This window comes from Allobranchiibius sp. CTAmp26 (genome assembly GCF_017565405.1).
GTDB lineage: Bacteria > Actinomycetota > Actinomycetes > Actinomycetales > Dermatophilaceae > Allobranchiibius.
Window position 1 is genome coordinate 57,672 of the sequence record NZ_JAGEKR010000005.1, and the last position, 55,303, is coordinate 112,974.

At 70.6% G+C, this 55,303-nt stretch carries 58 protein-coding genes (2 of these 58 only partly in view); 30 read left to right on the forward strand and 28 right to left on the reverse strand.

Annotated elements, in window-relative coordinates; translation table 11 throughout:
* From shbA to J4030_RS03610, 5 genes are all read left to right on the forward strand, one after another.
* A protein-coding gene (gene shbA / locus J4030_RS03590; RefSeq protein WP_208047896.1) for an RNA polymerase sigma factor ShbA crosses the window boundary here: on the forward strand, positions 1-144 show its final stretch. It extends 435 nt beyond the left edge of the window; only the last 144 of its 579 coding nucleotides appear in the window; its start codon lies beyond the left edge, outside the window; it ends in the stop codon at positions 142-144.
* Positions 141-989: a hypothetical protein gene (locus J4030_RS03595; protein WP_208047842.1), complete on the forward strand. Its 849-nt coding sequence runs from the start codon at positions 141-143 to the stop codon at positions 987-989. Before shbA ends, J4030_RS03595 begins: the two co-directional genes overlap by 4 nt.
* A 48-nt stretch (positions 990-1,037) precedes the next feature.
* Positions 1,038-2,564: an IMP dehydrogenase gene (guaB, locus tag J4030_RS03600; protein WP_243762813.1), complete on the forward strand. Its 1,527-nt coding sequence runs from the start codon at positions 1,038-1,040 to the stop codon at positions 2,562-2,564.
* A gap of 52 nt (positions 2,565-2,616) precedes the next feature.
* On the forward strand, positions 2,617-3,738 hold the full coding sequence (locus tag J4030_RS03605; RefSeq protein ID WP_208047843.1) for a GuaB3 family IMP dehydrogenase-related protein: 1,122 nt from the start codon (positions 2,617-2,619) through the stop codon (positions 3,736-3,738).
* Between the two features lie 101 nt (positions 3,739-3,839).
* Positions 3,840-5,564 (forward strand): GMC family oxidoreductase N-terminal domain-containing protein, encoded by a 1,725-nt coding sequence (locus tag J4030_RS03610; protein ID WP_208047844.1) that lies wholly within the window; start codon positions 3,840-3,842, stop codon positions 5,562-5,564.
* Positions 5,565-5,574: 10 nt separating this feature from the next.
* Here J4030_RS03610 and J4030_RS03615 read toward each other — a convergent pair whose 3' ends face one another.
* Both J4030_RS03615 and J4030_RS03620 read right to left on the reverse strand, forming a co-directional pair.
* Entirely contained in the window at positions 5,575-7,338 is a 1,764-nt protein-coding gene (locus J4030_RS03615; protein ID WP_208047845.1) for an ABC transporter ATP-binding protein, read from the reverse strand.
* On the reverse strand, positions 7,319-9,052 hold the full coding sequence (locus J4030_RS03620) for an ABC transporter ATP-binding protein (protein ID WP_208047846.1): 1,734 nt from the start codon (positions 9,050-9,052) through the stop codon (positions 7,319-7,321). Before J4030_RS03620 ends, J4030_RS03615 begins: the two co-directional genes overlap by 20 nt.
* A gap of 101 nt (positions 9,053-9,153) precedes the next feature.
* Here J4030_RS03620 and J4030_RS03625 point away from each other — a divergent pair, with 101 nt between their 5' ends.
* The 4 genes from J4030_RS03625 to J4030_RS03640 all read left to right on the forward strand — a co-directional run bounded on the left by J4030_RS03625 (position 9,154) and on the right by J4030_RS03640 (position 12,910).
* The gene (locus tag J4030_RS03625) at positions 9,154-9,975 is read left to right on the forward strand and encodes an SURF1 family protein (RefSeq protein ID WP_208047847.1); all 822 of its coding nucleotides are present in this window, start codon (positions 9,154-9,156) and stop codon (positions 9,973-9,975) included.
* Entirely contained in the window at positions 9,972-10,364 is a 393-nt protein-coding gene (locus J4030_RS03630) for a DUF3817 domain-containing protein (protein ID WP_307864543.1), read from the forward strand. The genes J4030_RS03625 and J4030_RS03630 overlap by 4 nt, the downstream gene beginning before the upstream one ends.
* Before the next feature lie 10 nt (positions 10,365-10,374).
* Positions 10,375-11,952 (forward strand): glutamine-hydrolyzing GMP synthase, encoded by a 1,578-nt coding sequence (guaA, locus tag J4030_RS03635; protein ID WP_208047848.1) that lies wholly within the window; start codon positions 10,375-10,377, stop codon positions 11,950-11,952.
* A 76-nt stretch (positions 11,953-12,028) separates the two neighbouring features.
* Positions 12,029-12,910 carry a phosphatase PAP2 family protein gene (locus J4030_RS03640; protein WP_208047849.1) on the forward strand — a complete coding sequence of 294 codons (882 nt, stop codon included), beginning with the start codon at positions 12,029-12,031 and terminating at the stop codon, positions 12,908-12,910.
* A gap of 7 nt (positions 12,911-12,917) precedes the next feature.
* Here the strand turns inward: J4030_RS03640 and J4030_RS03645 are convergent, their stop codons facing one another.
* The 3 genes from J4030_RS03645 to J4030_RS03655 all read right to left on the reverse strand — a co-directional run bounded on the left by J4030_RS03645 (position 12,918) and on the right by J4030_RS03655 (position 16,331).
* Entirely contained in the window at positions 12,918-14,018 is a 1,101-nt protein-coding gene (locus J4030_RS03645; protein WP_208047850.1) for a lysylphosphatidylglycerol synthase transmembrane domain-containing protein, read from the reverse strand.
* Positions 14,015-14,842, reverse strand: a complete 828-nt coding sequence (locus J4030_RS03650) for a PIG-L family deacetylase (protein WP_208047851.1) — start codon at positions 14,840-14,842, stop codon at positions 14,015-14,017. The genes J4030_RS03645 and J4030_RS03650 overlap by 4 nt, the downstream gene beginning before the upstream one ends.
* A gap of 94 nt (positions 14,843-14,936) precedes the next feature.
* A complete protein-coding gene (locus tag J4030_RS03655; protein ID WP_208047852.1) occupies positions 14,937-16,331 on the reverse strand; it encodes an HNH endonuclease signature motif containing protein in 1,395 nt (464 codons plus the stop codon).
* Positions 16,332-16,616: 285 nt separating this feature from the next.
* On the opposite strand from J4030_RS03655, the gene J4030_RS03660 reads away from it, so the two are divergent.
* Positions 16,617-17,765 carry a glycosyltransferase family 4 protein gene (locus J4030_RS03660; RefSeq protein ID WP_307864544.1) on the forward strand — a complete coding sequence of 383 codons (1,149 nt, stop codon included), beginning with the start codon at positions 16,617-16,619 and terminating at the stop codon, positions 17,763-17,765.
* Positions 17,766-17,792: 27 nt separating this feature from the next.
* On the opposite strand, the gene J4030_RS03665 is transcribed toward J4030_RS03660, so the two are convergent.
* The 10 genes from J4030_RS03665 to J4030_RS03710 all read right to left on the reverse strand — a co-directional run bounded on the left by J4030_RS03665 (position 17,793) and on the right by J4030_RS03710 (position 25,759).
* A complete protein-coding gene (locus J4030_RS03665; protein ID WP_208047854.1) occupies positions 17,793-18,416 on the reverse strand; it encodes a hypothetical protein in 624 nt (207 codons plus the stop codon).
* 43 nt (positions 18,417-18,459) lie between these two features.
* Positions 18,460-19,086, reverse strand: coding sequence for a DUF3349 domain-containing protein (locus J4030_RS03670; protein ID WP_208047855.1), 627 nt, complete (start codon positions 19,084-19,086; stop codon positions 18,460-18,462).
* A complete protein-coding gene (locus tag J4030_RS03675) occupies positions 19,086-19,373 on the reverse strand; it encodes a hypothetical protein (protein WP_208047856.1) in 288 nt (95 codons plus the stop codon). The genes J4030_RS03670 and J4030_RS03675 overlap by 1 nt, the downstream gene beginning before the upstream one ends.
* 27 nt (positions 19,374-19,400) lie before the next feature.
* Complete coding sequence (locus tag J4030_RS03680) at positions 19,401-20,618, reverse strand: inorganic phosphate transporter (protein WP_208047857.1); 1,218 nt, start codon at positions 20,616-20,618, stop codon at positions 19,401-19,403.
* Positions 20,619-20,715: 97 nt separating this feature from the next.
* Complete coding sequence (locus J4030_RS03685; RefSeq protein ID WP_243762814.1) at positions 20,716-21,171, reverse strand: 8-oxo-dGTP diphosphatase; 456 nt, start codon at positions 21,169-21,171, stop codon at positions 20,716-20,718.
* Positions 21,172-21,199: 28 nt separating this feature from the next.
* Entirely contained in the window at positions 21,200-21,835 is a 636-nt protein-coding gene (locus tag J4030_RS03690; protein WP_208047858.1) for a DedA family protein, read from the reverse strand.
* Between the two features lie 9 nt (positions 21,836-21,844).
* Positions 21,845-23,203 carry a serine hydrolase gene (locus J4030_RS03695; RefSeq protein WP_208047859.1) on the reverse strand — a complete coding sequence of 453 codons (1,359 nt, stop codon included), beginning with the start codon at positions 23,201-23,203 and terminating at the stop codon, positions 21,845-21,847.
* Positions 23,200-23,724: a GNAT family N-acetyltransferase gene (locus J4030_RS03700; protein ID WP_208047860.1), complete on the reverse strand. Its 525-nt coding sequence runs from the start codon at positions 23,722-23,724 to the stop codon at positions 23,200-23,202. Before J4030_RS03700 ends, J4030_RS03695 begins: the two co-directional genes overlap by 4 nt.
* A complete protein-coding gene (locus J4030_RS03705; protein WP_208047861.1) occupies positions 23,721-24,479 on the reverse strand; it encodes an aspartate/glutamate racemase family protein in 759 nt (252 codons plus the stop codon). The genes J4030_RS03700 and J4030_RS03705 overlap by 4 nt, the downstream gene beginning before the upstream one ends.
* Complete coding sequence (locus J4030_RS03710; protein WP_243762815.1) at positions 24,476-25,759, reverse strand: carboxylate--amine ligase; 1,284 nt, start codon at positions 25,757-25,759, stop codon at positions 24,476-24,478. The genes J4030_RS03705 and J4030_RS03710 overlap by 4 nt, the downstream gene beginning before the upstream one ends.
* 63 nt (positions 25,760-25,822) lie before the next feature.
* On the opposite strand from J4030_RS03710, the gene pcrA reads away from it, so the two are divergent.
* Positions 25,823-28,240 carry a DNA helicase PcrA gene (gene pcrA, locus J4030_RS03715; protein ID WP_208047862.1) on the forward strand — a complete coding sequence of 806 codons (2,418 nt, stop codon included), beginning with the start codon at positions 25,823-25,825 and terminating at the stop codon, positions 28,238-28,240.
* On the opposite strand, the gene J4030_RS18215 is transcribed toward pcrA, so the two are convergent.
* A complete protein-coding gene (locus J4030_RS18215; RefSeq protein ID WP_208047863.1) occupies positions 28,241-28,930 on the reverse strand; it encodes a M23 family metallopeptidase in 690 nt (229 codons plus the stop codon).
* 185 nt (positions 28,931-29,115) lie between these two features.
* Here J4030_RS18215 and J4030_RS03725 point away from each other — a divergent pair, with 185 nt between their 5' ends.
* From J4030_RS03725 to sucD, 3 genes are all read left to right on the forward strand, one after another.
* Positions 29,116-29,526 carry a cobalamin B12-binding domain-containing protein gene (locus J4030_RS03725; protein WP_208047864.1) on the forward strand — a complete coding sequence of 137 codons (411 nt, stop codon included), beginning with the start codon at positions 29,116-29,118 and terminating at the stop codon, positions 29,524-29,526.
* A gap of 68 nt (positions 29,527-29,594) precedes the next feature.
* On the forward strand, positions 29,595-30,779 hold the full coding sequence (sucC, locus tag J4030_RS03730; protein WP_208047865.1) for an ADP-forming succinate--CoA ligase subunit beta: 1,185 nt from the start codon (positions 29,595-29,597) through the stop codon (positions 30,777-30,779).
* A gap of 26 nt (positions 30,780-30,805) precedes the next feature.
* Positions 30,806-31,699 (forward strand): succinate--CoA ligase subunit alpha, encoded by an 894-nt coding sequence (gene sucD, locus J4030_RS03735; RefSeq protein WP_208047866.1) that lies wholly within the window; start codon positions 30,806-30,808, stop codon positions 31,697-31,699.
* 315 nt (positions 31,700-32,014) lie between these two features.
* Here sucD and J4030_RS03740 read toward each other — a convergent pair whose 3' ends face one another.
* Together J4030_RS03740 and dapD are read right to left on the reverse strand one after the other, a co-directional pair.
* Entirely contained in the window at positions 32,015-32,989 is a 975-nt protein-coding gene (locus J4030_RS03740; protein WP_208047867.1) for a hypothetical protein, read from the reverse strand.
* Positions 32,990-33,008: 19 nt separating this feature from the next.
* Positions 33,009-33,938: a 2,3,4,5-tetrahydropyridine-2,6-dicarboxylate N-succinyltransferase gene (gene dapD / locus J4030_RS03745; RefSeq protein ID WP_208047868.1), complete on the reverse strand. Its 930-nt coding sequence runs from the start codon at positions 33,936-33,938 to the stop codon at positions 33,009-33,011.
* 110 nt (positions 33,939-34,048) lie between these two features.
* On the opposite strand from dapD, the gene J4030_RS03750 reads away from it, so the two are divergent.
* From J4030_RS03750 to J4030_RS03785, 8 genes are read left to right on the forward strand one after another with little or no spacing between them, the layout of a single operon-like run.
* On the forward strand, positions 34,049-35,020 hold the full coding sequence (locus J4030_RS03750) for an aldo/keto reductase (RefSeq protein WP_208047869.1): 972 nt from the start codon (positions 34,049-34,051) through the stop codon (positions 35,018-35,020).
* Positions 35,021-35,038: 18 nt separating this feature from the next.
* Entirely contained in the window at positions 35,039-36,211 is a 1,173-nt protein-coding gene (locus J4030_RS03755) for a hypothetical protein (RefSeq protein WP_208047870.1), read from the forward strand.
* 22 nt (positions 36,212-36,233) lie between these two features.
* On the forward strand, positions 36,234-37,307 hold the full coding sequence (dapE, locus tag J4030_RS03760) for a succinyl-diaminopimelate desuccinylase (RefSeq protein ID WP_208047871.1): 1,074 nt from the start codon (positions 36,234-36,236) through the stop codon (positions 37,305-37,307).
* Entirely contained in the window at positions 37,304-38,056 is a 753-nt protein-coding gene (locus tag J4030_RS03765) for a TIGR00730 family Rossman fold protein (protein WP_208047872.1), read from the forward strand. The genes dapE and J4030_RS03765 overlap by 4 nt, the downstream gene beginning before the upstream one ends.
* Before the next feature lie 46 nt (positions 38,057-38,102).
* On the forward strand, positions 38,103-38,405 hold the full coding sequence (locus J4030_RS03770; protein WP_208047873.1) for a DivIVA domain-containing protein: 303 nt from the start codon (positions 38,103-38,105) through the stop codon (positions 38,403-38,405).
* Positions 38,406-38,423: 18 nt separating this feature from the next.
* On the forward strand, positions 38,424-38,858 hold the full coding sequence (locus tag J4030_RS03775; RefSeq protein ID WP_208047874.1) for an SRPBCC family protein: 435 nt from the start codon (positions 38,424-38,426) through the stop codon (positions 38,856-38,858).
* Positions 38,855-39,439 (forward strand): DNA-3-methyladenine glycosylase I, encoded by a 585-nt coding sequence (locus tag J4030_RS03780; protein WP_208047875.1) that lies wholly within the window; start codon positions 38,855-38,857, stop codon positions 39,437-39,439. The genes J4030_RS03775 and J4030_RS03780 overlap by 4 nt, the downstream gene beginning before the upstream one ends.
* The gene (locus J4030_RS03785; RefSeq protein WP_208047876.1) at positions 39,436-40,680 is read left to right on the forward strand and encodes a hypothetical protein; all 1,245 of its coding nucleotides are present in this window, start codon (positions 39,436-39,438) and stop codon (positions 40,678-40,680) included. The genes J4030_RS03780 and J4030_RS03785 overlap by 4 nt, the downstream gene beginning before the upstream one ends.
* A 3-nt stretch (positions 40,681-40,683) precedes the next feature.
* Here J4030_RS03785 and J4030_RS03790 read toward each other — a convergent pair whose 3' ends face one another.
* Positions 40,684-41,490: an enoyl-CoA hydratase/isomerase family protein gene (locus J4030_RS03790; RefSeq protein ID WP_208047877.1), complete on the reverse strand. Its 807-nt coding sequence runs from the start codon at positions 41,488-41,490 to the stop codon at positions 40,684-40,686.
* A gap of 168 nt (positions 41,491-41,658) precedes the next feature.
* Between J4030_RS03790 and J4030_RS03795 the strand changes: the two genes are divergently transcribed.
* A complete protein-coding gene (locus J4030_RS03795) occupies positions 41,659-41,826 on the forward strand; it encodes a DUF3117 domain-containing protein (RefSeq protein WP_083450321.1) in 168 nt (55 codons plus the stop codon).
* Positions 41,827-41,895: 69 nt separating this feature from the next.
* Here J4030_RS03795 and J4030_RS03800 read toward each other — a convergent pair whose 3' ends face one another.
* The gene (locus J4030_RS03800) at positions 41,896-42,531 is read right to left on the reverse strand and encodes an O-methyltransferase (RefSeq protein WP_208047901.1); all 636 of its coding nucleotides are present in this window, start codon (positions 42,529-42,531) and stop codon (positions 41,896-41,898) included.
* A gap of 172 nt (positions 42,532-42,703) precedes the next feature.
* Here J4030_RS03800 and sigE point away from each other — a divergent pair, with 172 nt between their 5' ends.
* From sigE to J4030_RS03820, 4 genes are read left to right on the forward strand one after another with little or no spacing between them, the layout of a single operon-like run.
* Positions 42,704-43,354, forward strand: a complete 651-nt coding sequence (gene sigE, locus J4030_RS03805; protein ID WP_208047878.1) for an RNA polymerase sigma factor SigE — start codon at positions 42,704-42,706, stop codon at positions 43,352-43,354.
* A gap of 23 nt (positions 43,355-43,377) precedes the next feature.
* Positions 43,378-43,902: an anti-sigma factor gene (locus J4030_RS03810; RefSeq protein ID WP_208047879.1), complete on the forward strand. Its 525-nt coding sequence runs from the start codon at positions 43,378-43,380 to the stop codon at positions 43,900-43,902.
* Positions 43,903-43,929: 27 nt separating this feature from the next.
* Positions 43,930-45,045, forward strand: coding sequence for a S1C family serine protease (locus J4030_RS03815; RefSeq protein WP_208047880.1), 1,116 nt, complete (start codon positions 43,930-43,932; stop codon positions 45,043-45,045).
* 22 nt (positions 45,046-45,067) lie between these two features.
* Positions 45,068-45,445, forward strand: a complete 378-nt coding sequence (locus J4030_RS03820; protein ID WP_208047881.1) for a preprotein translocase subunit TatA — start codon at positions 45,068-45,070, stop codon at positions 45,443-45,445.
* A 28-nt stretch (positions 45,446-45,473) separates the two neighbouring features.
* Here the strand turns inward: J4030_RS03820 and gndA are convergent, their stop codons facing one another.
* The 5 genes from gndA to J4030_RS03845 form a co-directional block, all read right to left on the reverse strand.
* The gene (gndA, locus tag J4030_RS03825) at positions 45,474-46,928 is read right to left on the reverse strand and encodes an NADP-dependent phosphogluconate dehydrogenase (RefSeq protein ID WP_208047882.1); all 1,455 of its coding nucleotides are present in this window, start codon (positions 46,926-46,928) and stop codon (positions 45,474-45,476) included.
* A gap of 116 nt (positions 46,929-47,044) precedes the next feature.
* Positions 47,045-48,178 carry an Mrp/NBP35 family ATP-binding protein gene (locus J4030_RS03830; RefSeq protein ID WP_208047883.1) on the reverse strand — a complete coding sequence of 378 codons (1,134 nt, stop codon included), beginning with the start codon at positions 48,176-48,178 and terminating at the stop codon, positions 47,045-47,047.
* Positions 48,179-48,207: 29 nt separating this feature from the next.
* Entirely contained in the window at positions 48,208-48,804 is a 597-nt protein-coding gene (locus J4030_RS03835) for a DUF1003 domain-containing protein (protein ID WP_208047884.1), read from the reverse strand.
* Complete coding sequence (locus J4030_RS03840) at positions 48,801-50,123, reverse strand: magnesium transporter MgtE N-terminal domain-containing protein (RefSeq protein WP_208047885.1); 1,323 nt, start codon at positions 50,121-50,123, stop codon at positions 48,801-48,803. The genes J4030_RS03835 and J4030_RS03840 overlap by 4 nt, the downstream gene beginning before the upstream one ends.
* 10 nt (positions 50,124-50,133) lie before the next feature.
* Entirely contained in the window at positions 50,134-50,616 is a 483-nt protein-coding gene (locus tag J4030_RS03845; RefSeq protein ID WP_208047886.1) for a hypothetical protein, read from the reverse strand.
* Positions 50,617-50,666: 50 nt separating this feature from the next.
* On the opposite strand from J4030_RS03845, the gene J4030_RS03850 reads away from it, so the two are divergent.
* Entirely contained in the window at positions 50,667-50,861 is a 195-nt protein-coding gene (locus J4030_RS03850; RefSeq protein ID WP_208047887.1) for a hypothetical protein, read from the forward strand.
* 15 nt (positions 50,862-50,876) lie between these two features.
* Here the strand turns inward: J4030_RS03850 and J4030_RS03855 are convergent, their stop codons facing one another.
* From J4030_RS03855 to J4030_RS03865, 3 genes are read right to left on the reverse strand one after another with little or no spacing between them, the layout of a single operon-like run.
* Positions 50,877-52,394: an aminopeptidase P family protein gene (locus J4030_RS03855; protein WP_208047888.1), complete on the reverse strand. Its 1,518-nt coding sequence runs from the start codon at positions 52,392-52,394 to the stop codon at positions 50,877-50,879.
* Positions 52,395-52,414: 20 nt separating this feature from the next.
* Positions 52,415-53,023, reverse strand: a complete 609-nt coding sequence (locus J4030_RS03860) for a DcrB-related protein (RefSeq protein WP_208047889.1) — start codon at positions 53,021-53,023, stop codon at positions 52,415-52,417.
* Between the two features lie 5 nt (positions 53,024-53,028).
* On the reverse strand, positions 53,029-53,565 hold the full coding sequence (locus J4030_RS03865; RefSeq protein WP_208047890.1) for a hypothetical protein: 537 nt from the start codon (positions 53,563-53,565) through the stop codon (positions 53,029-53,031).
* A gap of 89 nt (positions 53,566-53,654) precedes the next feature.
* On the opposite strand from J4030_RS03865, the gene J4030_RS03870 reads away from it, so the two are divergent.
* Entirely contained in the window at positions 53,655-54,503 is an 849-nt protein-coding gene (locus tag J4030_RS03870; protein WP_208047891.1) for a PHP domain-containing protein, read from the forward strand.
* Positions 54,500-55,303: the 5' portion of a PD-(D/E)XK nuclease family protein gene (locus tag J4030_RS03875; protein ID WP_307864545.1), read on the forward strand. The gene runs 33 nt beyond the window's last position; only the first 804 of its 837 coding nucleotides appear in the window; the start codon lies at positions 54,500-54,502; the stop codon falls past the right edge of the window. Before J4030_RS03870 ends, J4030_RS03875 begins: the two co-directional genes overlap by 4 nt.

Below are 55,303 nucleotides of genomic sequence, written 5' to 3' on the forward strand. Positions count from 1 at the left end.
CTCACCCTGCGGGTCGCCGTCGGGATGAGTGCCGACGAGACGGCTGCTGCGCTCGGGATGACGGCCGGTGCCGTCCGGGTGGCTCAACACCGCGCCCTGACGCGGCTGCGTTCGCTGCTTCCCAGCGGGGGTGAGGCGCTGTGACCCCTCCCTCCATCCACCGCATCCAGAGCGACGACGAGCTGCTGGACCAGATCGGCTCGCGCGCCGGAGGGCACAGCGCCCGCGGGGACGACGCCGTCACGGATCTGCTCACCGGCTGGGTCGACCACGTGGACGACCTCTGCTCCCCGCGCGTCGAGAAGGCCGCCGGCCGGTACGCGCGCACCCGGCGCGGAGGTGTGCGCGCGGGGGTCGCTGCCGCCGTGCTTGTGGGCACGCTCTCCGTCAGCGGGATGGCCGCTGCGATGACCAGCACCACCGTGCCTGTCCTGCACCAGCTGGGTCAGGTGACGAGGGGTCTGGTCTTCGAGGCCCCCGAGGTCGCCACCCAGCACCAGACGCCGTCACCCGGTGCGCCGCTGGCCGCGGACACCCCCACCACGCTGCTCACCGCGCCGCCGCTGCCGGGCTCCCCGCAGGACCTCATCACGGTCTCCTCGTCCTCCGTCCGATCCTCAACCCTCTCGCCCTCGTCGATCTTCCGGCGCCCGGCGCCGGGATCGACCTCCTCGCGGCGGCCGACGAGCTCCCGGACCGCCCCGACGCGCACGTCGAAGCCCACGACGACGGCGCCCACGATGACGACGTCACCCAAGCCCACCACCCCGCCCACGACGGTGGCGCCGACCACCGCGCCAGGTTCGACCGGTTCGCCGCCCAGCACGACCTCGGTGCCGACCCGCACCGTGCGGCCGACGTTGCCGACGAACCCGGCGACGAGTTCGCCCACCTCGACGATCATGACGAGCCCGACACCGCGGCTGTCCACGTCGACGTCCTCCTCCCCGCCGGCGCCGTCCTCGACCCCCACGGGCAGCGCCGGCTGATCCCGGACCACGGAAATCGTCGGTGCCGCAGCCGCCTATAATCGGGCAATGGCGCAGGACAATTTCGAAGACCGTTCCGTCCCCGCGATGTTCGGCCCGCTCGGACTGACGTACGACGATGTGCTGCTCTTGCCGAATGAGACCGACGTCATCCCCAGCGAGGTCGACACCACCAGTGCTCTGACCCGCGAGATCAGCCTGAAGGTGCCGCTGATCTCGGCGGCGATGGACACCGTCACCGAGTCGCGGATGGCCATCGCGATGGCCCGCCAGGGCGGCATCGGAGTGCTGCACCGCAACCTCTCGATCGCCGACCAGGCCGACCAGGTCGACATGGTCAAGCGCACCCAGACCGGCATCATCGACCGCCCGGTGACGATCGGGCCGGACGCCACTCTGGAGCAGTTGGACGAGATCTGCGGTCGCTACCGCGTGTCCGGCCTCCCGGTCGTGGACCCCGACGACCGGTTGATCGGCATCATCACCAACCGCGACCTGCGCTTCACCCCCGTCGCGGAGTGGGCCACCACCAAGGTCGACGAGGTGATGACCCACCCGCCCCTGGTCACCGGGCCCGCCGACATCAGCCGCGAGGCTGCCACGACGCTGCTGCGCCAGCACAAGCGCGAGCGGCTTCCCCTGGTGGACGGCGAGGGCCGACTCGCGGGGCTGATCACCGTCAAGGACTTCGTGAAGTCCGAGCAGTTCCCCCTTGCGTCCAACGACGAACACGGACGGCTGCTGGTCGCGGCTGCGATCGGTTACTTCGGCGATGCGTGGGAGCGCGCCACCACTCTCGTCGAGGCCGGTGTCGACGTGCTGGTGCCCGACGTCGCCAACGGGCACGCCCGGCTGATGCTCGACATGATCCGCAAGCTCAAGTCCGATCCCGCCACCCGGCACGTGCAGATCATCGGCGGCAACGTCGCGACGTACGACGGTGCCAAGGCGCTGGTCGAGGCCGGTGTCGACGCGGTCAAGGTGGGCGTCGGCCCGGGGTCGATCTGCACCACCCGTGTGGTGGCCGGCGTGGGGGTGCCGCAGGTGACCGCGGTGTACGACGCGGCGCAGGCCGCACATCCGGCCGGCGTGCCCGTCATCGCCGACGGCGGGCTGCAGTACTCCGGCGATATCGCCAAAGCCCTCGTAGCGGGAGCGAGTTCGGTCATGGTCGGCTCGTTGCTGGCCGGCTGCGAGGAGTCGCCGGGGGAGCTGATCCTCATCAACGGCAAGCAGTTCAAGGCCTACCGGGGGATGGGTTCGCTCGGCGCGATGGCCTCGCGCGGCAAGACGTCGTTCTCCAAGGACCGCTATTTCCAGGCCGATGTCGCCAGCGACGACGAGATCGTGCCGGAGGGTATCGAGGGCCGGGTCGCCTACCGCGGACCTCTCGGCGCGGTGACCCGGCAGCTGGTCGGTGGGCTGCACCAGTCGATGTTCTACGTCGGCGCGCGCACCGTGCCGCAGCTGCAGGAGCGCGGCCGCTTCGTGCGGATCACCTCCGCCGGGCTGAAGGAGTCCCACCCGCACGACGTGCAGGGCATCGTGGAGGCGCCGAACTACTCCGGTCGCTGACCCGCGGCGCCGCGGTTCGGGCCGCGGAGGCCGCGCCCGCTAACCTGACGCGGTGAGTGAGATCGAGATCGGCCGCGGCAAACGAGGACGTCGGGCGTATTCGTTCGACGACGTGGCGGTCGTGCCGTCGCGACGCACCCGGGACCCGGAAGAGGTGTCGGTCTCCTGGCAGATCGACGCGTACCACTTCGATCTGCCCGTGATGGCCGCCCCGATGGACTCGGTGATGTCCCCGGCCTCCGCGATCGCCCTCGGCCAGCTCGGCGGACTGCCGGTGCTGGACCTCGAGGGCCTCTGGACGCGCTACGAGTCGCCCGAGCCGCTGCTGGCCGAGATCGCCTCCCTGGATCCGGCGAACGCGACAGCGCGGATGCGCGAGCTCTACAACGAGCCGATCCGACCCGATCTGATCGAGTTGCGGCTGAAGGAGATCCGCGGCTCCGGCTGCACGGTCGCCGGCGCGTTGTCACCCCAGCGCACCCAGGAGCACTGGCGCACAGTGGTCGACGCCGGTGTGGACCTGTTCGTCATCCGGGGCACGACGGTGTCCGCGGAGCACGTCTCCGGCCGCGCGGAGCCGCTGAACCTCAAGCGCTTCATCTACGAGCTCGACGTGCCCGTCATCGTCGGCGGCGTCGCGACGTACACCGCGGCGCTGCACCTGATGCGCACCGGCGCCGCCGGTGTCCTGGTCGGCTTCGGCGGGGGAGCGGCGCACACCACCCGGCGCACCCTCGGCATCCACGCGCCCCTGGCGTCGGCCGTCGCCGATATCGCGGCCGCTCGGCGCGACTACATGGACGAGACCGGTGGGCGCTACGTACACGTCATCGCCGACGGCGGACTCGGCACCAGCGGCGACGTGGTCAAGGCCGTCGCCTGCGGCGCGGACGCCGTGATGCTGGGCGCGGCGCTGGCTCGCTCGACCGAGGCGCCGGGGCGCGGTTTCCACTGGGGCTCCGAGGCCCATCACCACGACCTGCCGCGCGGCGAGCGGGTCGAGGTCGGCACCGTCGGCACCCTGGAGCAGATCCTGACCGGCCCGGGCCAGTCCGCCGACGGCTCCACCAACATGGTCGGCGCCCTTCGGCGGGCCATGGCCACCACGGGGTACTCCGACCTCAAGGAGTTCCAGCGGGTCGAGGTTGTCGTGGCCCCGTACCAGCGCAGCTGAGTCCGACGCGCCGTTCGGCTTCCCTTGTGTGACCGTCGTCACCTACTCTGCAGTAACTACCGCAGGGCACCTGGCCTCGACGAGGAAAGCGATGGATGGCGATGACGACGTACGACCATGACGTAGTGGTGATCGGCTCCGGGTTCGGCGGCTCCGTGGCGGCGTTACGCGCCGCTGAGAAGGGCTACGACGTGCTCGTCTACGAAGCGGGGCGCCGTTTCGAGGACTCCGACTTCGCCAAGACCTCCTGGGACGTGCGCAAATACCTGTGGGCGCCGGCGTTCAAGTGCTTCGGCGTGCAGCGCTACCACCGGCTGCCCGACGTGATGATCCTGGCCGGCGCCGGCGTGGGCGGAGGTTCGCTGAACTACGCGAACACGCTCTACAAGCCGCCGACCCCGTTCTTTGAGGACCCGCAGTGGGCCGGCATCACCGATTGGGAGGACGAGCTCACCCCGCACTACGACGTCGCGCGCCGGATGCTCGGCGTGGTCGAGGACAACCCGTGCTGGGGCGCCGCCGAGGAGATCATGCAGAACGCGGCCGCGCAGCTCGGTGCATCCGACACCTTCCGCAAGACGCCCGTCGGGGTGTTCTTCGGTGAGGCCGGCAAGACTGTCGCCGACCCGTACTTCGGTGGTGAGGGGCCGGAGCGCACCGGCTGTACGGAGTGCGGCAACTGCATGGTCGGGTGCCGGGTCGGGGCGAAGAACACCTTGATGAAGAACTACCTGGCGCTCGCCGAGCGCAAGGGGGTGCGGATCGAGCCGATGCGCACGGTGGTGCGGCTGGAGCCGCTCGGTGGCGACGAGGGATTCCGCGTCACCACCCGGTCCACCGGGGCATGGGTGCGCGCCGACCGGCGTACGGTCACCGCCCGCCAGGTGGTCGTCGCGGCGGGCACCTGGGGCACCCAGCAGCTGTTGCACCGGATGAAGTCCGCCGACGTGCTGCCGCGGTTGTCCGACCGGCTCGGCGTGCTCACCCGCACCAACTCCGAGGAGCTGGGCGGGGCGGCCGCCGTGCGAGTGCCCGCGGATGCGGCCGTCGACCTCACGAAGGGAGTGGCGATCACCACGTCGTTCCACCTCGACGGCGACACCCACGTCGAGAACTGCCGTTACGCCAAGGGCTCCAACCTGATGGGGCTGATGTCGACCCTGCTGATCAACGGCGACAAGTCGCTGCCCGGCCGGACGAGGGAGCTGCTCACCGAGTTCGCGAAGCAGCCCGTCCGGCTCAGCCGCGCCCTCGGCCCGAAGTGGAGCGAGCGCACCATCATCGCGCTGGTCATGCAGTCCCTGGACAACTCGATCACCGTCAGCGCGAAGCGTCGGCTGGGCCGGGTTCGCCTCACCAGCACGCAGGGCCACGGCGAGCCCAACCCGAGCTGGATCCCGACCGGGCACAAGGCGATCCGCGCGATCAGTGACCAGCTGAGCAAGCTCGGCGACGTCGACGTGGTGCCCGGTGCGTGCTGGCCGGAGTTCCTGGGGATGCCGATGACCGCGCACTTCCTCGGCGGCGTGACCATCTCCGACTCGCCGCGGACCGGGGTCATCGACCCCTACCACCGCGTGTGGGGCTACCCGGCCCTGTCGGTCGTCGACGGGGCGGCGGTCTCGGCCAACCTCGGCGTCAACCCCTCGCTCACCATCACGGCCCAGGCCGAACGCGCGCTCGCGATGTGGCCCGCGAAGGGCGCGGACGACGTACGCCCGGCTCAGGGCGCGGCGTACGAGCGGGTGGCGGCTCCGGCAGCACGCGTGCCGGGTACGCCGCTCGGGATCCCCGAGGTGCCCGCGAAGGTCCCGACCGCGGTCTGACCCGGCAGGATCATTTGTCGCGCCAGGAGCGCCACAGGGCGGCATACGCGCCGTCGGCGGCCACCAGCTCGGCATGCGGGCCGATCTCGGTGATCCGCCCGTCCTCCACGACCGCCACCCGGTCGGCGTCGTGCGCCGTGTGCAGGCGGTGCGCGATCGCCACGACGGTGCGGCCCTCGACCACAGCGTTGAGCGACCGCTCCAGGTGCCGGGCGGCGCGCGGGTCCAGCAGGGAGGTCGCCTCGTCCAGCACCAGGGTGTGCGGATCGGTCAGCACCAGACGCGCCAGTGAGAGCTGTTGCGCCGCAGCGTCGCTCAACGTCTGGCCACCCTGCCCGATGCGGGTGTCCAGGCCGTCCGGCAGCGCGGAGGCCCAGGGCAGGGCGTCGACCGAGCGCAGCGATGCCCACAGCGCCTCGTCGTCCGCTGCGGGCCGGGCGAGGAGCAGGTTGTCGCGCAGCGTCCCGACGAAGACGTGGTGCTCCTGGGTGACGAGGGCGACCTCGCCGCGCAGGTCGTCCAGCGGCAGCTCCACCAGCGGTACTCCGCCGACGGTGACCGACCCGCTGCCCGGACCGTCGATACCGGCGAGCAGTCGCCCGAGCGTGGACTTGCCCGCGCCCGACGGGCCGACGATCGCCAGCCGCTCGCCGGGCGACAGGTCCAGGTCGATGCCGTGCAGCACCTCACGCCCCGCGCGGTAGGAGTAGCGCACGTCGCGCGCGGCGAGGCGCGAGTCCGTCGGGCGCGCGTCACCCGCTTCGCGGTCGGGCGGCAGGTCCTCGATGCCGATGATCCGCGCGAGGGCGCTCGCACCGACCTGGATCTCGTCCAGCCAGGTCAGCAGCTCGTCGATCGGGTCGCCGATCGCCAGGGCGTAGAGCACGATCGTGATGACCTGCCCCAGGTCGGCCTGCCCGTGCGCGACGAGGAAACCGCCCCACAGCAGAGCCACGCCGACCGGCAGCATGCCGCCGAGGTCCACGGTCGGGAACCACCACATCCGCAGCTTGAGCGTGTAGAGCTCGGCGTCCCACATCCCGCGGATCGCGTCGTGCAGCCGGGCGCGGCGTACCCCTTGCAGTGACAGCGCGTCGATCGTCCGGGTGCCCTCGACGGTCTCGCTCACGATCCCGTTGGTGACGGCGTACGACGCCCGCTCCCGCGCGTATCCCGGCCCGGCGAAGCGCAGGTAGCGCTTGGTCGACAGGGACAGCAGCGGGATGGTGACCAGCAGCGACAGCGCCACCAGTGGGTTCACCAGGAACGCGGCGCCCAGCGTGAGCAGCGATGTGACCGCTGCGACCAGGGTGGCCGGCACCCCGAACCGCACGGCGTACGAGAGTGCGTCGACGTCGTTCGTGGTCCGCGAGACCAGCTCGCCGGTGCCGGCGCGTTCCACGGTCGACAAGGGCAGCTCGAGCACCCGGTCGATGAACCGCTCGCGCAGGCCGGCGAAGACGGTCTCGCCGAGCACGTACGCCGAGCGGCGGGCCGTCCAGGTCAGCACCGTCTGAGCGAGCACCACCACGAGCAGCGCAAGGCCGAAGCGGTCGATGGTCGCGTTGTCGATGCCGTGCGAGAGCCGCTCGATGAGCTGGCCGAAGAGCCGGGGCGCACACAGCCCGGCGACGGCGGCGAGCGCGTGCAGGCCGACCGTCACGATCAGGGCACGGCGGTGGCGGCGCATCAACATCCGCGCATGCCGGCGCACCGTCGCCCCGTCGGCGACCGGGAGGGTGGGTCGCAAGACCTCAGGCGCGAGCCGGCTCATCGACGTCCTCCTCTCCCCGCAGGACGACGCGTCGGTAGGCGGGCGAGGTCTGCGAGAGGTCCGCGTGCGTGCCGTCGGCGAGGATGCGGCCGTCCTGCAGGAGCAGCACCCGGTCGGCGTGATCGAGCAACAGCGGGCTGGCGGCCATCACGACCGTGGTGCGGCCGCGGCGCGCGCCCACGAGACGGTCAGCGATCCGGGCCTCGGTGTGCGCGTCGACGGCGCTCGTCGGTTCCACGAGCACCAGCGTCTCGGCGCGCGTGAGCAGCGCGCGGACGAGGGCGAGTCGTTGGCGCTGCCCTCCGGAGAAGGACCGGCCGCGCTCCTCGACCTGCGACTGCAGCCCGTCCTCCAGGGCCAGCAGCACGTCGTGCGCGTCGGCGGCGTCCAGCGCCGCGGCGATCTGGTCCGAGGTGCTGTTGCCCGCGGGGTCCAGCTGGTCCAGCAGGGTGCCGGCGAAGAGACGCGGATCCACCTCCGACACCACGACCCGTGAGCGCGCCTCTCGCACAGCGACGTCCGCAAGTCGTACGCCGCCGAACGTGACGTCGGTGCCGCCCTGCCCGAACCGGCCCAGCCGGTCGGCGAGCGCGGATGCCTGCGCGGGGACGTCGCAGACGACGGCCGTGAACTGCCCGGGCGCGAATACCGCACCGGTCGAGGGGTCGACCAGCTCCTGCGGTCCGTCGGGCAGGTGGGTGGTCGGTGACTCGCCCGTGTGGTCGCCACGGATCTGCAGCACCCGGATGATCCGGCCCGCCGCGACCCGCGTCGCCAGGAACTTCCCAGTCATCTCCGTCGCGGTCGACAGCGGCATCACCAGGAAGGTGGAGTAGCCGTAGAACGCCACGAGTTGGCCCGGCGTGATCGCGCCGGAGTGCACCGACCGGGCGCCCAGCCAGGTGACCACCAGCATGAAGATGCCCGGCAGCAGCACCTGCGCGGAGTCCAGCGTCGACTGCGGGAGCGCGACGAGCACGCCTTCGCGGCGTACGCGCTCGGACTGCTCGGCGTACCGGCGGCGGAACGTCTGTTCGCCGCCGATGCCGCGCAGCACCCGCAACCCGGTGACGGTGTCGGCGCCCAGCTCCGACAGCCGTCCGGACTGCTCGCGCTGCGCCTGCTGACGGCGCTGCAACGGCTTGATGACGGCGGCCAGGGCCGCAAGGAGCACCGGCACCCCGAGCAGCACGACCAGACCCAGCTCCAGCGAGCTGCGCAGCAGGATCACCGCCACGACCAGGTAGGAGACGATCGACCCGACGAACCGTGCGAACGCGTCGTAGGACTCCGCGAAGCGGGTGGCATCGGTGGCGGCGCTCGCGACGACCTGTCCGGTCGGCATCGCCCGGGGCAGCGCTTCACCGGAGTCGGTGGCGTGCTCGCCGACCAGCTGCATGCAGCGGAACGCCGCCTGCAGCCAGTTGAGCACCGCGAACCGGTGCCGCAGCATCCCGGCACCGGCCGCGAGGACGGCGAGGGCGACCAGCACGAGCGACCACAGCACCAGCGCGCCCATGTCGTGACCGCGGATGCCCTCGTCGGTGCCCCGGCTGATCGCGGCGGGCATCATCGCCAGGCACAGCATCCAGACGATCGCGCAGCACACCCCGCCCAGCACGGTGCGCCGCTGCAGGCGCGCGGTCCATGCCATGAACCGGACCGGCGAGCGCAGATCGGGGATCCCGGGGTCGTCGTACGGCAGGGGTCTCATGGCGCCGTTCAGCCTAGGTCGGAGGGGGACGCGAACGCGATCCGTTTTCCGAGGGGAGGGCTGGGCGTGGCCGCACAGCCGCCGGACGCACAATGGAGACCATGCTCCGGGCCGCCCTCACACCGCGTCTCATAGGCCTGTTCGTGCTCATGGTCGTGCTGGTCGTGGCCTTCGTGCTGCTCGGCATCTGGCAGCTCGACGTCGCCCGCAGCGCCGGGCAGTCCACCCAGAACCACCAGATGCAGGATCGCCCGGTCACCCCGATCACCGCGGTGATGCAACCCGCGCAGAGCTTCCCCCGCTCCGGATCGCTGCGGCCGGTGCGGGCGACCGGGCACTACGACGGCGCCCGGCAGGAACTCGTCGCCGGGCGGACACTGAACGGCCGCAACGGTTTCTGGGTGCTGACGCCCCTGGTGGTGGACGGCAGCGGAGCCCGACTCCCCGTCGTACGCGGGTTCGTCGCCGACCCGGCACACGTGCCCGCACCGCTGACCGGCGCCGGGCAGGTCACGGTGACCGGAGCTCTCGCGCCGGGGGAGTCGCCCGCGACCGGCAGCTTCCCGGCCGGGCAGATCGGCGCGATCAACCTGGCGGTGCTGGCCAACACCTGGGGCGGCACCGTCTACAACGCGTTCGTCTTCGCCACCGACGAGTCACCCACGGCGACGGCCGCGCCCGTCGTGACGTTCCCGCCGCCGCAGCCGGGAGGCGGAGGCTTCCACCTGCTCAACGCCGGGTACGCCGTCCAGTGGTGGGCGTTCGCGTGCTTCGCGGTCTACGTGTGGGTGCGGATGGTGCGCGACGAGTACGCCGCCGAGCAGGCCGCCCAGCTCCCGTCCGGGCGGATCGCGGACAATGAGGACATCGAGGACGGCGACCAGCCCGCCGCGGAAGCAGTCGAGACGAAGGACCGGCAGTGAGCGAACAGACCCAGAAGACCGCGCGACCCTCCGGGCGCACCCTCATCGACCCGGAGAAGGCGCGCAAGGGTCTGACCTTCTTCAAGTGGATGGCGGTCATCGTCGGCATCGGGCTGCTCCTGCTCACTGCGCAGGTGATCCTGAAGTACGGCTTCGACAACGGCGCGCTGAACTGGTGGCCGCAGCCGCACGGCCTGGTCTACATCGTCTACATCGCCGCCACCGTCAATCTGGCGTTCAAGATGCGCTGGGGCCTGCTCAAGATGGTCGGCGTCATCCTCGCCGGATGCGTGCCCTTCCTGTCGTTCTACATCGAGCGCAAGGTGAGCGCGAACGTCGAGGGCGACCTCGCGACACTGCGCTCGGAGCACCCCGCCGAGGCTCGATAGAATCCGGCAGGTGACCGCCCCCCTGCAGGAGCACCCTGTCCTCGTCGTCGACTTCGGCGCGCAGTACGCCCAACTCATCGCCCGCCGCGTGCGCGAGGCCTCGCTCTACAGCGAGGTGGTCCCGCACACCACGTCGGCGAAGGAGATCCTCGATCGGCAGCCGGCCGCGATCGTGCTGTCCGGCGGCCCTTCTTCGGTGTACGCCGACGAGGCCCCCGGGCTCGACCCGGCGCTGCTCGAGGCGGGGGTGCCGGTCTTCGGCATCTGCTACGGCTTCCAGGCGATGGTCAAGAGCCTCGGCGGCAACGTCGAGCACACCGGCCTGCGCGAGTACGGCGCGACAATGGCGCAGATCGTCGACACCAACTCGACCCTCTTCAACGGTCAGCCCGACGAGCAGTCCGTCTGGATGAGCCATGGCGACGCCGCCTCCGAGGCGCCGGCCGGGCTGCGGGTGACCGCCACGACGCCGGGGGCGGCGGTCGCCGCGATCGAGGATGACGAGCGTCAGTTGTACGGCGTGCAGTGGCACCCCGAGGTCATGCACTCCACCTTCGGACAGCGGGTGCTGGAGAACTTCCTGGTGCGCGGTGCGAAGCTGACGCCCGACTGGACCCCGGAGGCGATGGCCGACCAGCTGGTCGAGCAGGTGCGCGAGCAGGTCGGCTCCGCGCGGGCCATCTGCGGCTTGTCCGGCGGCGTGGACTCCTCGGTGGCGGCGGCGCTGGTGCAGCGCGCGATCGGCGACCAGCTCACCTGTGTCTTCGTCGACCACGGGCTGCTGCGCGAGGGCGAGGCCGAGCAGGTCGAGAAGGACTTCGTCGAGGCCACCGGCGTCGACCTGGTGGTCGTCGACGCGACCGACCAGTTCCTGAACGCCCTTGCGGGAGTCACTGATCCGGAGGAGAAGCGCAAGATCATCGGCCGGGAGTTCATCCGGTCGTTCGAGAAGGCAGCTCGCGACATCGTCGGCTCCCAGCAGGACGACGAGCACCCGGTGAAGTTCCTCGTGCAGGGCACGCTCTACCCCGACGTGGTGGAGTCCGGCGGCGGCACCGGAGCCGCGAATATCAAGTCGCACCACAACGTCGGCGGACTTCCCGACGACCTGCAGTTCTCGCTCATCGAACCGCTGCGCACCCTCTTCAAGGACGAGGTGCGCCAGGTCGGGCTCGAGCTCGGGGTGCCCGAGGGCATCGTCTGGCGCCAGCCGTTCCCCGGCCCCGGACTCGGCATCCGGATCATCGGCGAGGTGACCCGCGACAACCTGGCGATCCTGCGCCGCGCCGACGCCATCGCCCGCGAGGAGCTGACCGCTGCGGGCCTGGACCGGGACATCTGGCAGTGCCCGGTGGTGCTGCTCGCGAACGTCCGCTCGGTCGGCGTCCAGGGTGACGGCCGCACCTACGGTCACCCGATCGTGCTGCGGCCGGTCTCCTCCGAGGACGCGATGACCGCGGACTGGACGCGCCTGCCGTACGACGTGCTGGCCAGGATCTCCGGGCGGATCACCAACGAGGTGAGCGAGGTCAACCGGGTCACGCTCGACGTGACCAGCAAGCCGCCGGGCACCATCGAGTGGGAGTGACGGGCGGGAGACCGACGCTGGGTCCGTCCGCCGGCGGGCACAGCTGCATGCCAGGCGTGGACCTCATACTCGATGGATGAGCGCACCCACCATGCGCCCTGAGGGGCAGCAGACATCGCCCCGTGCCCGCACCTCGCCGTGGCGGCATGCCGCCGTGATGGTCGGTGCGGCGATCGTCGTGATCCTCGTGCTGGTGATCCTGCTGGTGCGCAACCGCACGGGTGCCCGGTACGACCACACGATGGAGATGGCCCTCGGGGGACCTCCGTGGCTCTTCTTCAACATCGAGGACCGGCTGCAGCAGGTCTCGGTGACGACCGTGGGAGTCGCGGGCGTCCTGGTCGCGGCCGTGGCGCTGAGCCGCCGCCGGATGGGGCTCGCCGTGGGCTCGTTGGTGCTGATCGGCGGCGCCACCGTCACGACCCAGATTCTCAAGAAGTTCGTCATCCACGAGCTGCCGGGCTCGACCCCCAACAGCATGCCGAGCGGGCATGCCACCGTGGGCATCTCCATCTCGCTGGCCGTGCTCATGGTGCTGCCGGTCGCATGGCAGTGGTGCGTGCTCCCGGCGAGTGCGGCCGTCGGCTTCTTCTTCGGCGCGGGCACGGTGGTCGGCCACTGGCACCACCCCGGCGACGTCCTCGCCGCGCTCGCGGTCTGCCTGGCCTGGGCGGGCGTGGCGCTCGCGCTGGCACACACCGTCGACCACGGCCCGCTCGCGCGCGCATCGCGTACGTCGAGCCATCCGGTCCGCGCGATCGGACCTGGCCTGGCCACCTGGCTGGTCATCGGCGGGATCGCGCTGGTCAGCTGCCTCTTCCTCGCCTGGGGAGCCCAGCCGACGGTCCACGGACTGCGTGACCTCGCGCTCGGGATGACCGCTGTGGCACTGATCGCCGTGGGCACCGTGATCGTCTACGGGTGGTTCTCGCAGGTCGCCCGGCGCTTCCTGGTCTAGCGGCGCGTCACCGCAGCTGGTCGGGCAGGGCATCGCGGTCGTCCGCGACGTCGTGCGGCGGGTGCACCTTCGGCATCGACCACCACGCCGCCCAGCCGATCGCGCCCAGCGGCACCTCGAGCAGGTGGGAGAAGATCGCGAAGACCAGCACGCCCGCGGCCGCTGCCGGCTTGTCGGCACCCCACGCCACCAGCACCGCGAGCGTCCCGGCCTCGCTGATGCCGAGGCCACCCGGGGTGACTCCGACGGCGGTGAGGAGTCGGCCGAGCGCGTACGCGGCGAAGAGGTCCCCCAGCGGCAGGTCCACCCCGACCGCGGACATGGTGCGCCAGAAGAGCACGAAGTAGATGCCCAGGAAGGCGACGACGCCGAAGGTCATCGGGAACCAGCCGGTCGTGGTGACCACGGCGAGGCGCTCGCGTTGGTCCCCGAGCAACGCGGTGATGTCCGGGCGCACGCCGCGCTGCTCACCACGACGCAGTCGGGCAATGCGGGCGGCCGTGTGCGCGTCGAGGAACCGGCCCAGCCGCAGGGTGAGGACCGGACTGATCAGCACCACGATGAAGCCGAGTAGCAGCACCAGCCCGATGACCCCGCCGTACAGGGCCGCGTTCCGCACCGGACCGGGCAGGGCGCTGCCCGATCGGGATACGACGGCCAGTCCGATCAGCGGCATGGCGAGCCGGGCCAGCACGTTCCACACGGCGCTGACGATGATCGAGGTGGAGATGTTGCGGCGGGTGAAGCCCCAGCTGCGCGCGATGTAGTACGTCGCGGCCATCCCCACCGCGCCGCCGCCCGGCAGCAGGTTGGACACCGAGGACCCGCAGACGTTGATGATCAGCGCCTTGGAGTGGCTGAGGCCGGGCAGCGACCCGGTCAGCGTGAACGTGTAGCACCACAGGCCCAGCACGACGAGACCGAAGAGCTCCAGCGCCCCGAGCGGACCCAGGTGCGACAGGTGGATCCCGATCTCGTGCCAGCCGGTCTGCGCGACCAGCGGCAGCCCGAATCCGAGCAGCAGCCCGGCCATCGTCATCCCGAGGACGCCGTTCAGCACCTGGTTGCGGGTGACGGTCGGGCGCTGCGAGCCGGGCGCGGTACTCATCGGGGGAGTCCGTCGAAGAGGTCGTGCGAGACCGGGCGGTGTCCGTCCGGCCGCGCGGGATCGACGTACCACTCCCAGCCGAAGATCAGGTCGTAGAGCGGGCGGGGGATGCGCAGGAAGAGGCCCAGCGTGCGGTCGCCGTCGTCCGCGGTCGCCTGCGAGGCGTGCGCCCGCATCGATGCGCGCTTCGCCGCGATCTGGCGGTGGACGCGGATCCGGTGGGTGATGGCCGCGCGGGGGGAGTACGCGCGTTCGTACGACGCGATGTCGAAGTCGGCGGGGAAGCGATGCAGGCGGGACACCAGACGGATCCCGAGGACGAGCAGGTCTCGGGGCACGGTGGCCTGCAACACCCTTGCGGTGTCGGCGATCTCGGCGGCGCGCGCCCCCACGTGGTGCACCTGCACGTGATCACGGTGGCCGTAGCCGCCGGCGGCGTCGTAGGTCAGGAGCACGTCGGCGTGCTCCTCGCGCAGGATGTCCGCCAGCCTGCCCGCGGCCTCCTCGAGGTCGGCCCGGGCGAATCGCGTCGCACCGGGCGGGTCGTCGTAGAGCAGCGGTCCGCTGCCGGAGTCGGCGTACCCCAGGTGCACGGTCCGCGCCACGCCGAGTGCCCGCGCGGACTCCAGCAACTCCCGCATCCGGACACCGCCGAGCTGTCGACCGTCGGCGCGGTACGACGAGGCCGCGAGCCCCAGGTCGCCGTCGGTGGCCACGACGAGGACGACGCGGTGCCCCTCGGCGGCCGCCTTCGCCATCGTCCCCGAGGTCAGCAGCGCCTCGTCGTCCGGATGGGCGTGGAAGACCACGAGAGTGTGCGACATCGCGGACCATCCTGTCGCATGCGGCTCGGTGCGGGGTGCAGGTGGCCCGAGAAGGAGCTGAGCCTCAGGGCAAGGTCCGCGTGGCCGCCGCGGGTCATGCCGCCGGGTTCTGGCCCTGCCTGGACGGCATCAGGCCGGGCGCGGGGTCCCAGGTGACGCCGGTGGTGGTGACCTGGGCGGTGAGGAGGTCGCGGTGCACGATGGTGTGGTGGCGTGCGCAGAGCAGCGCGGCGTTGGTCAGGGTTGTCTCTCCGCCGGCCCACCAGGGCCTCACATGGTGGGCGTCGCACCAGTCGGGTGGCCTGTCGCAGCCGGGGAAGGTGCAGCCTTTGTCTCGGTGGATGATCGCGGTGCGTAGTCCTCCGGTGAAGAGGCGTTTGGCGCGTCCTACGTCGAGTGGTTCGGAGTCGCCGCCGAGGACTGCGGGGATCAGGTCTGCATCGCACGCGAGCCGCCTCAGCGTGCCGGCGTCGAGGTGGTCCCCGTCGGTGGTGCGTCCGATGCCGGGCAGGTACATCGGTCCGAATTCTGTTTCGCCTGAGTCGTTCTTGTTGAGGTGCTCGAGCCGTCCCGCGTTGCGGAGCCCCTGGTACAAGGTCGCGCAGTCCATCGTGACGAGGATCTTGGCGGTGCCGCCGAAGTCCCCCACCGGTCGTGGGGTGGTGCCGTCCAGCACTCCTGCAGCAGTGTCGACCAACCGCACCAGGGCATCGGCCCGCCGTTTGGCCGGTGTCCGCATGTCACGGTCAGGGCTGCCAGTGTGTTGTGCGTCTGGGCAGGGCTGTGGTGCCGGTGCGGACAGGGCGCGCAGGGCGTGTTTAATCACTGCGGCGTGCCCAGCGGACAGTTCGGCGACGAACCGGGTCAGCCCAGAGGGCAGGTCGGCCCAGTACACCGATTCGCACTCCTGCTGCCGCTCTTCGTCCCGCACGAGCTGCTGCGGCGCGTACTCCCCCAGGATCCGAGTGGTCAGCTCCCGCAACGTGCGTGCCCCATAGTCCGACAACGACAAATACCGGCCCAACAGGTCATCACGATCGGCGGTCGGCAGCTGCGGCAGGATCTGCGGCACCTCCCGCAACGCGGCAGCCGCCACCGGCACGGTCGTGGACCCGGTTGCCAACGCCTCGGCTACGACCTTGTTCCGCGAATCGGCACAGTCGGCCCCCACGGCCCCGACCCGGCGCACCACGACGGGGTCGGCACCCGCGGCCTGGCGGGCGACCCAGGCTGGAGCACCGGTCGCGGTGGAGTTCGAGACCGTCCCACGCCCCAGAGCGTCCGCCGTCGCCAGCGTGGCGACGTTCTCCGCACGTGAGGACAGGCGCAGCATCGACCCCACCACCCTTGCCAGGGCAGCTTCATCCAACTGCCATAACGCATCCGGCCACTCATCGAGTGCGTTGCTGAACTGCTCCAGCTGGGTCATGAGCCGGGCACCGGTGCCCGGTGCCGCGGGCACCCGCGAGTCGTTCCTCGAGTGCGCCATGGCCCCTCCTGCGCCGGTGATGACACACGTTGCCATCTACTGTGAATCATACGCGTGTTCGATGACTAATGTAAGGGCTAAGACCACGAATATTGTTGACATTATTGATGATTGGAGCCGGAGTTATCCACATCCCCTCTCTCGAGGTGGACGTTACTCGGGTTATCCACACCCCAGCGAGAACAAGTTGAGACGCGTCTCGGGCGTCGGTCCGAGCGGGCCATGAACCCGGGGCCGCCAGCGCGTACGACATTGCGACCTCGGGGGCGTGCGATCCTGGGCGGCGTGAAGGTGGCTCTCCTGTCGGACTGTTATCTGCCCCGGCTCGGAGGTATCGAGGTCCAGGTGCACGACCTGGCCCGCCATCTGCAGGCGGCCGGGCACGAGGTGGAGGTCTTCACTGCCACCATCGGCCCGGAGCACCTGCGGATCGGCACCGACTGGCTCGACGGGATCCCCGTGCATCGGCTCGCGATCACGCTTCCCAAGGACTTCCCGATCAACCCGTTTGCGCCGCGCACCCTGCGGCACATGCTCCAGGCAGGCCGGTTCGACGTCGGCCACGCGCACATGGGGATCGTCAGCCCGTTCGCGATGGACTGCGTGCGGGTGACCCAGGGCCTCGGCCTGCCGACCGCGGTGACCTGGCACTCGGTGCACGGCAACTCCACGGACTGGATCGGCGCGACCGGGTACGTCCGCCGGTGGGGCGCCCGTGGGGCCGCGCTGTCCGCGGTGTCCACCGTGGCGGCGGCCCCCATCCAGCGGATGGCGGGTCCGGGATACCCGGTTCACCTGATGCCCAACGGGATCCAGGCCTCGGACTGGGAGCCCGGTGCCCGCGAGGACGACGGCGTGTTGCGGGTCGTCTCGGCGATGCGCCTGGTCTGGCGCAAGCGGCCGCTGGCCCTGCTGGAGCTGATGGAAGAGGTACGCCGGCGGGTGCCGGAGCGCGACGTACGCCTGGAGATCCTGGGTGACGGCAAGCTGCGGCCCCGGTTGGAGCAGCGGGTCGCGGAGCTGGGCGCGGGGGACTGGTTCAGTGCGCCTGGTCGGATGACCCGCGAGCAGCTGCGGGAGCACTACCTCGCCTCGGACGTCTACATCTCGCCCGGCACCTTCGAGGCCTTCGGGATCGCGGCGCTGGAGGCGCGCACCACCGGGCTGCCGGTCGTGGCACCGCGGCGCAGCGGGGTGTCGACGTTCATCGAGCACGGTGTCAACGGACTGCTCGCGGGCGACGATCTCGCGATGGTGGAGGCGCTCGTGCGGCTCGCGACCGACGACAGGCTGCGGCACCGGATCACCGAGCACAACACGGCACACCCGCCGATCGAGTCGTGGCCGTCGGTGGTCGAACTGGTCATCGCGGAGTACCAGCGCGCTCAGGAGCTGGAACGCCGGCGCCGGGCGATGGCGCTCACCGGGTCCTGACCAGTGCCTCTGACCTCCTCCGACAGGTCAGCAACCAGCGGCGCGTGAGGCGATGTACGACTCCGAACCGGCCGCGTACTTGGTGTGGTCGCAGATGATCGCACCCTCGGCTTCCGAGCCGTAGGTGGTGGCCGCGCCCCGGTATTCCGTGCCGTGCCCCGGTGCGCGCGAGCAGGTCAGTTGGTACCAGTTGCCGCGCACATCACGGCGGCCGAGGTAGAACACCCATTTCGTCGTGGTGCGTCGGGCCGGTACCTCGAAGGATTCCGTCTCGCTGCCGGTCGCCGTGTGCGACACGCTCGTGGCGACGTTGATATGCGTCTTGGCGCCGAGATCGACCAGCTTCCAGTGGATTCCACCGCTTGCTTCCAGGTCACCGGTCGCTGCGGCGCTGAGGGTCGTCTCGTGCCCGACGGTCACGGACTTGCTGTACTTCACGCCTGGTCCGAGGTTGACCGTCTTGAGGTGGGTGACGGTGAACTGATTCTTGGTCAGGGTCACAGACCGTTGGACGACACCGTCCTGCCCGGTGCACTTGGCGATACCGGACGCCGCGTGCGCGGTCGCGGGTACGGCGATCCCGATGGTGGACAAGGCCACGGCGGATGCAAGGGGGGTGATGATGCGACGGATCGGGCGGCGTACGAGCACGGTGACTCCTCAGAGGTCGACGGAACGGTGGTCCGGGTGGGCGTCAGTCGTCCAGCGGCCAACCCTGGGTGGCGAGCCGGGTGCGGACCCGCTGCAGCTCGTCCTCGGTCGGCATCTCGCTCGTGGCCTTGCTGATGAGGACCTGCGCGTCGACCGCGCTGATCGAGGCGCCGTCGGCCCCGTCGATCAGCACCTGCACGATGCTCTTGACCTCCTCGTCGGTCAGGCGTCGGCGCAGCAGGGCCAGGACCGGGATCCGATCGGTCTTCGGCACTCCCTCGGGATACCCCGCGCGGAGCCAGTCCACCACCCGCTGCACGAAGGCGGCGCGTTGCGGACCGGTCGAGGGGTCACCGTTGTGGGACCCCGCGGGCGGCGGCGGCGCTCCGAGCGGCCATCCGACTGCGGCGAGTCGGGCCGCCACGAGGTGGACGTCCGCCTCGACGGCCGGAGCGGCTTTCACCTCGGCGATGACGTCACGCACGTCCTTCGCGCGAATCTCCCCGTCCGGGTTGTTCGCGATGACCTGCCTCATCGTCGCCTCCAGTTCCTCCTCGTTCAACGTGCGCGTCAGCAACACGAGGAGGGGTTGGAAGTCCTTGGGGGGCACACCGTCGGGGTACCCCTTCCGCAGCCAGTCGAGGACGGAGGTGATCGGGTTGACTGCCATCACGTCGGAAGCTTGATGCCGAGGTAGTGGTCGAGGCTGCTCTTGGTGATGTAGAGCACCCCGTAGATCACCACCAGCGCGATGATCGCGGACAGGATGTAGGCCGCGGTCAGCGCCGCCGGTTTGCCGGCCGTCATGGTGCCGTCGGCGTGTTCGCCACCGCTGCCCTGGTCCCACAGCCTGATGCCCACCGCGAAGAGGAACGGCAGTCCCGCGCCGAGGACCACGCCGACGGCGATGACCTTGAGAGTGTTATGGCCGATGGTCGACCAGTCGATGCTGCCCACTGGTGGTCTCCTTCATCCCGAACGCCGTCAGGCGTTCGCGTCCGTAGGGGTCTGCTGGGAGGCGGGCGCGACACTGCCGGTCGCGTCGTCCCAGTCGGCGTTGACGTTGGCCGCGTCGATCTTCTGCTTCTGTGCACGCAGGTAGATGAAGGCGGACATGGCGACCAGGATCGCGAAGATGAGCAGCGCGCCGCCGACACCGCCCACGGCGTGCCCGATGTAGTAGGTGATGGCGCCACCCACGGCAGCGGCGGGAAGGGTCAGAATCCAGCCGACCGCCATGCGGCCGGCGACGGACCACCGGACCTGCGCACCGGGCTTGCCCACCCCGGAGCCCATGATCGAGCCGGTTGCCACGTGGGTGGTGGACAGCGCCATCCCCAGGTTGCTGGAGGTGAGGATGATGACCGCCGAGGCCGCCTCCGCCGCCATACCCTGCGGTGCCTCGATCTCGACCAGACCTTTGCCGAGGGTGCGGATGACGCGCCAGCCGCCGAGGTAGGTACCGAGGGCGATCGCGCCGGCGCACACCAGGATGATCCAGACCGGGAGCCCGTTCGCCTCGATGTCCTTGTCGCTGAGCGAACCGTGGGCGATCAGAGCCAGCGCGATCACGCCCATGGTCTTCTGTGCGTCACCGGTGCCGTGCGCGAGGGAGACCAGGGACGCGGTGGCGACCTGTCCCCAGCGGAAACCGCTCGACCGTTTGCTCTGGCGCACTTTCCGGGTCATCGCGTAGATGAGGTAGGTGCCGAGGGCTGCGATCGCTCCGGCGATGAACGGCGACATGAGGGCCGGGACGATCACCTTGGAGACCAGGCCGTTCCAGTTGATGCCACCGGTGCCGAGCGCGGCCAGTCCGGCACCCAGCAAGCCTCCGAAGAGCGCGTGCGAGGAACTGGACGGGAGGCCGAACAGCCACGTCGCCAGGTTCCACAGGATGCCGCCGATGAGACCGGCGAAGATGATGAAGATCGCCTTCTCCTGGTCGAGGCCCTGGATCAGCCCTCCGGACTTCTCCTGGATCTTCAGCACCGAGGTGGTGACCGTCACGGCCACCTTGACCGACAGGAAGGCGCCCACGAGGTTGAGGACCGCTGACAACGCCACGGCGACCCTCGGCTTGAGGGCTCCTGTCGCGATGGACGTGGCCATCGCGTTGCCGGTGTCGTGGAAACCGTTGGTGAAGTCGAAACCGACCGCGGTGACGACGACGAGGATCAGGATGAACAGCTCTCCGCTCATAGGACTGAGTATGGGAGCGATCGTCAGGCTGAGAAATGTCGTCTGGCGACTGTTCGCGAGACGTCAGGTGAAGGACACCTGGTCGTTCACCTGACGTTCATCGATTCGTCACCTCGAGCGGCTGCAGGTCGGCGTGCTGCACTGTCTCGTTGTCCGGGGCGTAGGTGAACCCGCCGCGCAGGCGCTCGCCCGAGAGCACGCGCGCCAGCCAGTAATGGTCGTCGTCCCACATCCGGTCCAGCGGCAGCTCGTCGACCGGGCACCACCACGGCGCCAGCTCCGAGCTGGGGGTGAGCTCACCGGCGTACGACGTGCTGGTGAAGACCTCCAGCTGCAGATCCCACGCGGGCCGCGCCGGGAACGTGAACTCGAGTCGGGCGCACGCGGTGACGTCGCGTACGACGAGTCCCGTCTCCTCGCGCGTCTCCCGGACGGCGGCCGCCAGGGGCGCCTCCCCGGGCTCCACATGGCCACCCGGCGCGACCACCCGCCCGGCACCGAAACCCGTCAGCTTCTCCCCGAGCAGCAGGTCGTCGTCCCGCCGCAACAGCATCAGGCACATCGCGATCACGGCGAGGGCGTCAGTCGGCGGCGCGGCGCAGCTCGGCGTACTCCTGCACGTTGCGCTCCAGCCGGCGGCGCAGCAACGTCGAGGCGATGATGCCGAGGAAGACGGCGACGGCGAGCCCGACGTAGGAGAAGTTCTTCAGGTAGGTCTCCGCCGCGGCGCCCAGGTAATAGACGAGGTACGCCGTGCCACCGGCCCAACAGACCGCGCCCAGCACGTTGGCCGGCAGGAAGCGCGTGTAGTGCATCCGCAGCGACCCGGACAGCGGCCCGGCGAAGATGCGCAGCAGTGCCACGAACCGCCCGAAGAAGACCGCCACGACGCCGTACCGCTGGAACACGTGCTCGGCGTAGGCCAGCACGTCGGCATTGACGTGTTTGGGGAAGCGGCGTTCGAGCCACTCGAACAGCCGGTCACCGTAACGGTGCCCCAGGCCGTACCCGATCGAGTCGCCGATGGCCGCACCCAGTACGGCGGCGAGCGCGATCTCGAAGGGACCGGCGGAGATCTTGTGCTGGGACGCGGCCAATGCGGCGGCGACGAGCACGATCTCGCCGGGGAAGGGCACCCCGACGCTCTCGACGAAGACGACGAGCGCCACGAGCAGCAGCACCACGAGGGGCGGGATGGTGGTCAGCCAGTGCTGCACGCGCGCCCCTCAGTACCAGCCGGCAGGATCGGTGCCGCCGGGGATGTCACAGTCGGGATCGTACGGGGCGCGGGTGAAGCGGAAGGTGGCCAGGTCGAGGTACGCCGACTGCTCGCGCCGTCGGTGGGCCCGCAGCCGCTCGCCGGCGAAGTACTCGTCCACCCCGGTCCAGGTGTCCTGCCCGGCGGGGACGAACCGCGACCCGCGGCCCGCCGCCCCTTCGGGACGCAGCTCCAGCCCGCCGCTCGGGAGGGCCCGCAGCAGGTACGGGCGCGGGCCCCAGTGCCAGCGGCCCGCGAGATCGGCGTTCTCGTCGTCGGCGGTCTCCCACGGGGTGACCCCTGATGTCGGATCCGCAGAGGCGAGGGTGTCGATCAAGCGGTGCGGCAGCTCCGACCCGAAGCCCGCGGTCGAGTTGGCGAGCACGGCGACCCCCAGGCCGCGATCCACGTCGACCCGCAGGGCACCGACGAAACCGGGCATCGATCCGCCGTGACCGACGTACCGGCCGCCGGAGGGTGCGGTGACGTCGAGCCCGAAGCCGTACGAGCGCGACCACGGCTGGCCCGGTACGTCGTCGACCAGCGCGGGCACCTGCATGCGGCGGCGCATCGTGTCGTCCAGCACCGCGGGGTCGCCGGCCGCCAGGAACATCCCGAGCCGCGCCAGATCCCCGACCGTCGACCAGAGCTGGCCCGCTGGCGCCATCGCGGCGCTGTCGTGGGCGGGCTCGGCGTGCAGCAGGTCGGCGCCCGGGTGCACGGCGAGGCCCGGTGCGGAGCCCGGCCCGGCGTCGTACGTCGTGGCGCGCATGCCCAGCGGCGCGAGCACGTCGTCGCGGACCACGTCCCACCACGGTCGGCTGCTCACTCGGGCGGTCAGCTCGCCCAGGATCGCGAAACCGGTGTTGGAGTAGTGGAATCGGCCGATCAAGGCGTCGTTGCGGCGCAGCTGCGGGACGAGCTGGTCCCATGTGCGACCCGGGCTGCGCTCCCACCAGGGTCCGGTCGGCTCGGCGAGCAGCCCCGAGCCGTGGACCAGCAGCGCCCGGACGCTGACCGCACCGATGTCGGGCGGCAACTCGGTCAGCACCCGGCCGACGGGATCGTCCAGAGCGATCCGCCCCGCCGCCACCTGCTGCAGCACTCCGATCGCCGTCAGCGTCTTGGTGATCGATCCGATGCGGTACGCCGTGTCGGGCGTCGCGGGCACGCCGTCCATCCGTCCGGTGATCCGTCCGCAGGCACCGGACCAGACCAGGTCACCGTGCTGGAAGAGCGCGGCGGTGATCGACGGCGACCGCGAAGATCGCTGTGCCGCAACAAGTTCGGAGTCGAGGTGCTCGCGAACCGCGTCGGATGGGGTCACGTGGCGATCCAGTACCGGCGACGGGTATCGGCCATCCGCTCGAAGACGCCGCCGCAGCTCTCGATCGTGCGCCGGGAGGCTTCGTTGTCCTCGTCGCAGGTCAGCAGGACCCGATCCAGGCTGAGCGCCCGCGCCCGTGGGAGGGCCGCCCGCAGCGCCGCCGAGGCGACCCCGGTGCCCCTGGCGGACGGGCGCACCCCGAAACCGATGTGACCGCCGTGCTCCCGCAGGAAGTCCGTCCCGATGTGGTGGCGCAGGGCGATCGATCCGAGGACGACATCGGGGGCGGTGCCGTCGACGATCCAGTACGTCGTGCACGGCACCCAGCCGTCGGGGAGCCCGACACCTCGCTCGGCATCTTCGAAGAACCGGACCACTCCCGGATCCGTTGTCGCCGAGAGAAATTCGTCATGGTCGGCCGGCAGGCCGTACCCGTGCAGCACCGCGCCCGCCGGGAAGTCGGCCGCGCTCGTCCGCCGCGGCTGCACGAGTCCGACGGTCGGCCGGATGAGCTCGATCACCGGCGCGGCGTACGGCCCGCGCGGAGCACCGTCGCGCGGGCCAGCGTCTCGACCGAGTCCACGATGTCCGCGCGCTCGCTCCAGCCCTGCGCGTGATAGACCACCGACAGCTCGGTGCAGCCCATCACCACGACCCCCGCTCCGTCCGCGCGCAGCTGCTCGACCACGCCGAGCAACCCGTCGACGTCGACCGGTCCGCCGGCCTTCACCCCGTCGTAGATGACCGACATCACCAGCTTCTGCTGCTCGTCCGACGGCAGCATCACGTCGACCCCGAGCCGCTCCAACGCGCGTTGATAGACGCCGGCGGCACGGGTGCCATCAGTGGCGAGGACGGCGACGCTGCCCCCACCTGCCGCCTCGGAGGCTGCCCGGGCCGTCTCCTCGACCACGTCGACGACCGGCAGACCGCTCGCGGCGGTGATCTGGTCGACGAAGTGGTGCGCGGTGTTGCACGGGATCGACACGAATGCCGCGCCGAGAGAGGCCAATCGGGCCGCGTCGCGCGCGAGGCCCGGGCCCGGGTCGACGGCATGCTCCGGGTCGAGGATGTATGCCGTCCGGTCGGCCGTCGTGCTGTGGTCGAGCACCACCAGGTCGAGGTGATCCTGGTCGCGGGCGGCCGGAGTGAGGTCGACCACCAGCTGCAGGAAGAGCGCGGTGGCCGCGGGCCCGAGGCCGCCGATCACGCCGACCACCGGCTGCGACCAGGCGGGATCGGTGTCGAGGCGCAGATCGGGGGGTGCCGTCGTCATACCAGGGCCTTCGGCTCGGGGTAGTGCTCGCGGTACTTGCGTACGTAGTTGGCCTGGTTGGCCGCGATCCAGGCCCACCGCCGGGGGTGTCGCTCGGCCTTGTAGAACCACGGGTTGGTGACCTCGCCACTCTTCACAGCGCGGTCGAAGGCGGGTCGTACGGCGGGATCGGTCACGTAGCGCTGCAGCAGGCGCAGCGGGATCGCGGTGAAGACGTGCTCGTGGCTCGCCTCCACCATCGGCCGCTCGGACAGGTCCTCCCCGCGGACCCATTCGTCGACGTAGAGCTGCACGGTGTTGAAGCCCGCGGCGGTGATGTAGAACGACGTCCCGCCCAGGCGCGGGTTGAGTTCGAAGAAGACCGTCTTCCCCGTGCGCGGGTCGTACTTCATGTCGAAGTTGGCGTAGCCGCGCCAGCCCACGTGCTCCAGCAGCCGGGTCGCATGCGCCACGGCCTCGTGGTCGGTGCCCGTGAGAATCGCCGCGGGGATGCCGAGCGTCTCGGGGGAGTGCTCCTCCAGCAGCACCCGGCCGTACGCCGCGAACTTCACCTGACCCTGCCTGTCGACGTAGCAGGTGAGCAGTCGCATGCCCTGGTCGTCGCCGGGGATGACGTCCTGCAGGATGAACTTGTCGCGGTAACCGGCGCCGTGCAGCGCGTCGATCAACCGCTCCAACTCGGCGGCGTCGGCGGCGGAGTGCACCTTCTTCTTGCCGGGGAAGGTGACGGCGGCGTACGCCTCGGCGTTCGAGGGCTTGGCGATCACCGGGAAGGTGAGCGCCGCCATGGCCTCGCTGAGATCGGGACGCGCGCCGACGTCGTAGACCACCGTCTGCGGGTGCGGGATGTCCAGCTCGGCGCACAGGTCGGCGAAGTGCTCCTTGCGGCTGAGTCGGTCGATCAGCTCCGGCTCGGCGTACGGGATGACGTAGAGGTCCTCCAGCCGATGCTTGATGCGCGCGAGCACGCTCACCACGTGGTCGGTGGTGGCGAGCAGCAGCTTCTTCTCCGGGCCGATCCGGGTCGCGAGCTCGCGCAGTTCGGCCACCAGCCCCTCGGGGTCCTGCAGGCTGGGCACGATGTGGTGCTCGATCAGGGAGCTGTGGGCGACCGGCCCGCCGAGCATCGTGGAGACCACCAGCGTGCGGTAGCCGTAGCCGAGGTCGAAGGACCGCGCCAGGCTGTAACCGAGCCGATCACCGCCCAGGACGACGGGCGCGAACTCCTGACCGGCGAGCAGCGCAGGGGCCGCAGAAGGCACAGAGGGGGTTTTCGGCATGGGCGGCAGCCTAATCGCGGGCCGCGGGGGCGGTCGGTGGCGGCACGTATCCTGAACGACGAGATGAGCAGCCTGTTCGACGACCTCCCCCTGCCCGGAATGTCCCCGTCGCAGGCGGGCGCCACGGCTCCCGTCGCGACCGTCCACGACCGCTCGCGCGACGTCGACGAACGCGGCGTGCCCACCTGGGCGAGCCTGTCGCCGACGGGCTCTGGTGCGCACGCGGGGCCGGGTCGCCTGACCGGTGAGCAGTTGCTCGAGGGCCTCAATCCGCAGCAGCGCGAGGCCGTCCTGCATCACGGCCCGCCGCTGCTGATCGTGGCGGGCGCCGGGTCGGGCAAGACGAGGGTGCTGGCCCACCGGATCGGTTACCTGCTGGCCGAGCGCGGCGCCCAGCCGGGGCAGATCCTCGCGATCACCTTCACCAACAAGGCCGCCGCCGAGATGCGCGAGCGGGTCGAGACCCTGGTCGGTCCGGCCGCCCGGGCCATGTGGGTCTCCACCTTCCACTCCGCCTGCGTGCGCATCCTGCGGCGCGAGGCGACCAAGGTCGGGCTGAAGTCGACCTTCTCCATCTACGACGCCGCGGACAGCCAACGGCTGATGGCGTTGGTGCTGCGCGACCTCGACCTGGACATCAAGCGCTACCCGCCGCGCTCGTTCACCCATCAGGTGAGCAACCTCAAGAACGAACTGGTCGACGAGGAGACGTACGCCGCGCGCGTCGCCGAGGGCAGCCACCAGGACCGGATGGTGGCCGAGGCGTACGCGTCGTACCAGCGCCGACTGCGCCAGGCCAACGCCCTGGACTTCGACGACATCATCATGATGACCGTCAACATCCTGCAGGCGTTCCCGGACGTCGCCGAGCACTACCGGCGCCGATTCCGGCACGTCCTGGTCGATGAGTACCAGGACACCAACCACGCGCAGTACACGCTGGTCAAAGAGCTGGTGGGGTCGCAAGAACGCAGCGGTGCCGGCCCGGCAGATGTGCCGCCTGCCCAGCTGTGCGTGGTCGGCGACGCTGACCAGTCCATCTACGCCTTCCGCGGCGCGACCATCCGCAACATCGTGGAGTTCGAGCAGGACTATCCCGATGCGCGCACGATCCTGCTGGAGCAGAACTACCGCTCCACCCAGAACATCCTGGCCGCCGCGAACTCGGTGATCGCCAAGAACCCCGACCGCCGTCCCAAGAACCTGTGGACCAGCACCGGCGACGGTGCCGCGATCGTCGGGTACGTCGCGGACTCCGAGCACGACGAGGCGGCGTTCGTCGCGCGCACCATCGACGTGCTCGGCGACGAGCAGGGCGTCAAGCCCAAGGACGTGGCGGTGTTCTACCGCACCAACGCCCAGTCCAGAGCGATCGAGGAGGTGTTCGTCCGCGTCGGACTGCCCTACAAGATCGTCGGCGGCACGCGCTTCTACGAACGCCGCGAGGTCAAGGACGCGCTCGCTTACCTGCGGGTGGTGTCCAACCCGCTCGACACGGTCAATCTGCGCCGGATCCTCAATGTCCCCAAGCGCGGCATCGGCGACCGCGCCGAAGCGTGTGTCAGCGCGCTCGCCGAGCGCGAGCGCATCCCGTTCGTGGCGGCACTCGGGCAGGCCGCCGACGCGCCGGGGATCGCCACCCGTTCGGTGACCGCGATCCAGGCGTTCACCAGCCTGCTCGAGAGCCTGCAGACCACCCACCAGTCGGCCGGCGGTGTCGGCGAGCTGCTCGAGGCGATCCTCGACCGCTCCGGCTACCTCGCCGAGTTGCGGGCCAGTCACGACCCGCAGGACGAGACCCGCGTCGAGAACCTGTCCGAACTCGTAGCCGTCGGAAGGGAGTTCGACGACAACTACCCCGAGGGGTCGCTGGAGGACTTCCTCGAGCAGGTATCGCTGGTGGCCGACAGCGACGAGATCCCCGACGACGTCGAGGACCAGGGCGTGATCACCCTGATGACCCTGCACACCGCGAAGGGTCTGGAGTTCCCGGTCGTCTTCCTGACCGGCATGGAGGACGGCACCTTCCCGCACCTGCGCGCGCTCGGCGACCCGCAGGAGCTGGAGGAGGAACGCCGTCTGGCGTACGTCGGCATCACCCGCGCACGCGAACGGCTGCATCTGTCGCGGGCCGAGGTGCGCTCGGCCTGGGGTGCGCCGCAGTACAACCCGCCGTCCCGTTTCCTCGACGAGATCCCCGGCCACCTCATCGAATGGGCCAGGGTGCAGACGACCTCCACGAGGCCGTCGTCGACGCCGGCGGTCGCGCGCCTGGCGGCCCGGCCCGGCGTACGCAGCCCGGGCAACCGGCCGGTGATCTCACTGGACGCCGGCGACCGGGTCACGCACGACTCGTTCGGTCTCGGCACGGTGATCCGTGTCGAGGGGCAGGGCGAGCGGTCGATGGCGCACATCGACTTCGGTGGCGACACCGGCGTCAAGAGGCTCCTGCTGCGCTACGCGCCCGTGACGAAACTCTGACTAGAAGATGTGGTGCGCCCTCAGCCACGGCGCAGGGTCGACCGGGGTGCCGGACAGGTGTATCTCCAGGTGCAGGTGCGGCCCCGTCGAGTGACCCGTGTTGCCGGATCGGCCGACGACCTCACCCATCGAGACGCGTTCACCGACGGTGACGTCGATCCGTGACATGTGCGCGTAGACGGCAAGGACGCCGTCACCGAGGTCGAGCTCGACCCGGTTGCCCATGCCGGCGTAGAAGCCGGTCGCGACGACGGTGGAGTCGTGCAGGGCATGCAGCGGTGTCCCCATCGGGGTGGCGAAGTCGTCGCCCAGGTGCTGCGTGCCCCAGCGGCTGCCGAAGGGCGAGGTGAACCGGCCCGCGCAGCCGGCGATGGGGCAGGTCCACGGACTCACGACCGGCTGGGCCGTAGCGGCCGGCTTCGCGGTGGCCTTGCTGGTGGACGGCGTCGGGGTGCTGCGAACGGTGGCTCGCGAGGTGGGTGCCGCGACGACGGCACGTTCGCCGAGCGACATCGCGGGCGTCGTACGCGAATCGATCGTCGCGGCGCCGGCGGCGCCGACCGCGACCACGCTGACGGTGATGGCCGCCGCGGACGGCAGGGTGATCCGGCCGAGGAACCGTGGCGCGGCGCGACGGTGCGCACCGATCGAGGGGGCGCCTGCACGGTGTCGGCCGACAGCTCGACTCACGGTGTTCTACTTCCTCGTTCGACGACCCGGTGCTGCTCTCCAGTCGGGCTGGCGTCGGGGACACCGTCCGGCCGAAACGCTTCTTGACCGTATCGTGACCTTTCCGTGACCTGAAATCGCGGCTGTGGACAACCGTGGTGAGATGCGTCTCACGACCCGCGCGGGCGCGCCGCTACGCTGCGCGAATGACCACCACAAGTGATCGCCCCCTGCGGATCGTCGTCGCCAAACCCGGGCTCGACGGACACGACCGCGGAGCCAAAGTCGTCGCCCGGGCCCTGCGTGACGCCGGTATGGAAGTCATCTACACCGGGTTGCACCAGACACCGGAGCAGATCGTGGAGGCGGCGATCCAGGAGGACGCGGACGCCGTCGGCCTGTCGGTCCTCTCCGGGGCGCACATGACCCTCTTCGCCAAGGTGACGGCCCTGCTGAAGGACCGCGACGCGCAGGACATCGTCGTCTTCGGCGGCGGGATCATCCCCGAGGAGGACATTCCGCAGCTGGCCGAGCTCGGGGTCGCCACCGTGTTCACCCCGGGTGCCACCACGGGGGAGATCGTCGGCTGGGTACGCGCGCACGTCGGGGTCGTCTGAGCACGACCCCTGCGCGGGGATACAGTCCGAGGCGGCATATTTTCTAGGACGTTGAGGACGGCTCAGACGTGGATCTGTTCGAATTCCAGGCGCGCGACATGTTCGAGGCACACGGCGTGCCGGTGCTCGCGGGCAAAACCATCACCGACGCGGCGCAGGCCGAGCAGGTCGCCCAGGAGATCGGTGGCGGTGGCGTCACCGTCGTGAAGGCGCAGGTCAAGACCGGTGGGCGCGGCAAGGCCGGCGGTGTGAAGGTCGCCAAGACGCCCGCCGAGGCCACGACGTACGCCGAGCAGATCCTCGGCATGGACATCAAGGGCCACACCGTGGGCACCGTGATGATCGCCCAGGGCGCTCAGATCGAGCACGAGTACTACTTCTCGGTGCTGCTCGACCGGTCCAACCGCACCTACCTGGCGATGTGCTCGGTCGAGGGCGGCATGGAGATCGAGCAGCTCGCCGTCGAGCGGCCGGACGCGCTCGCCCGCGTCGCCGTCGACCCGATCGTGGGGATCGACGAGGCGAAGGCCCGCGAGATCGTCCAGGCCGCGCGGTTCGACGAGGAGACCGGCGCCAAGGTCGCGCCGGTGCTGCAGAAGCTGTGGGAGGTCTACCGCGACGAGGACGCGACGCTTGTCGAGGTCAACCCGCTGGTGCAGACCGCCGACGGCTCGATCGTCGCCCTCGACGGCAAGGTGACCCTCGACGACAACGCGGACTTCCGTCACCCGGATCACCAGGCGCTGCAGGACAGGTCGGCCGCCGACCCGCTCGAGGCGCAGGCGCACGAGAAGGGCCTCAACTACGTCAAGCTCGATGGCGACGTCGGCATCATCGGCAACGGCGCGGGTCTGGTCATGTCGACCCTGGACGTCGTGGCGTACGCCGGTGAGAAGGTCACCAACCCGGCCGGCGCCCACCCCAAGCCGGCGAACTTCCTGGACATCGGCGGCGGTGCGTCGGCAGAGGTGATGGCCAACGGACTCGGCATCATCCTGGGCGACCCGCAGGTCAAGAGCGTCTTCGTGAACGTCTTCGGCGGGATCACCGCGTGCGATGCGGTCGCCAACGGCATCGTCGGCGCGCTCGACACCCTGGGTGACGGCGCGACCAAGCCGCTCGTCGTACGCCTCGACGGCAACAACGTGGTGGAGGGGCGGCGCATCCTGGCCGACCGCGACCACCCGCTGGTGACCATCGAAGAGACCATGGACGGCGCCGCGGCCAAGGCCGCCGAGCTCGCCGCACGCTGACAGACGTAGAGGACGGATCACTCGTAATGGCAATCTTTCTGAACGCCGACTCCAAGGTCGTCGTGCAAGGCATGACCGGCTCCGAGGGCATGAAGCACACCACCCGGATGCTCGCCTCGGGCACCTCCATCGTCGGCGGCGTAAACCCGCGCAAGGCGGGCCAGCAGGTCGACTTCGACGGCGGCAAGAGCGTGCCGGTCTTCGGCACCGTCGCCGAGGCGATGAAGGAGACGGGCGCCGACGTGTCGGTCGTCTTTGTGCCGCCGGCCTTCGCGCGCGCCGCTGTCGTGGAGGCCATCGACGCCGCCATGCCGCTGGTGGTCGTGATCACCGAGGGCATCGCGGTCAAGGACACCGCGGAGTTCTACGCGCACGCCGTGGCGTCGGGCACCACCCGCATCGTCGGGCCGAACTGCCCCGGTCTGATCAGCCCCGGGAAGTCCAACGCCGGCATCATCCCCGCGGACATCGCGGGCGCCGGTCGCATCGGGCTGGTGTCCAAGTCGGGCACGCTGACCTACCAGATGATGTACGAGCTGCGGGAGTTCGGCTTCTCCAGCGCGGTCGGCATCGGCGGTGACCCGATCATCGGCACCACTCACATCGACTGTCTCGAGGCGTTCGAGAAGGACGACGAGACCGACGCCATCGTGATGATCGGCGAGATCGGCGGCGACGCCGAGGAGCGCGCCGCGGCGTACATCAAGGACCACGTCACCAAGCCGGTCGTCGGCTACGTGGCCGGTTTCACCGCGCCGGAGGGCAAGACGATGGGCCACGCCGGTGCGATCGTGTCCGGGTCGTCCGGCACCGCGGCCGCCAAGCAGGAGGCCCTCGAGGCCGCCGGCGTGAAGGTCGGCAAGACGCCGTCCGCGACCGCCGACCTGATGCGCGAGATCATGAAGGGCCTTGCCAAGTAGGGCGATCCACTCAGCTACAACGGCCGGTCACCCCGCGGGGTGACCGGCCGTCGTACGTGATGTCGGTGGACGTTCGGGTCCGAGCGGTCCGAAACGAGCGGTCGCATCCGGGGATGGTGCACGTCTGGGTCCGAGCGGGCCGAAACGAGCGGTCGCATCAGGGGATGGTGCACGTTCGGGGCCGAGCGGGCCGAAACGAGAGGGGGCGCCGGGGGTCGGTGCTCGTTTGGGGCCGAGCGGGCCGAAACGACGGTGCGCGGCGGGGGTCGATGCACGTTCGGGGCCGAGCGGGCCAAAACGAGGAAAAGGTGCCGGTCAGCGGCCGGCGAGGTCGATCCGCACGCTGGTCGCCGACCCGGCCGGGGTGCTCGCACCGATCCACTTCGCGCCGTCGCGTCCGCGGTGCCGCTTCCATTCCCGGTCACCGACCGTGACGCTGGTGATGCCCTCGGCCTCGGCGTGCGTCACCGCCCAGGCGGCGACGGTCCACGCGCGGTCGGTGCTGCGGGCGCGGAACGTGACACCCGAGGCGCCGGCCGTGGCCTGCAGACCCGTCTGATTCGCGATCTTCGCCACCACCGCGGCGGGTGTGGAGGAGGTCTTGGCCGGGTCGAGACGGCAGGTGACCTTCTCCGGCGAGCTGCCGTCGAGAGAGGCGGTAAGCACCTGACCGGCCGACACGTGGTCGGCGTACGCCGTCGGCACGCCCGAGCGCTGCACCTCCTGCGCCGCAACCTCGACGGCCTGCGCCTGCCAGCCGTCGATCTGGGTGAGCTTGTTGTAGAAGGCGGCGCTGGAGTGCACCGGGTCCAGGATCTCGGCCTGCGTACCCCAGCCCTGACTGGGTCGCTGCTGGAAGAGCCCGAGGGAGTCGCGATCGCCGTAGGTCAGGTTGCGCAGCTTGGACTCGGTGATCGCGGTGGTGATGGCGACCTCGCCGGCGCGCGGCTCCAGGCCCAGCCTCATCGTGCCGACGTCGACGATGGTCGCGGCGTTCGCGGCTTGCTCGGGGGAGTAGTCGAAGCTGCCGTTCGCGGTGAACTGGCAGGTGGGAGAACCGAAGTTGTCCAGCAGGTGCTGGTAGCCGTAGTACGCGCCACCGGCCACGGCGGCCACGAGCACGACCGGCACCAGGCAGCCGGCGGTCCACCCGCAGCCGCGGCGACGGCGCGGTGCGTCCTGGAAGTCGAAGTGCCCGACGGGATCGTGGTCGTCCCACTCGTGCTCGTCGTAGAGCCCGTCGAATTCGCGGTCGTGGGCGTGCGGGTCCTGTTTCTTACGGAATGGCATGTGGGGGAGGGTGACGCTTTCAGTTCTGGTGCAGGACGTCGTTCAGTGCGATGCCGTGGCCCTGGCGACCCCGGCAGCGCACGACTCCGGTGGTGGAGTCGCGCAGGAAGAGCATCGAGGAGCGCCCCGACAGTTCGCGTGCCTTCACCACCGAGTCGTCGTCGAGGGTGACCTTGGTGCCGGAGGTGACGTACAGCCCTGCCTCGACCACGCAGTCGTCGCCGAGCGAGATGCCGACGCCGGCCTGAGCGCCGATGAGACAACGCTCGCCGATCGAGACGCGTTCCGTGCCGCCGCCGGACAGGGTGCCCATGATCGAGGCGCCGCCACCGATGTCGCTGCCGTCGCCGACGACGACGCCCTGCACGATGCGGCCCTCGACCATCGAGGTGCCGAGCGTGCCTGCGTTGAAGTTGCAGAACCCCTCGTGCATCACGGTGGTGCCGGAGGCCAGGTGGGCGCCGAGGCGGACCCGGTCCGCGTCGGCGATGCGGACACCGGACGGGACGACGTAGTCGGTCATCCGCGGGAACTTGTCGACGCCGTAGACATGCACCGGTCCGTCGATCTTCAACCGCATCCTGGTCTCCTCGAACCCCTCGACCGGGCACGGACCCGCGCTGGTCCACACCACGTTCGACAGGACCCCGAAGAGTCCCTCGAGATTGATCGAGTTGGGTCGTGCGAGCCGGTGGGACAGCAGGTGCAGCCGCAGGTACGCGTCGGGCACGTCGGCCGGCGGCAGGTCGAGGTCGACCTGGGTCGACACCGTCGCGGTCTTGACCCGGCGCGCGATGTCGTCGCCGGCGAGGGCCGCGAGCCGCGCAGGGGTGGAGTACGGGTCGTCCGCGGGCGCGTCGCCGAGGTGGGGTGTCGGGTACCAGGTGTCGAGGACGGTGCCGTCGTACGTCGTGGTCGTGAGGCCATGACCCCAGGCGGTGCGCGTCATGGCCCCAGGGTAGGTGAGCGACCTGTCGTAACAGGCCGTCCCCGACGCGGAGTCGGTGCGTGTCGGCGTACGGTCGCATAGGAAAGCAAACCGATGACGAGGAGCGTGGGATGAAGTACACCCGACTGGGTACGACGGGGCTGCAGGTCTCGCAGATCGCGCTGGGCTGCATGAGCTACGGAGATCCGCAGCGCGGACCCCACCCGTGGAGCCTCGACGAGGAGGCCAGCCGGCCGTTCTTCCGGCAGGCGATCGAGGCCGGGGTCACCTTCTTCGACACCGCGAACGTCTACTCGGCCGGGTCGAGCGAGGAGATCACCGGACGCGCGCTGAAGGACTTCGCCCGCCGTGAGGAGGTCGTCATCGCGACCAAGCTCAACGGCCGGATGGGCCCGGGCCCGAACGGCGCCGGCCTCTCCCGCGGCGCCGTGATGACCCAGATCGACGAGAGCCTGCGACGACTCGGCACCGACTACGTCGACCTCTACCAGATCCACCGCTGGGATCCCGAGACCCCGATCGAGGAGACGGTCGAGGCTCTGCACGACGTCGTGCAGTCGGGCAAGGCGCGCTACGTCGGCGCCTCCTCCATGTGGGCGTGGCAGTTCGCCAAGGCGCTGCACGTCGCCGACGCGAACGGCTGGACCCGGTTCGTCACGATGCAGGACCACTACAACCTGCTGCAGCGCGAGGAGGAGCGGGAGATGTTCCCGCTCCTGGCCGATGAGGGCATCGGGTCCATCCCGTGGAGCCCGCTGGCCCGCGGCAAACTCACCCGCGACTGGGACGCCACCAGCACCCGCAGCGAGACGGACGATTTCGGCAAGTCCCTCTATCGAGACGAGGACCGGACCATCGTCGACGAGGTGGCGAAGGTCGCGGACGAACGTGGCGTCAGCCGCGCGCAGGTCGCGCTGGCCTGGGTGCTGCGCAACCCCGTGGTGAGCTCGCCGATCGTGGGCGCCACCAAGACCGCCCACCTCGACGACGCGATCGCGGCGGTCGACCTGGAGCTCAGCGACGCCGAGTGCGAGCGTCTCGAGGCGTCGTACACCGTGCGGGAGCCCGCCGGCTTCAGCTGATCTGCGACCCTGGCGCACGTGTCCGTCCGTCAGATGCTGCGCACCCACCCGGTGCTCACCGCGTGCGCCGGGTACGTCGTGCTGCGCGTGATCTCGGCGCTGATCATCATCTGGGTCGGGCAGCACGCGTACGGCCACCCGTCCCGCGACTACTTCGGCGTCGCCACCCAGTGGGACGGTCAGTGGTACCGCCGGATCGTCGATCACGGCTACCCGGCCACGCTGCCGCACCGTCCGGACGGATCGGTGGCCGAGAACGAGTACGCCTTCCTGCCGCTCTACCCCGGCCTGGTCCGCGTGCTCATGTGGGCGACCGGCGGGTCGTTCCCGGTTGTGGCCACGACCCTCAGCCTGGTGCTGGGGGTCGCGGCGACGGCCGTGCTGGTGGTGTTGCTACGCCGGTTCGTCGGACCCGCGGCGGCAGCGGTCGCGGCCATCCTGTGGGCCGCCAGCCCCGCGTCCCCAGCGCTGCAGATGGCCTACACCGAGTCGCTCGCGATGATGCTGCTAGGCGCGTTGCTGTGGGCGCTGACTCGCGAGAAGTGGCTGCTGGCAGCGGTACTGGCACCTGTGGTGGGCTTGGCGCGGCCACTCGGGCCGCCGCTGGTGGTCGTCGCCCTCGTCGCGGCGTGGCTGCGGTGGCGCGCCCGCGAGGACCGTCCTCTGCCCGTCGGCGAGCGGGTCCGCATCGTGGTGATGGTGGTGAGTACGGCGCTCGCGGGATGGATCTGGGCGGCGTACGTCGGATGGCGTACCGGCGTCCGCAACGGCTACGTCCTCACCGAGCTCGCCTGGCAGTTCACCGACAAGGCGCACCCCTTCGGCTCGCTGCTCAGCCAGCTCGGCCGGGTCGTGCCCATGCCGATCGGTGTCGCGATCGCCGCGGCCGTCGGCGTCGGCATCCTCGCGCTGGCGCTCGGACCCTGGGCGCAGCGTCTCGGGTGGGTGCTGCGCATCTGGGTGGTCGCCTACCTCGGGTACATCGCGGCGGCCGCCCTCGTCAACGCCAGCGTGGTGCGCTACCTCCTTCCGGCGTTCCCGCTGGCCGTGGTGCTCATCGGCGCCGGCCGCGCTCGACCGAGCGGGCGTCAGGGCTCGCGCGCGGTCGGATGGGCGGCGGCGTTCGTGATCCTGCAGATCGTCTGGGCCTGGGGGGTGCTGCGCGGACCGGGGTTCGGCGGCGCACCGTGACCGATGGGACAGGATGTGGCGTATGCCGATCCCCACCGCGCTCGATCTGACCAGAGACGTCGTCACCCTGACCGCCGACCTGTGCGACATCGCCTCCGTGAGCACGCAGGAGCGTGCGCTCGCCGACGCGGTCGAGGCCGCGCTGCTGACTCTGCCGCACCTGGACGTCATCCGCGACGGCAACGTGGTCGTCGCCCGCACCGAGCTCGGCCGCTCCGAGCGGGTGGTGCTCGCCGGACACCTGGACACCGTGCCGCTGACCGATCCGCCGAACATCCCCGTACGGCGCGTCGACGGGACGCTGGTCGGTCGTGGCACCACCGACATGAAGGGCGGTGTCGCGGTGCAGCTCGCGCTGGCCGCGCGGGTGCCCAGCCCGTCGCGGGACGTCACGTTCATCTTCTACGACTGCGAGGAGATCGAGGAGGAGTTCAACGGCCTGAAACGCATCGGCGAGCAGCAGCCGGACCTGCTCGACGCCGAGTTCGCGGTACTGCTCGAACCCACGAACGGCGGCATCGAGGGCGGCTGCAAGGGCACCCTCCGCGTCGACGTCGTCACCAAGGGGATCTCCGCCCACTCCGCGCGACCCTGGAACGGACACAACGCGATCCACGACGCGGGCGACGTGCTGGCGCGGCTCACGGCGTACGAGCCGGCGACCGTGCACGTCGATGGCCTGGACTACCACGAGGCGCTCAACGCCGTCGGCATCCGCGGCGGCATCGCCGGCAACGTGATCCCCGACGTCTGCACCGTGAGCGTCAACTACCGCTTCGCACCGGACAAGTCCGCGGAGGAGGCGCTCGCGCACGTGCAGCAGGTGTTCAGCGGGTTCGACGTGACGCTCGGCGACTGCGCGATCGGCGCCCGGCCGGGTCTGGACCAGCCCGCGGCGCAGGCGTTCGTCGAGGCGCTCGGGTTGCCCGTCGTGGCCAAGGAGGGCTGGACCGACGTGGCTCGCTTCGCGGCTCTGGACATCCCTGCGGTGAACTTCGGTCCCGGCGATCCGAATCTCGCCCACACCGACGACGAACGCTGCCCCGAGCAGCAGATCGAGGACGCGCTGGCGGCGCTCACCCGGTGGCTGGCATGAGCGGGCGGCGTACGCACCGCAAGGGTGCGAGCACGATGCGCGGCAAGTACCTGCCCGCCACCACGACCGACCAGAGGCTGCTGGACAAGGACCAGGACACCGACTGGGTGCACACCGACCCGTGGCGGGTGATGCGCATCCAGGCGGAGTTCGTCGAGGGGTTCGGCACGCTCGCCGAGTTGGGTCCGGCGATCAGCGTGTTCGGCTCCGCGCGGCTGAAGCCCGGGTCGGACCTCTACTCCATGGGTGAGGAGGTCGCGCGGCTGCTGGTCGAGGCCGGTTACGCGGTGATCACCGGCGGCGGACCGGGGGCGATGGAGGCCGCCAACAAGGGCGCGCACGAGGCGGGTGGCACCAGCGTCGGCCTCGGCATCGAGCTGCCGTTCGAGTCCGGCCTCAACGACTACGTCGACCTGGGCGTGAACTTCCGCTACTTCTTCGTGCGCAAGACGATGTTCGTGAAGTACGCGCAGGGGTACGTCGTGCTGCCCGGCGGTTTCGGCACCCTGGACGAGTTGTTCGAGGCCCTGACCCTGGCGCAGACCCAGAAGGTGACCAGCTTCCCGGTCGTCCTCATCGGGCGCTCGTTCTGGGAGCCGATGATCGAGTGGCTCGGCACCACCGTGCTCGAACACGGGATGATCGCCGCCAGCGACGTGGCGCGGCTGCAGGTCGTCGACACCCCGGCCGACGCGGTGCAGGCCATCGTGAAGGAGAACGCGGTCATCGCCGCGAGCCGCCCGGAGTGACCGCGGTACCGGGGTCGGTGTCCGGTGCGGCGGATAGTCTGGCGCGGTGACGGTCTTCCTCCTGGTGCTCCTCGTGCTGCTGGTCGGTGCCGTGCTCGCCGGCGTCGCCGGCTGGTACGGCGGCCACATGGACGAGCCGACCGCCACCACGCCGTACACCGGCCTCCCGGAGGGCCGTCTCGCCACCGAGGACGTGGAGTCGGTGCGTTTCGACCAGACCCTGCGCGGCTACCGGATGGGTCAGGTCGACGACGTCCTCGATCGGCTCGTGGTGGCCCTGGGGGAGCGCGACGACGAGATCGCGCGACTGCGCGCCGAGGCCTCGCTGCCGCAGCACCGGCGGGACTGAGCCGTGGCCGTCATCCGGATGACGCGCGACACGACCGCCTCGGCCGACGCCGTGTGGGCGGTCGCGTCCGACTGGTCGCGGCACGGCGACTACTTCCCGCTCACCCACATGTCCGTCGCCGACGAGGCCGCCGGGGTGGGGCAGCACTTCACCGCGACCAGCCGGCTCGGCCCGCTGGCGATGCCGGACCCGATGGTGGTGACCGCCTGGGTGCCCCCGCGGGACGGTGGGCCGGGGTCGTTCGCCATCCGCAAACTGGGCAGGGTCCTCGCGGGCACCGTCGCCTTCACCGTCACGCCCACCCCCACCGGCTCCCAGCTGACCTGGGTGACCGACGTACGCCCGGCGCCCGCTCCGCTCGCCGCCCTGAGCAGGCCGGTCAGCCGGCCGATCAGCCGCGCCCTCTACGCAGGGGTGCTGAAGAAGATCGTCGCGGCCGCGGAGGCGCAGTGACGGCCGACGGGGTGGTCGTCGGGGACGACGGGTTGGCGCGCTGCGCCTGGGGATCGAGCCCGGAGTACCTGACCTACCACGACACCGAATGGGGTGTCCCCGTCCACGGCGAGCGCGCTCTGCTCGAGCGGATCACGCTCGAGGCGTTCCAGTCCGGGCTCTCCTGGCTGACGATCCTGCGCAAGCGGGAGGGCTTCCGCGCGGCGTTCGACGGTTTCGACCCGCAGGTCGTCGCGGCGTACGACGACGCCGACGTCGAGCGGCTCCTGCAGGACGCCCGGATCGTGCGCAACCGCCGCAAGATCGAGGCCGCGATCGCGAACGCCCGTGCCACCCTCGCGATGCGGGCGACCGGCGGACTCGACGAGCTGTTCTGGTCGCACGCTCCGGCGACCCACGCCTCACCCGCCCGGCTCGACGACGTCCGCGCCACGTCACCGGAATCGGTGGCGCTGGCCAAGTCCCTCAAGACGGCCGGCTTCGCGCATGTCGGGCCCACCACGATGTACGCCGCGATGCAGGCCTGCGGTGTCGTCGACGACCACCTGCGGGGTTGCCACCGCGCGACGGCAGCCGCATGACCACGCTGCTGGCCGCCCGGGGTGTCGCGCGGGCGAGGACGGACTGGCGGGGCCTCGCCGGCCGCCGCCTGCTGCCGTTGACCGTCCTCGGTTACCTGCTGTGCCGCACGTTCTCCGCCGTGCTGATGATCTGGCTGGCCCGCCACCAGCCGGTGGACGGAGTGCCGGGCGGCGTTCCCGGCGGCCACGCGACCTACTGGGACGAGACCCGGATGTGGGACGGCCGCTGGTACCAGGAGATCGCCGGGCACGGCTATCCCCGCCATCTCCCGGTGAACCCCGACGGGAAGGTTGCCCAGAACGCCTGGGCGTTCCTGCCGCTCTACCCGCTCGCCGTCAAGTGTCTGGTCGTGGTGACCGGGGCGTCGTTCGCGGTGGCCGGTTCGCTGTTGTCCCTGGTGCTCGGCGGCGCCGCGGTGGCCGTGATGGCCGTCCTGCTCCGGGACCGGATCGGGGCACCGGCCGCACTCGCCAGCGTGATCGTCTTCAGCGCGCTACCGCCGTCGATCACGCTGCAGATGACGTACACCGAATCGCTGGCGCTGCTGATCCTCATGGGTTTCCTGCTGGCCCTCGAGCGCGATCGGTGGATGATCGCCGCCCTCCTCGCCCTCACGATGGGCCTGACTCGGCCCATCGCCGCGCCCATGGTCCTGGTGGTGCTGGCGGTCGCCGTCGCCCGGTGGCGCGAGCGCGCCATCCGGCCCGTGCGCCGCCGCGACTGGGGCGGCATGGCGGCGGTGGCGGGCGCCGGCCTGGTGGGGGCGCTGCTGTGGGCGCAGATCGCCGGTCGGGTGACCGGCGTCCGGTCGGCTTACTTCGAGACCCAGGGCGCCTGGCGTGCCGACGGCGTGGTGTTCTTCCAGCCCTGGGTGCGCAACTTCGAGCTGCTCTTCGGCAAGGTCGGGGCGACCGTCGTCCTCGTGGCCCTGCTCGCAACCTTCGTGGCGATGGTCACCGGTCCCTGGGCCCGGGCGCTCGGGCCCGTCCTGCTGGGCTGGACCGTGGCGTACGCGGCGTACCTCGTCGCCACGGTCGACGTGTGGACCAGCACCTACCGCTACGCGATGTTCCTCTTCCCTCTGGTGCCGGTCGCGCTCGGTGTGGGATGGGTACACCGCGAGCGCAGGGTGCTGGTCACGCTGCGGTGCGCGATCTTCCTGGTGCTGTCGCTCGGCTGGCAGGTCTGGTGGGCGTGGACGCTGTTGCGGTTCGTGCCGCCCGTCGGCAACCCGATCTGAGTCTCAGCGTCCCTCGAAGCGGGCGGGGGTCTTGGACAGGAACGCCTCGACGGCGGCCGCGTGGTCCTGCGAACTCCCGGTGCGCGCCATGAGCTCCGCCTCGTGCGCCAGCGACGAGGCCAGATCGTGGCCGGCGGAGTACGCCAGCGCCTGCCGGATCGAGGCGTAGGCCAGCGTCGGTCCGGCCGCGAGCTGCGCCGCGAACTGCGCGACGGTCTCGTCCAGCTCCGCCGCCGGTACGAGGCGGGTCACCAGTCCCAGCCGCTGCGCCTCGTCGGCCGGGACGGTGCGGGGGAACATCAGCAGTTCGCGCGCCGCCGGGTAGCCGATCAGCCGTGGCAACGTCCAGGACGACCCGGTGTCGCTCGACAGCCCGATCGCCGCGAACGAGGTGTTGAAGCCTGCGGTGTCCGCGACGATCCGGGCGTCCGCCGCGAACGCCAGTGAGGCGCCCGCCCCCGCGGCGACGCCGTTCACGGCGGCGATCACCGGCTTGTCCATGGTGAGCAGCAGGGTCACGATCGGGTTGTAGTGGGACTCCACGGTCGAGGACAGCGGCTCGCCGCTGCGCAGTTGCGTCACGTGCTCCTTGAGGTCCTGTCCAACGCAGAAAGCCTTGCCGGTGCCGGTCAGGACGACCGCGCGCACCTGCGTGTCCGCCGCCAGGTCCCGCAGGGTGGCCAGCAGCGACTCCTTCGTCGCCAGGTCCAAGGCGTTCATCGCGTCGGGCCGGTTCAGCCGGACGGTGGCGACACCGTCCACGCGAGTCACTACGACGGGGTGTTCGGCCTGCGGGGCGGCGGACGTCATCGGGGGTCTCCTCCTGGTGGGGGCGGGTCTTCGGCGAGTGGCGGATTTCCGCAACGCACCCGGTTCGGCGATAATAAGGCGCAATTGCGAGGCCGTTCCGGCCAGCAGATCGATCGGACAGCTGCGTGGCGGGTGGCGCGAAGGCGTCACGCCACCGAAGGGAGCACCATGGCGGCGATGAAGCCGCGGACCGGAGACGGTCCGCTCGAGGTCACCAAAGAGGGCCGCAGCATCCTGCTGCGCATGCCGCTCGAGGGCGGTGGCCGGCTGGTGGTCGAGATGAACGCCGAGGAGGCCGCCGCGCTCGGCGATGCGATCAAGGGCTGCATCGGCTGATCCGACCCTCAACCGTGACGAAGGCCCCACCCGTTCCACGGCTGGGGCCTTCGTGCGTCGTCGGGTCGTTCAGCCCCGCGTGTCGGAGGTGATGGCGGTCAGCAGTCCGTCGCCGACCGGCAGGAGCGCGACCCGCAGCGAAGGGTCGTCGCGCAGCGACTTGCCGAGGTCGCGCAGGACCGTGGTGGACTCGTCGCGCGCCACCGGGTCGGCGACCTGGTCGTGCCACAGCATGTTGTCGATCGCCAGCACCCCGCCGGGCCGCAACAGGCGCAGCCCCTGCTCGACGTACGCGGGATAGTCCGGCTTGTGGCCGTCGACCAGCACCATGTCGTACGCGCTGTCGGTGAGTCGCGGGAGCACGGTCAACGCGTTGCCGCAGATGATCCGCAACCGGTGCGGTGCGATGCCCGCCTCCGAGTACGCCTCGCGCGCCGCGCTCTGGTGCTCCGCACTGAGGTCGATGGTGGTGAGCACACCACGCGCCGGCATCCCGGACAGCAACCACAGACCGGAGACGCCCGCTCCCGTGCCGACCTCGACCACCGACATCGCCCGGGCCGCGGCGGCCAGGGTCTGCAACGCGGCGCCCGTGCCGGTGCCGACCGGGACCGCGCCGAGCTTCTCCCCGCGGTCGCGGGCGCGGGCGATCGCGTCGGGCTCGGTGACGAAGTCCTCGGCGTAGCTCCAGCTGGACGCTCGCATCTGCATGGGTGCAGTCTGCCGGGCCGCGGCAGTACATACCAATGCGGCACCGATCCCGATGTCGGCGGGAGAACATTTGTGACCCGTCGTACGTTGAGAAGGTCATGCACCGCATCGAGGCTGCCAAGCAAGGGCACAGCCCACACACAGCGGACCTGGCGAGGCTGAGGTCATGACGACCCAGCATGCCCAGTCGACGGCTCGGACGACCCGCACGGTCGTGCCCGACGAGGCCCCCGCAGGATGGGTGCCGCCGACCTGGGAGGAGATCGTCACCGAGCACTCCGCCCGCGTCTACCGGCTGTCCTACCGGCTGACCGGCAACGTGCACGACGCCGAGGACCTCACCCACGACGTCTTCCTGCGGGTGTTCCGCTCGCTCGGCTCCTACCGCCCCGGGACGTTCGAGGGCTGGCTGCACCGGATCACCACCAACGTCTTCCTGGACAAGATGCGCCGCAAGCAGCGCATCCGCTTCGACGCGCTCTCCGACGAGTCCGCGGCGAGGCTCCCGAGCCGGGAGAGCGGCCCGGAGCAGACCTATGTCGACGCGCACTTCGACGACGACATCCAGCGGGCGCTGGACGCCCTGGCGCCGGACTTCCGCGCGGCCGTGGTGCTCTGCGACATCGAGGGCCTGTCCTACGAGGAGATCGCCGCGACCCTGGATGTGAAGCTGGGAACCGTGCGATCGCGCATCCACCGCGGCCGGGCTCAGCTGCGCGAGGCGCTCGCGCACCGGGCGCCCCGCCCGCAGACGTCGACGCCGGTGGCCTCGCGGCCGGGTCTCGGCATGCCGGTGATGCCGGCGGGATCCCTGTGATCCGCGTGCGCGACGGCCAGGACATGCGGGATCGACACGACACCGATGTCCTCTGCGACTACGTCGACGACATGCTCGACGCGGCACGCACCTGCGCGGTCGAGCGGCACCTGTCGGTGTGCCTGCACTGTCGGGCGTTCGTGCAGGAGCAGCGCGACGTGATCGCACGGATGCGCAGCTTCACCCTGGGTCACCAGGGTCAGCACGACCTCGCGGCCGGACTGATGCACCTGGCGCAGGAGGTCCGCCGTGAGTGCACACCCATCCGGCCGCACGGCCCGGCCACCCTGGCGACGTCCGCGCCCGCGCAGTACGCCTCCGCGCGCCGTTCGGTGGCCTGCGCCGTGTTCGCGGTCGCCGGGTGCGTCGGGGCCGCCCTCGTCGCCGTGCAGGTGCCCGTGGGCGCACCCGGCGGGACACCGGGCCAGTTGCAGCGCGGGGGAGCCTCCGTCGTACGGCAGGCGCCGCGTGCCGCGAACGGCTCGGTGACCGAGCCGGTCGCCGACCCCGTGGTCCGCGCGGCGATGGTGCGGTCCGGCGGTCACTGAGCAGCGTCGTAAGCGACAATCTCGGGTATGACGCCGTCCGGGCCCCAGCAGCCGTTTCCTTCGGCCGGTCCGCCAGCGAATCCCGAGCAGCCCCGGAAGGGCCGCGCCGGGCTGCTCGCGGGCGGCGCGCTCGTCCTCGCGCTGGTCGCCGGCGCGGTCGGTGGTGCGGGTGGCGCGATCATCACCCACCACTACGACGCGGACGCCACTGACGTGGCGGGCAGCGACCAGGTGAGCGCGATCGCCAAACGCTCCCTGCCCAGCGTCGTGACGATCCAGATCGCCGACTCCACGGGTAAGCCGGTGGGCACTGGGTCCGGCTTCGTCATCCGCTCCAGCGGATACATCGTCACCAACAACCACGTCGCCGAGGGTGCAGGTGCCAGCGGCCGGCTCACCGTGCAGTTCTCCGACGACAGCCAGGCGTCCGCCCGGATCGTCGGGGCCGACGCGTCGTACGACCTGGCCGTCATCAAGGTCAATCACGGCACGCTGCCGACTCTGGCGTACGGCGACTCCGACGCCCTCATCGTCGGCCAGTCGGTCATCGCGGTCGGCGCGCCGCTGGGGCTGACCGGTTCGGTCACTACGGGCATCGTGAGCGCGCTCAACAGACCGGTCAGCACCGGGCAGTCCATGTCGGATGTGTCCTACCTGAACGCCGTGCAGACCGACGCGGCGATCAACCCGGGCAACTCCGGTGGTCCGCTGCTGGACATGCACGGCCGGGTCGTCGGAGTGAACTCGGCGATCGCCAGCACGGGCGGCGACGGGTCGGGGAGCCAGCAGAGCGGCAACATCGGCGTGGGCTTCGCGATCCCGTCGGCGCAGGTGCAGCGCACGGTCGACCAGCTCATCAGGACGGGCAAGGCCGAGCACCCCAGCATCGGCATCCAGGTGGACCCGAACTACGAGGGGACCGGCGTGCGCGTCGGGGGCGTGGACGCGGGCGGCGGTGCACAGCGTGCCGGGGTCGCCACCGGCGACGTGATCACCGCGATCGACGGGGTCGAGGTGGCCGGTCCCACGGCGTTCATCGTGGCCCTGCGATCGAAGCCGCTCGGCGCCACGGTGACCTTGACCATCACGAGCAACGGCGGCAGCCGTAGTGTCGCGGTGCAGACCAACGCATCGAACAACTGAGGCTCGCAGGGAGGATGGTGACATGTTCGGGATCACGTCGTGGAAACTGCTGATCCTGCTCGTGGCCGCCATGGTCCTCATCGGGCCGGAGCGGATGCCGGAGTACCTGGCCAAACTGCGGACCTTCGTCAAGCAGGCCCGTGACATGGCCAACGGCGCCAAGGGCAACCTGAAGGACCAGCTCGGGCCGGACTTCGAGGACATCGACTGGCGCCAGTACGACCCCCGTCAGTACGACCCGCGCAAGATCATCCGGCAGGCCCTCTACGACGAGGAGGACGCCTCCGGTGAGCCGACCGAGCAGGCGCCCTACCTCGGCCACGACGGGATCGCCGCGCACGAGGACCACCGCCGGTGGGACCCGGACCGCGCCACGCCGTACGACGTCGACGCCACCTGAGGCCCCGCCCGGCAGTGTCTGCGTGCGCTCAGTGCGTCGAGGGCTCCGTCTCGATCTCGGTGCGGTCGCCGGACCACAGGGTGTGGAACGTGCCGTCCTTGTCCGCCCGCTGGTAGGTGTGGGCTCCGAAGAAGTCACGTAGTCCCTGCACGAGCGCGGCCGGCAGCCGCTCCGACGAGAGGGCGTCGTAATAGGCGAGCGCCGAGGAGAATCCCGGCGCCGGAATGCCCGAGGCCGCCGCGATGCCGACGATGCGCCGCCACGCGGCATCGCCCTCGGCGACCGCGTTCGCGAAGTAGGGGTCCTCGAGCAGGGTCTCCAGGTCGGGGTTCTTGTCGTACGCCTCGACGATGCGGTTCAGGAACTGCGCGCGGATGATGCAGCCGCCGCGCCAGATCTTGGCCATGTCGCCGAGGTCGATGTCCCAGTCGTACTCCTTGGCCCCCGCGATGATGAGGTCGAAGCCCTGCGCGTAGGCGACCACCTTGGAGGCGTACAGCGCCGCGCGGACGTCGTCCTCGAAGCCGTCGCCGACCTGCTGGATCTGCGGTCGTGACGCGGCGGTCCTGCGCACCGCGGCCCGCTGGGTGGGCTTGGAGGAGACCGCCCGGGCGAAGACCGCCTCGCCGATGCCGGACACCGGAATGCCCAGTCCGACGGCGTTCTGCACGGTCCAGACGCCGGTGCCCTTGGAGCCGGCCTGATCCTCGATGACGTCGACCAGGGGCTTGCCGGTGTCGGCGTCGGTCTGCTTCAGGACCTCGGCGGTGATCTCGATCAGGTAGGACTCCAGGTCGCCGTCGTTCCACTCGGTGAAGATCTGGGCGACTTCGCTCGTGGAGTGCTTGCCCACGCGGCGCAGCAGGTCGTACGCCTCGGCGATGAGCTGCATGTCGGCGTACTCGATGCCGTTGTGCACCATCTTCACGAAGTGTCCGGCGCCGTCGGTGCCGACGTGGGTCACGCACGGCTCACCCTCGGCGACGGCGGCGATGGAGCGCAGGATCGGCCCCAGGGTCTCCCACGCCTCGGCCGAACCGCCCGGCATGATCGACGGCCCGTGCAGGGCGCCCTCCTCGCCACCGGAGATACCCGTGCCGACGAAGTTCAGGCCGCGCTCACGCAGCTGCTTCTCGCGCCTGATCGTGTCGTGGAAGTTGGCGTTGCCGCCGTCCACGATGATGTCGCCCTCCTCGAACAGGTCGGCGAGCTGGTCGATCACGGCGTCGGTGCCCTTGCCGGCCTGCACCATGATGATCGCGGTGCGCGGCTTGGTGAGGGAGGCCGCGAAGTCCTCGATCGACTCCGACGCCACGAAACCGGCGTCGGCGTGCTCCTGCATCAGTTCGTCGGTACGCGCCTGGGTGCGGTTGTAGACCGCGACGGTGTTGCCCTCGCGCGACGCGAGGTTGCGCGCCAGGTTGGATCCCATGACCGCGAGGCCGACGACCCCGATGTTGGCCTGCTGCCCGTCGTTGCTCATGCCGTTCCTCTCGGGTCTGCACTGCGTCGTGCGCGCCCCCCGGTCGGGGTACGAGCCACTATCAGTGCCAACCCGGCCCGGAGGTCAAGCATTCCGGCCGGTCGGCCGGCAGTCGGCTACCGCCCGGCGGGTGTCAGGCCGAGGGAGCGACCGGCGAGACCACGGGACCGGCTGCCCAGGCCCGCCGCGATCCCGCGCAACGCGACGGCCGCCGCGCTGTCGGGGTTGCGCAGTACGACCGGCACGCCCTCGTCGGCGCCCTCACGCAGGTTGGTGTCGAGCGGCACCTGGCCGAGCAACTCGACCGGCGCGCCGATCGAACGACTCAGCGACGCGGCGACCGCGGCGCCACCGCCGCTGCCGAAGAGCTCCTGGCGGCTGCCGTCGGGCAGTTCCAGCCAGGACATGTTCTCGATGACGCCGGCGATGCGCTGGTGGGTCTGCAGCGCGATCGCACCGGCCCGCTCGGCGACCTCGGCGGCTGCCTGCTGGGGGGTGGTGACCACGAGGATCTCGGAGTTCGGAATGAGCTGGGCGACCGAGATCGCGATGTCGCCGGTGCCCGGCGGCAGGTCGAGCAGCAGGATGTCCAGGTCGCCCCAGAAGACGTCGGCCAGAAACTGCTGCAGCGCGCGGTGCAGCATCGGACCACGCCACACCACGGGCTGGTTGCCGGGCACGAACATGCCGATCGAGATGACCTTCACGTCGTGGCTGTCGGGCGGCAGGATCATGTCGTCGACCTGGGTGGGCTTTCGCTCCACGCCCATCATCCGCGGCACCGAGAAGCCGTAGATGTCCGCGTCGACCACGGCCACCCGCAGGCCCTGCTTGGCGAGCGAGGCGGCGAGGTTGGTGGTCACCGAGGACTTGCCGACGCCGCCCTTGCCGGACGCCACGGCGTACACCCGGGTCAGCGAACCGGCCTTGGCGAACGGGATCTCTCGCTCCTGCGCACCGCCGCGCAGGTGGTCCTTGAGCGCGCCGCGCTGCTCGTCGTTCATCACCCCGAGGCGCACGTCGACACCGGTCACGCCCTCGACCGCCTGCACCGCCTGGGTGGTGTCGGTCGTGAGCTTGGCCTTCAGCGGGCAGCCGGAGATGGTCAGCAGGATGGTGACGGTGACGTGGCCGCTGTCGCTGACCTCGACGCTCTCGACCATGCCGAGCTCGGTGATGGGTCGGTGAATCTCCGGGTCCTGGACGCGGGAGAGGGCATCACGAACGGCGTCGACCGTGGGGGTGGGCATGTCCGCAAGTGTAGAACCGGTCCGGTGGGTCAGCCCTTGCCGGTGGGGGAGGCGGACGCCGACGGGCCAGGATCGTCGGCGGAGCGCAGGTGACCGCGCTCCTCCATCTCCTCCAGCAGCGACCGCAGCTCCGACCGGACGAAGTCGCGAGTGGCGGTCTCGCGCATCGCGACCCGCAGCGAGGCGACCTCGCGGGTGAGGAACTCGGTGTCGGCGAGGCTGCGCGCGTTCTGGTTGCGGTCCTGCTCCAGCGCGACCCGGTCGCGGTCGTCCTGGCGGTTCTGCGCCAGCAGGATCAGGGGTGCGGCGTAGGACGCCTGCAGGCTGAGCACGAGCGTGAGAAAGGTGAACGAGTATGGGTCGAAGCGCACGGAGACCGGCGCGAGCCAGTTCCACGCGAGCCAGATGATGACGAAGACGCTCATCCAGATCAGGAACGTCGCGGTGCCCATGAACCGTGCGAACTGCTCGCTCAGGACCCCGAACCGGTCACCGTCCAGCTGGAACTTCGGCATGAACCCCCGGCGGATCTCCTGGGGCTGATCGATGCGGTCCCGCTCGCGCCGCTCGTGGGTCGCGCGAGATCGTCCGCCGCGTCGTTTGCGGCCGGTGTCGACGTCGGTCATGACGCGCTCGCCGTATCCGACCCGGACGCCTGCGTGTAGCGGCGACCCTCGTGCCGGGCCTCCCGCCAGTCCTCGGGAAGGATGTGGTCGAGCACGTCGTCGACGGTGACGGCGCCGAGCAGCCGTCCGGCGTCGTCGACCACCGGCAGGCTCACCAGGTTGTACGTCGCGAGCGTGCGGGTCACATGGCCGAGCGGCGCGTCGTCGGCGACCGCCTCGACGGTCTTGTCGATGATCATGCCGACCGCGGAGGCCGGCGGTTCGCGCAGCAGGCGCTGGGTGTGGACGACCCCGATGAACCGCCCCGTGGGGGTCTCCAGCGGCGGGCGGCACACGAAGATCGAGGACGCCAGAGCGGGCGCGACCTCTTCGCGGCGTACGAGTGCGAGAGCCTCGGCGATGGTGGCCTCCGGGCCGAGGACGACGGGGTCGGTGGTCATCAGGCCGCCGGCGGTGTTCTCGTCGTACTCCATCAGGCGGCGCAGCGGCTCGGCCTCGTCGGGGGCCATCCGCTGCAGCAGCTGCTCGGCCTGCGCGGGCGGCAGGTCGGCGAGCAGGTCGGCGGCGTCGTCGGGCTCCATCGCCTCCAGCACGTCGGCGGCCCGCTCGACGTCCAGGCCGGTCATGATCTCGACCTGGTCGTCCTCGGGCAGCTCCTGCATGATGTCGGCGAGCTTGTCGTCGTCCAGGGCAGCGGCGACCTCCCCGCGGCGCTTGGGGGTCAGGTCGTGGATGACCTCGGCCAGGTCGGCGACCCGCAGGTCCTCGTAGGTCTCCAGCAGTCGCTCGGCGCTCTGCGCTTCCGGCTGGTGGCGCAGACCCGTGACGTCGGCGACGGGGACCAGCACCGTGGTGCCGCTGCGCCGTCGGGTCAGCCGGGACATCGCCTTGGAGGCGGCCGAGACGGGGATCGAGCGGCGTACGAAGACCTTGGTGGCCATCCAGTCGCGGCGGGCGTTCTGCTCGATCTCCAGGTCCTCGACGAGCCCGGTGAAGACCTCCGCCTCGTACCGCACGTTGACCTCGCGGTCGAGGATCTCCGCGAGCACCAGGGTCTCGTTCGTCCGCTGCTCGAAGCGGCGCATGTTGACCAGACCCGTGGTGATGACGGCGCCTGCGTCGATGCTGGTGACCCTCGTCATGGGCACGAAGACCCGGCGCTTGCCGGGGACCTCGATGACCAGGCCGATGGCGCGCAGCGCACCGGTCGAGGCGAAGACGACGACCACGTCGCGCACTCGACCGACCTGATCCCCGAGGGGATCGAGGACCGTCAGGCCGGAGATGCGCGCGATGAACACGCGAGTCAGTGAACTCACGGTGGACAGGTTAACCCTCGCGTCGCCGACGCTTTCCGAGGTGACCGGGCATCCGCCCGCGGGTGGTCGCCGAGGTCGGGGCGGGTTCCCGCGCGCCGCTCGGAGCGTCGCGTGCCACCGGCGTGGGCGTCTCGAAATCCGGCCGCAGCGCCCAGACCGCGCCGTCCTGCGACCAGCGCGCGACCGGGTCGTCGTCGGGGGAGTTCAACCGTGCCGGCCGCAGGGCGCCGACGGCGTCGTCCCACCCCTCGTCCCCCGGCCGGAGCCGGGTCGCGGACGCGGTGAACCTGCCGGCGTACTCGCGGGTGTCCTTAACGCGCAGCGTGATCGGCACACTCGCCGGGAGCTCGGGCAGCTCCTGTTCGCCCGGGCCGGACACGACGTAGGCGACCTCGCCCGCCGGCACGTACCAGACCGGACGGTCCCGGCCCTCCACCTCCAGCCAGCAGATGGCGGACTTGCCGAAGGCTGCCGGCGTGGCGGACGCGGTCATGCGGGGAGCGTAGCGGTGGGACGTCGGTGTCTGCTGTTAGCGTCGAACGCATGAGCGATGCAGAGGACCGAACCGAGGATCTGACCGAAGACACCCAGCAGCCCGTCGCCGAAGAGCCTGGTACCGCAGGTGGTGACCCGCTGGCGGGTGTGCGCATCAGTGAGGAAGACGCGAAGGAAGCCGTACCCGGTGACACCGGGCCGGAGCTGCCCGGTGAGCCGGGCAACAACGCCGGACACGCCTGAGCAGGACGAGGCGGTTTAGGAGCGCTCGGCCCAGACGCGGGAGATCCAGTCCTCGACCTCGGCGCTGGTCCGGGGCATGGCCGCCGACAGGTTCTCGTGACCGGTCGCCGTGACGAGCACGTCGTCCTCGATACGCACGCCGATCCCGCGCAGCTCCTGCGGGATGAGCTCGTCGTCGGCCTTGAAGTACAGGCCCGGCTCGACCGTGACGATCATGCCGGGGGTGAGGGTCCCCTGCATGTAGTCCTCGTCGCGGGCCTGCGCGCAGTCGTGCACGTCCAGGCCCAGGTGGTGGCTGGTGCCGTGCACCATCCAGCGACGGTGGTACTGCCCGGTCTCCTTGTCCAGGGTCGCCTCCACGTCGACGCCGTCCGGCAGCAGGCCCCAGTCGAAGAGCGTCTGGGCGATCACCCGGATCGCCGCCGCGTGGATGTCGGCGAAGGTGGCGCCCGGTCGTACGGCGGCCAGTCCTGCCTCCTGAGCGGCGTACACCGCGTTGTAGACCCGGCGCTGGGCGTCGGAGAACCGACCGTTCACCGGGAAGGTGCGGGTGATGTCGGCGGTGTAGAGCGCGTCGACCTCGACGCCGGCGTCCAGCAGCAGCAGGTCGCCGTCGTGGATCTCGCCGGTGTTGCGGATCCAGTGCAGCGTCGTCGCGTGGTCGCCGGCGGCGCAGATCGAGTCGTAGCCGACCCCGTTGCCCTCATGGCGCGCGGTGAGGCCGAAGACGCCCTCCACCCAGCGCTCGCCGCGACCTCGGCGTACGGCGTCGGGCAGGTCGGCGATCACCGACTCGAAACCGCGGGCGGTCGCGGTGACCGCGGCGCGCATCTGGTCGACCTCGAAGTCGTCCTTGACGAGTCGCTGGGTGGACAGCGTGCGGGCCAGTTCGTCGTCCAGGTCGTGGCGGTCGCGGCCGTCCTCCTCGCCCGCCTGCTGCTGGGTCTGCGCCGTCTGCTGACGGATCTCGTCGATGAGGGCGGTCACCTCGGCGTCCGCGTCGCGGACAACCCGGACCGTCACCTCACCCGCGTCCTTGGAGACGGCGTCCTTGAGTTCGTCGATGTGCCGTGCGGCGATGCCGAGCTCGGACTCCATGTCCTCCAGCCTGGGGCGGGCACCCACCCAGAACTCGCCGTAGCGGGAGTCGCCGAAGAACTCCTCGGTGTCACGGCCGGCCAGCGGGCGGAAGTAGATCGTCGCCTCGTGGCCCTCCTCGGTGGGCTCCAGCACCAGGACAGCGTCCGGTTCGCGGTCGCCTCCCAGGCCGGTCTGGTGGGCGAACGCCGTGTGCGGCCGGAACACGTAGTCGCAGTCGTTGCTGCGGACCTTCAGCCCACCGGCGGGGATGACGAGCCGCTCGCCGGGGAACTGTGCGCCGAGCTCGTCGCGGCGCGCACCGGTGTGGTCGGCGACGGGTTCGCGCGGGGTGGGCTCGTCCGGGCGCGGCGCCCAACCGGAGGCCACGAACGAGCGGAACTGCGCGCTCGTGGGTTTGCTGCGATGTTCGGCCGCCGGCTGCTTCTCACTCATACCGGCATCGTCGCACCGGGCTAGGACCGACTCCAAGCCCAGCTGCCGAAGATGGCCGTCTGCGCAGCGGCCGCACCCGCGGCATCGGCCGCCGAGGAGGTCATGGTCGTGATGTAGACCGCCGACCCGTGCTGCACGAAGTACTGCCGCTCACTCACCGGCTTGCCCTGCACCGTCTTGGTGGCGGTCAACCCCTCGCCCTTGATCCCGCCGACGGTCGTGGGGGAGGCGGCCGTCACGGCGTACCCGCTCTGCTGCAGGCTCGCCTGGCTCTGCCCGACCATGTCGGCGAGAGCCACCCCCGGCGCGGCCTGACGCAGCACGCTGAAGTTGGTGCGCACCCCGTGCGTGGCTGTCGGCGCCTGCACGAAGATCACCACGCCGGACACGGAGCTCTTCACCGCCTTCCACCCGACGGGCAGCACGGTCGAGAAGGACTTGTCCTTGCTGACGGTGCTGCCGGCGTACGCGCTGGTGCTGGAACCTGCGGCCGGGCCGTTGAGATCGACGGTGGAGGTCGGGTACGACGGTGTCTGCGGCGCGCTGCTCCCGCTCGACCCGCAGGCCGCGAGGGAGCCGGTGGCGAGCACGAGGAGGAGGGGCGCCAGGCGCGCACGGGCGGTCGGCATGCCGGTCACCCTAGATCGGGCGCTGCGGATTCGAAGTGGGTGGCACTGCGTCTGCTCCACATCAGGACCGTCACGGCGACCGCCACGGCCAGCTGTGCCAGGTCGACGAGCACCCCGAGCACCGGAGTGCCGCCCTGCGTGAGCGTCCCGTAGACCTTGAGGACGCACAGCACCGCCAGCACCGTCCCGAAGATGCGGGCCCGGCGCGAACCGTGCCGAATGCCCCACGCCAGCGCCAACCACAGGATGGCGCTGAGCACCGCGGCTGCCACCAGGAACGACACGGTGAATCCGGCGGCGTCGCCGATGTCGTGAGCGTTCAGCCGGCGCCCACCGGTGTGTGCGTTGTGGCGTACGAGGGAAGCGCGGATGTCGCCACGCGCACGCAACTCCACGAGGGCGGCGAGCACGCTGAGGACGGCGCCGGCGTACATCAGGCGCACGGTCTGATAGACGCTCGGCGGGGTGACCTGGCGGCGGATGGGGATCGTGACCTCGGACCCGGCGGGTAGGCCGGGGGTCGGTGCGGGTGGCGAGGTCATCACCTCAGTCTGACAAAGCCGACGAGATCCGCGCGCCCATCGGTGGATGACGCGAGGGTGTGTCGCCCCGCCTCGGTAGGGTCCACAGCGTGCGCATCGACCTTCACACCCACTCCACCGAGAGCGACGGCACGCAGGCGCCGCAGCAGGTGATGGCCGCCGCCGCGGCGGCCGGGTTGGACGTCGTGGCGCTCACCGACCACGACACCACCAGCGGCTGGGAGCAGGCGGCGTCGGTCGTGCGCGAGCAGGGGGTGGCGCTGGTCCGGGGTATCGAGATCTCCTGCTCGGCCGGCGGCATCAGCGTGCATCTGCTGGGCTATCTGCACGATCCGACGAGCGCGCCACTGACCCGCGAACTGGACCACGCCCGCGACTCCCGTGAGCACCGCGCCCGCCGGATGGTCGACCTGCTCACACCGGACACCGGGCTCACCTGGGAGCAGGTACGCGTTCAAGCGGCTCCCCGAGCGACGCTGGGGCGCCCGCACATCGCCGATGCCCTGGTCGTCGCCGGGGTCGTCGCGGACCGGAACGAGGCCTTTGCGACCTACCTGAAATCGAATGGGAAATATCACGTCTCGCACTACGCCCCGCACCCCGCCCGCGCGGTCGAGCTGGTGCGGGCGGCGGGCGGCGTGCCCGTGATGGCTCATCCGCTCGCCCACCAGCGCGGCAGGGTCGTGGACGAGAGCGTCATCCGCGAGATGGCCGACGCCGGGCTGGGCGGGATCGAGGTGTTCCACCGCGACCACGACGACGCGTCGCGCCGCCGCGCGGGGGAGTTGGCGAGCGAGCTCGGACTGTTCGTCACCGGGTCCAGCGACTACCACGGCTCCGGCAAGGACAACCGGCTCGGCGAGAACACCACGACGCAGCCGGTGCTGGAGACCATCGTCGCGCAGGCGACCTCCCCGACCACGATCCTGTGGCCGTGACCCAGACCGAGATCCCCGGCCTCCCGGCGCGGCTCTACTCGGCGAGCCCGAGCAAGTTGTCGATGTGGCTGGACTGCCCGCGCGCCTACCGGATGCGTTATCTCGACCGGCCCTCCCCACCCGGGCGCCCGCAACGTGCACACACCTCCGTGGGACTGGTCGTGCACAACGTGTTGCGTGATTTCTGGGATCTGCCCGAGCACGCCCGGACGCCGGATGCGGTGCGGGAACTGGTGCGGACCAGCTGGATCGACGTCGGGTTCCGCGACGCCGAGCAGTCAGCGCGCTGGCGGGCGCGGATCACCGATGAGGTGCTGGACTATCTGCGGGAGAGCGACCGCAGCACCCAGCCCGCGGGGATCGAGCGCACTGTGGGGCTGAAGACCGCCACGCTGGCCCTCACCGGGCGGATCGACCGCCTTGACGACCGCGACGGCGAGTTGGTGGTCGTCGACTACAAGACCTCGCGCCGGCCGCTCGGGCACGACGATGCGCGCACGTCGCTGGCGCTGGCGTTCTACGCCCAGGCCGTCGCCCGGCTCTTCCGGCGCGCGTGCACCCGCGTCGAACTGCACCACGTGCCGACCCGCGAGGTGGTCGCCCACGATCACACGCCCGAGTCGTTGGAGCGCAAGGCCGCCGAGGCGGAGTCGATCGGGCGCGACCTGCGTGCGGCCGACGCGTCGTACGCCGAGCTGGGCGTCGAATCGGCCGCCTTCGCGCCTCGTCCGTCGGCGCTGTGCCGGTGGTGCGACTACCGCCAGCACTGTCCCGAGGGCCAGCTCATGGGTCCGGAACAG

What these genes read in the sequence shown, in the direction of transcription:
- pcrA (WP_208047862.1), top strand. Translation starts at nt 25,823, where the DNA reads ATGAGCAGCCTGTTCGACGACCTCCCCCTGCCCGGAATGTCCCCGTCG.
- J4030_RS03750 (WP_208047869.1), top strand. Translation starts at nt 34,049, where the DNA reads ATGAAGTACACCCGACTGGGTACGACGGGGCTGCAGGTCTCGCAGATC.
- J4030_RS03740 (WP_208047867.1), bottom strand. Translation starts at nt 32,989, where the DNA reads ATGCCATTCCGTAAGAAACAGGACCCGCACGCCCACGACCGCGAATTC.
- J4030_RS03685 (WP_243762814.1), bottom strand. Translation starts at nt 21,171, where the DNA reads ATGCTGTTGCGGCGGGACGACGACCTGCTGCTCGGGGAGAAGCTGACG.
- J4030_RS03800 (WP_208047901.1), bottom strand. Translation starts at nt 42,531, where the DNA reads ATGCGAGCGTCCAGCTGGAGCTACGCCGAGGACTTCGTCACCGAGCCC.
- J4030_RS03790 (WP_208047877.1), bottom strand. Translation starts at nt 41,490, where the DNA reads ATGACGTCCGCCGCCCCGCAGGCCGAACACCCCGTCGTAGTGACTCGC.
- J4030_RS03775 (WP_208047874.1), top strand. Translation starts at nt 38,424, where the DNA reads ATGACGCGCGACACGACCGCCTCGGCCGACGCCGTGTGGGCGGTCGCG.
- guaB (WP_243762813.1), top strand. Translation starts at nt 1,038, where the DNA reads ATGGCGCAGGACAATTTCGAAGACCGTTCCGTCCCCGCGATGTTCGGC.
- J4030_RS03705 (WP_208047861.1), bottom strand. Translation starts at nt 24,479, where the DNA reads ATGACGACGGCACCCCCCGATCTGCGCCTCGACACCGATCCCGCCTGG.
- dapE (WP_208047871.1), top strand. Translation starts at nt 36,234, where the DNA reads ATGCCGATCCCCACCGCGCTCGATCTGACCAGAGACGTCGTCACCCTG.
- dapD (WP_208047868.1), bottom strand. Translation starts at nt 33,938, where the DNA reads ATGACGCGCACCGCCTGGGGTCATGGCCTCACGACCACGACGTACGAC.
- J4030_RS03625 (WP_208047847.1), top strand. Translation starts at nt 9,154, where the DNA reads ATGCTCCGGGCCGCCCTCACACCGCGTCTCATAGGCCTGTTCGTGCTC.
- J4030_RS03835 (WP_208047884.1), bottom strand. Translation starts at nt 48,804, where the DNA reads ATGACCGACGTCGACACCGGCCGCAAACGACGCGGCGGACGATCTCGC.
- J4030_RS03855 (WP_208047888.1), bottom strand. Translation starts at nt 52,394, where the DNA reads ATGAGTGAGAAGCAGCCGGCGGCCGAACATCGCAGCAAACCCACGAGC.
- J4030_RS03650 (WP_208047851.1), bottom strand. Translation starts at nt 14,842, where the DNA reads ATGTCGCACACTCTCGTGGTCTTCCACGCCCATCCGGACGACGAGGCG.
- J4030_RS03670 (WP_208047855.1), bottom strand. Translation starts at nt 19,086, where the DNA reads ATGGCAGTCAACCCGATCACCTCCGTCCTCGACTGGCTGCGGAAGGGG.
- J4030_RS03655 (WP_208047852.1), bottom strand. Translation starts at nt 16,331, where the DNA reads ATGGCGCACTCGAGGAACGACTCGCGGGTGCCCGCGGCACCGGGCACC.
- J4030_RS03645 (WP_208047850.1), bottom strand. Translation starts at nt 14,018, where the DNA reads ATGAGTACCGCGCCCGGCTCGCAGCGCCCGACCGTCACCCGCAACCAG.
- J4030_RS03640 (WP_208047849.1), top strand. Translation starts at nt 12,029, where the DNA reads ATGAGCGCACCCACCATGCGCCCTGAGGGGCAGCAGACATCGCCCCGT.
- J4030_RS03620 (WP_208047846.1), bottom strand. Translation starts at nt 9,052, where the DNA reads ATGAGACCCCTGCCGTACGACGACCCCGGGATCCCCGATCTGCGCTCG.
- sigE (WP_208047878.1), top strand. Translation starts at nt 42,704, where the DNA reads ATGACGACCCAGCATGCCCAGTCGACGGCTCGGACGACCCGCACGGTC.
- J4030_RS03610 (WP_208047844.1), top strand. Translation starts at nt 3,840, where the DNA reads ATGACGACGTACGACCATGACGTAGTGGTGATCGGCTCCGGGTTCGGC.
- J4030_RS03850 (WP_208047887.1), top strand. Translation starts at nt 50,667, where the DNA reads ATGAGCGATGCAGAGGACCGAACCGAGGATCTGACCGAAGACACCCAG.
- sucD (WP_208047866.1), top strand. Translation starts at nt 30,806, where the DNA reads ATGGCAATCTTTCTGAACGCCGACTCCAAGGTCGTCGTGCAAGGCATG.
- J4030_RS03680 (WP_208047857.1), bottom strand. Translation starts at nt 20,618, where the DNA reads ATGAGCGGAGAGCTGTTCATCCTGATCCTCGTCGTCGTCACCGCGGTC.
- J4030_RS03820 (WP_208047881.1), top strand. Translation starts at nt 45,068, where the DNA reads ATGTTCGGGATCACGTCGTGGAAACTGCTGATCCTGCTCGTGGCCGCC.
- J4030_RS03615 (WP_208047845.1), bottom strand. Translation starts at nt 7,338, where the DNA reads ATGAGCCGGCTCGCGCCTGAGGTCTTGCGACCCACCCTCCCGGTCGCC.
- J4030_RS03845 (WP_208047886.1), bottom strand. Translation starts at nt 50,616, where the DNA reads ATGACCGCGTCCGCCACGCCGGCAGCCTTCGGCAAGTCCGCCATCTGC.
- gndA (WP_208047882.1), bottom strand. Translation starts at nt 46,928, where the DNA reads ATGAGCAACGACGGGCAGCAGGCCAACATCGGGGTCGTCGGCCTCGCG.
- J4030_RS03785 (WP_208047876.1), top strand. Translation starts at nt 39,436, where the DNA reads ATGACCACGCTGCTGGCCGCCCGGGGTGTCGCGCGGGCGAGGACGGAC.
- J4030_RS03860 (WP_208047889.1), bottom strand. Translation starts at nt 53,023, where the DNA reads ATGCCGACCGCCCGTGCGCGCCTGGCGCCCCTCCTCCTCGTGCTCGCC.
- J4030_RS03725 (WP_208047864.1), top strand. Translation starts at nt 29,116, where the DNA reads ATGACCACCACAAGTGATCGCCCCCTGCGGATCGTCGTCGCCAAACCC.
- J4030_RS03815 (WP_208047880.1), top strand. Translation starts at nt 43,930, where the DNA reads ATGACGCCGTCCGGGCCCCAGCAGCCGTTTCCTTCGGCCGGTCCGCCA.
- J4030_RS03865 (WP_208047890.1), bottom strand. Translation starts at nt 53,565, where the DNA reads ATGACCTCGCCACCCGCACCGACCCCCGGCCTACCCGCCGGGTCCGAG.
- J4030_RS03810 (WP_208047879.1), top strand. Translation starts at nt 43,378, where the DNA reads ATGCGGGATCGACACGACACCGATGTCCTCTGCGACTACGTCGACGAC.
- J4030_RS03830 (WP_208047883.1), bottom strand. Translation starts at nt 48,178, where the DNA reads ATGCCCACCCCCACGGTCGACGCCGTTCGTGATGCCCTCTCCCGCGTC.
- J4030_RS03765 (WP_208047872.1), top strand. Translation starts at nt 37,304, where the DNA reads ATGAGCGGGCGGCGTACGCACCGCAAGGGTGCGAGCACGATGCGCGGC.
- J4030_RS03710 (WP_243762815.1), bottom strand. Translation starts at nt 25,759, where the DNA reads ATGCCGAAAACCCCCTCTGTGCCTTCTGCGGCCCCTGCGCTGCTCGCC.
- J4030_RS03795 (WP_083450321.1), top strand. Translation starts at nt 41,659, where the DNA reads ATGGCGGCGATGAAGCCGCGGACCGGAGACGGTCCGCTCGAGGTCACC.